Source organism: Egibacteraceae bacterium (assembly GCA_040905805.1).
GTDB lineage: Bacteria > Actinomycetota > Nitriliruptoria > Euzebyales > Egibacteraceae > DATLGH01.
Genome location: JBBDQS010000001.1, coordinates 5779 through 62937 on the forward strand (window position 1 = coordinate 5779; position 57159 = coordinate 62937).

A 57159-nucleotide genomic window follows, 5' to 3' on the forward strand; every position below is an offset into this window, starting at 1 on the left:
GGGGGGCGCCCGGGGGGGGGGGGGGCGGGCCCCCCCCCCCCGCGGCCGGGTCGGTGAGGTCCGCCGGGGCGTCGGCCAGCGCCGGGAGCGCCCCGGTGAGCGCGGCGGCATCCAGATCGACGATGTCGATCCCCCGCCGCTCGCAGTCGGCCACCAGGGCACCGACCTGCTCGTGGGCGGTGCGGAAGGCCGTCCCCCGGCGGACGAGCTCCTCGGCGAGGTCGGTGGCCAGGGCGAAGCCGCCCGCCGCCGTGCCGGCGAGGCGATCCCGGTCGAACCACAGCGACGCCACGGTGCCGGCCATCGCCGGCAGCGCCAGGTCCAGCGTGTCGACCGCGTCGAAGAGCGGCTCCTTGTCCTCCTGGAGGTCCCGGTTGTAGGTCATGGGCAGCCCCTTCAAGGTGACCAGGAGGCTGACGAGGTCCCCGATGAGGCGCCCCGTCTTGCCGCGTACCAGCTCGGCCACGTCGGGATTGCGCTTCTGCGGCATGATCGAGCTGCCCGTGGAGAACGCGTCCCCCACCCGCGCCCACCCGAACTCCGCGGAGCTCCACAGCACGATCTCCTCGCCGATGCGGGACAGGTGCACCCCGAGGAGCGCGAAGGCGGCCAGCAGCTCCACGACGAAGTCCCGGTCGGACACGGCGTCCATCGAGTTGTCGGCCGCGCCGGCGAAGCCGAGGGCTGCGGCGTAGCGGGCAGGGTCCAGACCAAGCGTCACGCCAGCCAGGGCACCCGCGCCGAGGGTGGACACGTCGGCGCGGCCGAGGGCGTCGGTGACCCGCCCGGCGTCGCGGTCCAGCGCCCACCCGTGCGCCAGGAGATGGTGGGCGAGCGTCACCGGCTGCGCCCGCTGCAGGTGGGTGTACCCGGGCGCGAGCCAGTCCAGGGTCTGCTCCGCCTGTTCGACCAGTGCGGTCTGGACCGCACGGATGCCCGCGACGATGCGCGCACCCGCGTCCTTGCAGTACAGCCGCAGGTCGCTCGCGATCTGGTCGTTGCGGCTGCGGCCGGCCCGCAGGCGCCCGCCCGCGGGACCCGCCAGGTCGATCAGGCGCCGCTCGACCGCGCCGTGCAGGTCCTCGTCGGTCGCCAGGAAGACGAAGGCCTCCGCCGCGAACTCCGCCGTGATGGTCTGAAGCGCCGTGCGGATGGCCGCGTGGTCGGACTCGTCGATCAGGTCGAGGCGGGCCAGCTCGTCGGCGTGCGCCCGCGAGCCCGCCAGGTCGTAGGGCCAGAGGCGCACGTCGAAGTCGACCGACCGGCCGAGCCGCCACGCGGCATCCGCGGGCGGTTCGCTGAACCGCGCGCCCCAGAGCTTGCCCTCAGCCACTACAGGTGGCCCTGGCGACGCGACCACACCTTCGTCGGCAGCCCCCACAGCTTCACGAAGCCGACAGCCTGGGTGTGGTCGAAGCGGTCGCCCGCGTCGTAGGTCGCCAGGTCGTGGTCGTACAGCCCGATCTGGCTGCGGCGGCCGGCCACGGAGGCCGAGCCCTTGTGCAGGCGCATGCGCACCTCCCCGGCGACGTAGCGCTGGGTCACCGACACGAAGGCATCCATCGCCGTCTTCAACGGGGTGAACCACAGGCCGTTGTAGATCAGCTGGGCGTAGCGGCCCTCCATCCCGCGCTTCTCCTGCGCCAGCTCCTGCTCGAGGCAGAGGTCCTCGAGGTCGCGGTGCGCGGTCAGGATCGTCATGGCGCCGGGGCACTCGTAGATCTCACGGCTCTTGATGCCGACCAGGCGGTCCTCGACCATGTCGATGCGTCCGACGCCGTGGGCGCCCGCACGCCCGTCGACCTCCGCGATCAGGGCCGCCAGGTCCAGCTCCTTGCCGTCCACGGCGACCGGCAGGCCGTCGCGGAACGTCAGGGTCAGCTCCTCGGCCTCGTCGGGGGTGTCGGCGGCCCCGGCGGAGCGTTGGTAGACCTCCTCGGGTGGCGACTCCCACGGGTCCTCGAGGATCCCGCACTCGGCGGTGCGGCCCCACAGGTTCTCGTCGATGGAGTACGGCGAGGACTTCTTGACCGGGATCGGGATGTGGCGCTCCTCGGCCCAGGCGATGGCGTCGTCGCGCGTCAGCCCCCACTCGCGGATGGGCGCCTCGACCGTGAGGTCGGGGGCGATCGCCATGGCGGTGACCTCGAAGCGCACCTGGTCGTTGCCCTTGCCGGTGCAGCCGTGACCGATGGCCTTGGCGCCGGTCTCGCGCGCGATGCGCACGAGGTGGTCGGTGATCAGCGGTCGCGACAGCGCCGACACCAGGGGGTACTTGCCCATGTAGAGCGCGTTGGCCGCGATCGCCGGAGCGACGTAGGTCTCGGCGAACTCCGTGCGCGCATCGACGACGACCGACTCCACGGCGCCGCAGTCCAGGCCCCGCTGGCGGACCCGGTCCATCTCGCCGGGCTGGGCCTGGCCGACGTCGATCGCGCAGGCGACGACGTCGTAGCCCTTCTGCTCGGAGAGCCAGCGGATGGCCACGGACGTGTCGAGTCCTCCGGAGTAGGCCAGGACGAGTCGTTGTCTGCTCATGGAGTCTGCTCCTTGATGGCGGTGAGGCGGTCGGCGATAGCGCGGCCGGTGGTGCCCTCGGCAGCCACGACCAGCAGCGTGTCGTCGCCCTGCACGGTGGCCAGGATCCCCGGAAGGTCAGCCTGGTCGATGGCGCTGGCGACCGCACTGGCCGCACCCGGCGGTGTGCGCACGACCGCCAGGTTGGCGCTGGCTTCGACGGAGGCGACGAACTGGCGCAGGATCTGCGCCAGCCCCCCCGCCTCCGGCAGTGCGTAGGTGACCCGGCCGTCGGCGCCCCGCACCTTGCCGATACCGAGCTCGTCGAGGTCGCGGCTGACGGTCGCCTGCGTCGCCTCGACCCCCTGCTCGGCGAGCAGCGCGACCAGCGCCGACTGGGCGCCCACGGGGTAGCGGGCGACCAGCTCGCGGATCAGCTGCCGGCGCCGCTCGCGCGTGGTCACGACCGCTCACCGGCCTGGTCGCCCGTGCGGCCCCCCGAGCCGTCACCGAGCAGGAACGCCAGCAGCGCCTTCTGGCTGTGGAGGCGGTTCTCCGCCTGGTCCCAGACCGCGCTCTGGGTGCCGTCGAGCACCTCGGCGGTGATCTCCTCGCCGCGGTGCGCGGGCAGGCAGTGCAGCACGAGCGCGTCCGGGCGGGCGGCCGCCATCACGGGCGTCCCGACCTGGAAGGGCCGGAACAGCAGCAGCCGCTCGGCCCGCTCGGCCTCCTGGCCCATGGACGCCCAGACGTCCGTGTACACCACATCGGCGTCACGGGCGGCCTCCAGCGGGTCGTCGGTGACGAGGATCTCGCCACCGGTCCCCGCAGCCATGGCCTGGGCCGCCTGCACGACCTGGGGGATCGGGGCGTAGCCCGGCGGGGTGCCCACCGCCACGCGCATCCCGCTCATGGCGCCCGCCCGCAGCAGGGAGTGGGCCACGTTGTTGCCGTCGCCGAGGTAGGCGAGCGTGAGGCCGGCCAACCGGCCCTTGTGCTCACGGATGGTCTGCAGATCGGCGAGGGCCTGGCAGGGGTGGGCGAAGTCGGACAGCGCGTTCACGACCGGGACCGAGCCGTGGGCGGCCAGCGTCTCGAGGCGCGACTGCGCGAACGTGCGCACCACCAGGGCGTGCACGTAGCGGGACAGCACCCTCGCGGTGTCCTCCACCGTCTCGCCACGGCCGAGCTGCAGCTCCCCGGCGCTGAGCACGACGGTGTGGCCGCCGAGCTCGGTGGTGGCGACCTGGAACGACACCCGGGTCCGGGTCGAGGGCTTCTCGAAGATCAGGGCGACGGTGCGTCCGGCCAGCAGCGACGCGTGCGCCGGTGGGGGCGCCTGCCGGCGGGCCTTGAGCTCGTCGGCGAGGTCCAGCACGTGGGTCAGCTCGTCGCCCGCCAGGTCGTCGACCGTCAGGAAGTGGCGGATCGTCATGACCGGCCTGCCTGCACGTCGTCCAGCGCCCTGCGCAGGCGCTCGACCAGCTCATCCAGGTCGGGGTCGGTGAGCACCAGCGGGGGCGCCAGCCGGACGATGGCGGGCGCGACCGCGTTCACCACGAGGCCGTGGCGCAGCGCGGCGGCCGTGACCGCCCCGGCGGCCGGCCCGTCGAGGACCAGTGCCTGCAGCAGGCCGCGACCGCGCGTGCTCGCCGCCAGCGGCGAGGCGGCGGCGAGCCCCGCCAGCCGCGCGGCCAGCTCCGCGCCGAGCGTGGCGGCCCGGGCGACCAGGCCCTCATCCTCGATGGTGCGCAGCACGGCCAGCGCGGCCGCGCAGACGACCGGTCCCCCGCCGAAGGTCGTGGCGTGGTCGCCCGGTCCGAACACCTTGCCAGCCTCTCCCACGGCGACCACCGCGCCGATGGGCAGGCCGTTGGCCAGGGCCTTGGCGAGGGTCACCACGTCGGGTGCGACCGGTGACGCCGGTGGCGCCGGTGGCGCCGCCCGCGTCTGCTGCCAGCCGTACCAGGCACCGAGGCGCCCCAGGCCCGTCTGGACCTCGTCGGCGATCAGCAACGCACCGACCCGGTCGCAGGCCGCGCGGGCGGCCTGCCACATCGGGTCACCCACCGCGCGCACGCCGCCCTCGCCCTGGACGGCCTCCAGCAGGACCGCGCTGGTGCGCTCGGTGACGGCGGCATCGAGCGCCTGTGGGTCGTCGTGGGCGACGTGGGTGACCCAGTCGCCGAGCGGTTCGAACGGCTCGTGCTTGGCCGGGTTGCCCGTGGCCGCCAGCGTGGCCAGCGTCCGCCCGTGGAAGCTGCCGTCGAGCGCCACGACGCCCACCTTGTCCGGGTGCTGGCGCTTGCCGTGGCGGCGCGCCAGCTTGAGCGCCGCCTCGTTGGCCTCCGCCCCGGAGTTGGCGAAGAACACCTTGCCGTCGGACCAGCCCAGCGTCTGCACCAGCCGCTCGGCCAGGAGCACCTGCGGCGCGGTGTAGTACAGGTTGGAGGTGTGCACCAGCCGCCGGACCTGGTCGGTGACCGCGTGGGCCACGGCGGGGTGCGCATGGCCGAGCGAGGTCACCGCAAGCCCGGACAGGCCGTCCAGGTAGCGATTGCCGGCGGCGTCGGTGAGCCATGCGCCGCTCCCGGCGACGAACTCGACGGGCTGGCGGGTGTAGGTGCCCATCAGGGCTGCCGCCTCGCGCGTGGCGAGGCGCGGCGCGGCCCACGTGCCGTCCGGCATCCCGCTCACCGCAGCTCCTTGGAGACCTGGGTGCCGATGCCCTCGTCGGTGAAGATCTCCAGCAGCAGGGCGTGCTCGATGCGCCCGTCGAGCAGGTAGGCGCGGTCGACGCCCCCGTCCAGGGCGGCGACCATGCTCTCGACCTTGGGCACCATGCCGGTGTGCAGCTCGCCCGAGCCGACCATCTCGCGCAGGCGCGCCGGGGCCACCTCGCTCAGCAGGGCCTGGTCACCGGTGCCGAAGTGCTCGTAGAGCCCCGGGACGTTCGTGAGGTAGATGAGCTTGTCCGCACCCAGCGCCGCCGCGATGGCTCCGGCGGCGGTGTCGGCGTTGACGTTGCGGTCCTCGCCGTCGGGCCCGCGCCCGACCGTGGCGACGACGGGGACGGCACCGCTGTCGAGCAGACCGTCCAAGACGGTGGTGTCGACGCGCTCCACCTCTCCGACCGCACCGAGCTCGGGGCCGGCGGGCCGCACCGCCAGGAGGCCGGCGTCGGTGCCCGAGACCCCGATGGCTGCGGCCCCCGCCGCGTTGATGAGGCCGACAAGGCGCGGGTTGACCTGACCGAGCAGCACCATCTTCACGACCTCGAGGGTCTGCTCGTCGGTCACCCGCCGGCCCTCGACGAAGCGGGTCTCGATACCCAGGCGGCGTGACAGCTCGGAGATCTGGGGCCCCCCGCCGTGGACCACGACGACGCGCAGGCCGACGGCTACGAGCAGGGCGATGTCGGCGGCGAAGGCCGTGTCGAGGCCCTCCCCCGTGGGGTCCTCGCCGGTGACGTGCCCGCCGTACTTGACCACGACGGTGCTGCCCGCCCACCGCGTCACCCAGGGCAGCGCCTCGCGCAGCACCCGCGCCTTCTCCTGCGCGAGGCGGGTCCTGCCGCTGAGCGTGGTATGAGGATTCATGTCGTGTACTCGGCGTTGATGGTGACGTAGTCGTGGGTGAGGTCGCACGTCAGGAAGGTGGCCTCCGACGTCCCGAGGCCGAGGTCGACGGTCACCTGCACGTCCCGGCCGGCCAGCGCGGCGGCCGCCTGGCCGTGGTCGAAGGCGGTGACGACGCCGAACCGGCAGACGGTGACCCCGCCGAAGGTGACGGCGACCCGGGCGGGCGCGAAGGGCACGGGGCACGCGCCGGCGGCCGCGAGGATGCGGCCCCAGTTCGGGTCGCCTCCCGCCAACGCGGTGCGCACCAGCACGCTGCCGGCGATGGCGCGGCCGATGGTGACGGCGTCCTCCTCGGTGCGTGCGCCGGTGACCCGCAGGCGCACGAGCTTCTTGGCCCCCTCACCGTCGCGCACCATGGACTCGGCCAGCCGGCCGCAGACGGCGGTGAGCGCCTCCTTGAAGGTCGACAGCGACGGCGGCTGGGTGGCGGTCCCCGTCGCCAACACGATCACGGCGTCGTTGGTGGACTGGCACCCATCGACGCTGATGCGCCCGAAGGTGCGGGCGACCACATCGCGCAGGCAGGAGCGCAGGACCGGTCCCTGCACCGGCGCGTCGGTCGTGATGACGGCCAGCATGGTGGCCATGGCCGGCTCGAGCATGCCCGAGCCCTTGGCCAGACCTCCGACGACACAGGCGCCGACGCTGTCCTCGACCCGCACGGCAGCTTCCTTCGGAAAGGTGTCGGTGGTCATGATCGCCTTGGCCGCCCTGCTCCCGCCCTCGCGCGAGCGTGCGGCCGCGACCTGCGGGATGCCCGCGAGCAGGGGATCACGCGCCATCGGCACGCCGATCACGCCGGTCGAGCAGACCAGGACGTCGGTGGCCTCGCAGCCGAGCGCTCGGGCGACCGCAGCGGTGGACTCCTCGGCGAGGGCCTCGCCGTCGGGGCCGGTGCACACGTTGGCGCTCCCGGAGTTCAGCAGCACCGCCCGGGCGCGTCCGTTGCCCACGTTGCGGGCGGTCAGCGTCACCGGCGCCGCCTGCACCTGGTTGGTGGTCTGGACCGCCGCGGCCGGCACGGTCCGGCCGGCATCGACGAGGGCGAGGTCGGGCTTGCCGCTGGGCTTCAGGCCCGCAGCGACGCCCGACGCGAAGATCTCCGGCGTGGCGCAGACGCCGCCGGGCAGGTCGGTCAACCGCATGGCGGGCCCTTCGCGTGCGACGTGTGCCGGCTCACGGGTACACGCCCGCGGCGCTGAGCCCGGCAGCCTCGGACAGGCCGAGCGCCACGTTGGCGTTCTGGATCGCCTGGCCGGCGGCGCCCTTCACCAGGTTGTCGATGGCGCACGCCACCGTCACCCGCCCGGTGCGCGGGTCCGAGGCCACACCGACATGCGCGGCGTTGCCGCCGGACACGTGTGCGGTGGCCGGCCACGAACCCTCGGGGAGCACCGTGACGAACGGCTCGTGGCGGTAGGCGTCGTCGAAGGCGGCACGGATGTCCTCGGGGGTGGTCCCGGGTGCCGGCCGGGCGGAGAGCGTGGCCAGCAGTCCCCGGGCCATCGGGACGAGATGGGGGGTGAAGGTGACCGCGGCCCTTTGGCCGGCGGCACGGGCCCAGCCCGCCTCGATCTCCGGGGTGTGGCGGTGACGGGGCGCGGCGTAGGGACTGACGTTGGCCACGGCGTGGCTGACGTGCAGGTCGTCGCGCAGCCCCTTGCCGGCACCCGATGTGCCCGACATCCCCGCGATGACCACGCCGGTGGGCTCGGCGACGCCCCCGAGGGGGCACAGGGCGAGCAGCGCCGCGGTCGGGTAGCAGCCGGGGTTGGCGATCAGCCGGGCCCCCGCCAGGTCCTCGCGCCACAGCTCTGGCAGCCCGTAGGTGCCCGGCGCCAGCTCCGGTGCCGTGTGGGGGAGGCCGTACCACTCCGTGAACGTGGCGGCGTCCAGGCGGAACGCGCCGGACAGGTCCACCACCAGCGCTCCCTGGTCGAGCAGCGCCGGCGCGAGCTCCAAGCTGGCCGCGTGGGGCGTGGCCAGGAACACCACGTCGCATCCGGCGAGCGCCTCGGGCTCCGACGGGGCGAGCGTCCCGGTCATGCCCAGGTGCGGGAAGACCTCGGCCAGGTCCCGCCCGGCGTTGCTCTTCGCGGCGACGGTGCGCACCTTCAGGACCGGGTGGCCAGCGAGCAGGCGCAGCAGCTCCGCGCCGCCGTACCCCGATCCCCCGACGATCCCGACGTCCACCACACGCTCCCTCATTCAGTTCGATGCATAACCATACAGCCCTAGTCGCCGTGGTGCAAACGATCTCACGCGTCGCGCCACGACCGCAGCGATCTCGAGGACCGGGAGCTCCCACACGCTAGTGCGCCCGCGGCGGCGGGGGCGACGCAGCGGCCATGAGCGACCGCCACGCACCCTGGTGGCGGGGGCGTGTCGCGCAGGGCGCGGGAAGCCTTGCCCCTTGACCTGCCACGGGGCCTTTGGTCGACGTGCCCGGCCGACTTTCCCGCGCCGGCGCGGGATTCTTCGGCCACACGGGGTAGACGGGCGACGTCAGCGGCGCAGGCTGCCGCCCACGGCGTCGGCGACGGCACGGTCGATGGCCTCGATGGCTGCGGCCTCGTCGGCGTCGGTCAGCTGGCGCTCGGCGTCGTCGAGGCGCACGCGGTAGGCCAGGCTCGTCCGTCCCGCCCCCAGCTGCTCCCCGCGGTAGACGTCGAACAGGGCGACCGCGGTGAGGCGCTCCCCCGCGCCGGCACGCACGGCCGCCTCGACGTCGGCGGCCGCCACGTCCCGGTCGACCAGCACCGCGACGTCGAAGGTCAGGCCCGGCAGCGGTGACGGCACCGACGCGGGCCGGGGACGGACCCCGCCCGCGACGAACGGCCCCAGCTCCACCTCACCCACGAGCGTGCGGGGCGGCACCTCGAACGCCGCGGCCACCCGGGGGTGCAGCTCGCCCACGACCCCGACGTCCACGCCGTCCAGGGACAGCCGGGCGGCGCGGCCGGGATGGAACGGCGCCTCGGCGGTGGGCGCGACCGCCAGCGCGTCGCGGCCCACGGCCTGGCGGACCAGGTCCACCGCGCCCAGCAGATCGTAGAGGTCCGCGGCGCGCCCGGCACGGTCGTGGCGGGGTGCGGTGAACAGCCCGCAGGCGGCCAGGCCCAGCATGGTCGGCTCGGCGGGCAGCACGGTGCCGGCGGGGCCGCCGTCGGCGCCCGGCTGGTCCCCGGTGGGCTCCAGGAAGACGTGACCGATCTCGAACACGGCCGCGTCCGGCGTCTGCCGGTTGGCGTTGTGGCGGACGACCCGCAGCAGCCCGGGGACGAGCGTGGTGCGCATGACCGCCTCCTCCTGGGACAGCGGGTTCACCAGGGCCACCGTGCGCCGTCGACGGTCGTCGGCGGGCAGGGCCAGGCTGTCGACGTCGGCGTCGGCGATGAAGGGGAACGGCATGACCTCCGTCCACCCGCCTCCGGCGAGCGCGCCACGCACGGCGCGCCGTGCGGCGTGCGCCGGGCTGCGCCGCCCGACCTGCCCGCTGGACGGCACCCGCTCTGGCACGCGGGCGTAGCCGTGCAGCCGGACGATCTCCTCGTAGAGGTCGGCCTCGCCCTGCAGGTCCGGGCGGTACGGGGGCGGGCTGACGTCCAGGTCCACGCCGGCCGGCTCGACCGTGCAGGCGATCGACTGGAGCAGTGCCGCCTGCTCGGGTCCGGTCAGCTCGATGCCGAGATGCGCGGTGGCGCGCGTCGGGCGCAGACGGATGACCGGGCGCTCGGCGGGGGCGGGGTAGTGGTCGTCGGCGGCGGTCACCGCACCGCCCGCGGAGGCGGTGATCAGCGCCACGCACCGGTCGGCGGCGATCGGCGCGCTCTCGGGGGGCACGACCTTCTCCCAGCGCCGCGAGCCCTCGGTGTGCAGGCCGTGGCGTCGCGCCGTGCGCAGCACGCTGCGGGCCTCGAAGTTGGCGACCTCCAGGAACACATCGGTGGTATCGGGGTTGATCTCGGTCGTCTCGCCCCCCATCACCCCCGCCAGGGCCACGGGGCCCTCGGCGTCGCAGATCAGCAGGTCGTCGGGATCGAGCGCCCGGTCGACCCCGTCGAGGGTGCGCATGCGCTCCCCCGCGCGTGCCGTGCGCACCTCGATCGCCGGGCCGGCCAGCAGGGCCAGGTCGTAGGCGTGGATCGGGTTGCCAGTCTCCAGCATGGCGGCGTTGGTCGCGTCGACCAGGTTCGACACCGGGCGCATCCCGGCCGCGGACAGCCGGCGCTGCAGCCACGCCGGCGACGGCCCCGACCGCACGCCGCGGATTGTGCGGGCGTCGAACCGCCGGCAGCGCTGCGCGTCGGCGATGGTCACCGGCACGGCGTCGGGCCCTGCGGAAGACCCGGCCGGCGGCCCAGGAGCCGGCGTGGCGGGCTCGGGGATCGTCAGGGCGGCCCCCGTGAGGGCGGCGACGTCACGCGCCAGGCCGTGCAGCGACAGGGCGTAGCCCCGATCGGGGGTGACGTCGATCACCAGGACGGGGTCGTCCAGCCTCAGCCACTCCCGCAGGTCGGCCCCCAGGGGGGCATCGGCGTCCAGGACCCAGATGCCCCGGTGGTCCTCGCCCACGCCCAGCTCGGCGGGGCTCGCCAGCATGCCGTTGGACACGACGCCGAAGAGCTCCTTGCGACCGACCTCGACGGCGCCGGGCAGCCGGGAGCCCGGCTTGGCCCAGGCCACCCGGTCGCCGGGGGCGTAGTTCGCCGCCCCGCAGACCACCTCGAGGGTCTCGGTCCCGTCGGACGCCTCGACCCGGTGCAGCTTGTCGCTGCCCTCCACCGCGTCCACCGAGCAGACCTCCGCGACGACCACGCCCCGGACCTCGCCGCTGGGCCGTTCGATGGCCTCGACCTCCAACCCGCCGAGGGTGAGCACGTCGGCGAGCTCGGTCGCGGGCAGCCCGGGATCGACGAAGTCGTGCAGCCACGACAGGGGTACGCGCATGCCGGTCCCTCCTCTACGCCGACAAGCTCGACAGGAACCGCAGGTCGTTCTCGACCAGCAACCGCAGGTCGGTGATCCCGTGCCGCAGCATCGCCATGCGGTCCACGCCCATCCCCCAGGCGAACCCGCGGAGCTCCTCGGGGTCGAGCCCGCCGTGCCGCAGCACGTTGGGGTGCACCATGCCCGCCCCGAGCATCTCCATCCAGCGACCCCCGTGCCACGCGTCCAGCTCGCACGACGGTTCGGTGAACGGGAAGTAGTGGGGCCGGAACCGCAGTCGCACGTCCTCGCCGAGCAGGGCACGGGCGGCGACGACCAGGCTGCCCTTCAGGTCCGCGAAGGACAGGTCTCGGTCGATGGCCAGGCCCTCGATCTGGTGGAACATGGGCAGGTGTGTCGCGTCAGCGGTGTCGGCACGGTAGACCCGACCCGGCAGCGCCGCGTAGATCGGCGGTGTCTGGGCCAGCATGGTGCGGATCTGCATGGGCGAGGTCTGCGCGCGCAGCAGCACCCCGGTCGTCTCGTCGCCGGTCGCGGGCTGGTCACGCAGACCGCTGACGTAGATGGTGTCCTGCAGGGAGCGGGCCGGGTGGTCGGGCGGCGTGTTCAGCGCGTCGAAGTGGTACCACTCGCTCTCGACCTCGGGGCCCTCGGCCACCTGGTAGCCGAGCCCCACGAGCACGTCGAGCATCGCCTCCATCGTCTCGAAGACCGGATGCAGGCTGCCCCGAGCCGGGGTGCGTGGCGGCAGCGTCACATCGACCGCCTCGGCGGCGAGCGTGACGCGATCACGCTCGGTTTCCAGCTCGGTGCGCCGGGCGGCCTCGGCGGCGTCCAACGCCGCGCGCACGGCGTTGACCTGCTTGCCGACCGCACGGCGCTCGTCAGGGTTCAACGTGCCGAGGCTGCGCTGCACGGCGGTGAGCTCGCTGCGCTTGCCCAGGGTCTCGGTCCGGGCGGCGTCGAGCCGGTCGAGGCTCGCCGCCGCCGCCAACCGCGCCAGCCCCTGCTCGCGGATGCGGTCGAGGTCGGTCATGGCGGGCACCCTACCGCCTTCACGTGCGCCGCTCCTCGATGCGCCTGGCTGTCTCCGGCACGGCCAACCCCACCAGTTCCAGCCCACCGCGGGGCAGGGTGAAGTGGAACGACGACCCCTCCCCCACCGTGCTGGCGGCCCACAGGCGCCCGGCGTGGGCGTTGACGATCCCCTTGGTGATGTACAGCCCCAGGCCGGTGCCGGAGCGGCGTTCCCCGGACCGCCGGAAGAACTTGGTGAAGATCGCCTCGAGGTGCTCCCCGGAGATCCCCTGGCCCTTGTCGGTGACGGTCACGAGCACCTCGTCGTCGTGCACCTCGCCGAGGACACCCACCGGCCCGTCGCTGTACTTGAGCGCGTTCTCCACCAGGTTGGTCACGACCTGGTCGATCTTGTCCGGATCGGCGTACAGCCGGGGCATCGCGTCCGGGAAGTCGATGACCACCCGCCCCTCCGCGCCGTCGATCGCGAACCGCCCCACGACGCGTTCGACGATCTCCGCCATGTCGATCATCTCGCGGCGCAACCGCAGGCGACCAGCGTCGATGCGGCTCACGTCGAGGAGCTCGCCGAGCAGCCGGGTGACCCGGTCCGCGTCGTCGTTCACCGTGGCGAGCATCTGGCGCTTCTGCTCGTCGGTGAACCGGTCCCACTTGGCCAGGAGCGTCTTCGTGAACCCCTTGACGCTGGTGAGCGGCGAGCGGATCTCGTGGCTGACCGTGGAGACGAGGTCGCTGCGCGCGGCGTCCAGGCGCCGGCGACGCTCGGCGCGGCGCAACGACAGGACCAGGTAGAGGCTGCCGTCGCCACCGTGGCCACGGGCCGCCGCCAGGGTGACCGGCCGGCTGCGGTCCGGGCCGAGGTGCAGCTCCAGGTCGGTCTCGGGGATGCGCGGGGCCAGACGCGTGTCGGCTTCCAGCGGGCGTGCGCAGGTCCACCAGTCCCGACCGGCCTCGTCGGTGAGCACGAGGGCCGTGGCCGCGGGTCGGCCGTCAAGCTCACCGGCGACCAGACGGGTCGCGAGCTGGTTGCAGGCCACGATACGGCCGTCGGCGCCCACCACCACGGTCGGATCGGGCAGCCAGTCGAGCGCTGCAGCGTCGGGGGGGCCGTTCACGCTGGGACCCGCGGCGCCGGGCTGCGCTGTCGCGCGGCCTCGAACACGAGCAGGGCCGCGGTCACCGCGAGGTTCAGCGACTCCGCACGGCCGCGGATGGGGATGGCGGCGACCACGTCGGCGCAGGCGAGGGCATCTGCCGGCAGCCCGTGTGCCTCGTTGCCGAGCAGCACGGCCGTCGGACGGGTGAGGTCCACCGCCGTGTACACCGTGGCGCCGCCGGCGTCGGCGGCCACGATCCGCAGGCCGTGTCGCCGGCAGGCCGCCACGACCGCCGCCGGCGGCGCGTCCGCCACCACGGGCAGGTGGAAGAGGGACCCGGCCGACGCGCGCACGGCCTTGGGGTTACGGGGATCGACGCTGCCGGTGGTGCAGACCACCGCGTCCGCCCCCGCCGCGTCCGCGGAGCGCACGACGGTGCCGACGTTGCCGGGGTCGGCGACCTGCCAGCACACCACGACGAGCACGGCGCCAGCCAGCGCGTCGTCGAGGGTGGGCGCGGGCAGCGCGGCGACGCCGACCATGCCCTGCGGGGTCACGGTGTCGGCCACCGACGCGAGCACCCGGTCGCTGACCGCCACCACCTCCGCGCCGGCCGCCGCGGCTCGCCGCGCCAGGTCGCCCTCCGGGTCGGTCACGAACAGGCGGCGCAGGCAGCCCAGGGCGGCGCCGACGCCCTGGGGCCCCTCGACCAGGAAGGTCCCGGTCCGATCACGGTCCTGACGGCGAGCGAGCTTGCGCGCCGCCTTCACCGCGTCGTTGTCGACGCTTGTCACGACCCCCATGGTCAGGCCTTCAGCCGAGTGCGCCCTTGGCCACCGCGACCAGCTCGGCGAAGGCCTTCGGGTCGCGGACCGCCAGGTCGGCGAGCACCTTGCGGTCGACCTCGACCTCGGCGCGCTTCAGCCCGTTGATGAACCGGCTGTAGGACAGGCCCTCGTTGCGGGCAGCGGCGTTGATGCGCTGGATCCACAGCTTGCGGAAGTCCCGCTTGCGGGTGCGCCGGTCCCGGTAGGCGTAGCGGTCGGCGTGCAGCACCGCCTCGTTGGCGATGCGGTAGCGGCGGCTGCGGGCCCCCCGGAACCCCTTCGCGCGGTGCAGGACGGTCCGCCGGCTCTTCCGGCTCTGGACGCCACGCTTGATGCGGGCCATGTCACGTGCTCCTTACGGGTAACGGCTAGCGGGTCGACGGCTAGCGGGTCGACGGCTAGCGGGTCGACGGCTAGCGGGTCGACGGCGAACGGGTCGACGGCGAACGGGTTCGGCGAACGGGTTGCGGGGTCGGGGTCGGCGCTAGCGCAGGAGCTTCTTGATCTGCTGCGCGTCGCCTCCGGAGAGCTGGCCGTCGCGCGCCAGGCGGCGCTTGTGCCGACTGGTCTTCTTGCCCAGCAGGTGGTTGCGGTTCATGCGCCGGTGCAGGACCTTGCCGGTCTTCGTCACCCGGAAGCGGTCCTTGGCACCGGAGTGGCTCTTCTGCTTCGGCATCGTGGTGTCCTTGCGGTTGCGGATGCGGTCACTCAACGCGAATGGCCGCTGCGGAAGAGGCAGCGGCCGGTGTTCCGGGCAAGGGGCTCAGACCTCGCCTACCTGGTCGTACCCGGACTGAGTCCCACCAGATCAGGGTGCCTGGGGGCCCGCCGGGTGGAAAGCTTGGCCGCTTCCGCTTCAGACGTCGTCCGCAGTGTAGCAGGCTGCTAGCGCGGCTCCCGGCCCGGGATCCAGAGGCGATCCGCCGGCTTCTGGCCCTGCGACTGCCCGGGGGGCTGCCGGGATGGCTCGGACGCCGTCGGGGGGGCGCCGCCCGGGGCGTCCGACGGCGGCGACTGGCGTGCGGCCGGCGCCGGGGCCTCGCCGCCGGCCTCGCGCTCGGCCTGCACCTGCGCGGTCTGCAGCTGCACGACCCCGTTGCGCATGCGCGTGGTCAGGTCCTCGGCCACACCGCCGGCCACGGCCTCGGTCAGGGCCCCCATCGCATCGATCAGCACCCGCGCGTCCGGCCGACCGAGCTTCACCTCCGCGCCCGTGCCGAGCATCGTGTAGGCCTGGGCCACGAGCTCGGCGGGCTCGGCCTCGCGCAGCTGCGCGAGGTAGGCCTCCATCTCTTCCTGCGTGGGCTGGTCGCCCTGGCTGGGGCTGGGATCCGACACGTCGCCGTCCTTTCCGCGGGGGTCGCCCATCCTAGATCGCGAGCAGGTCCATATAGCCCGAGACCAGCGGCTCGCCCACGAACACGGTGATGATCGCCCCCGCCGCCAGGTACGGGCCGAACGGGATGACGTCCTTGCGCCCGCGTGCCCGCAGCGCGAGCAGGGCGATCGCCACCACCCCACCGAGCAGGAAGCTGCCGAACAGCCCGAGCACCAGGTGGCCCCAGCCGAGGTAGCCGAGCCCCACGCCGATGAACGCGGCCAGCTTGACATCGCCCATGCCCATCCCGCGGGGGTTGATGACCGCCATCGTCAGGAGCAGGAGGAAGGCCACCACCCCGGCCGCCATGGACCGGACCGCCCACCCGGTCTCGCCGTTCAGGAACGCCGCGCCCGCGATCAGGATGACCAGCACCGGCGTGAGCGGGTAGGTCAGGCGGTTCGGAATCCGCCGGGTGCGCGCGTCGATCATGCCGAGGACGAACAGCGTCCAGGCGAAGAGCAGGAACCCGGGCAGGGCCCAGTCGAGCCCGAACCGCGCCCCCACCCCGGCGAACAGCACACCGGTCGCGAGCTCGACCAACGGGTAGCGCACGCTGATCGGCTCGCCGCAGTGCCGGCACGTGCGACCGAGCAGCAGCCAGGAGAGCACGGGGATGTTGTCCCGCCATTGCAGGGGCGTCTCGCACTGCGGGCATTCGCTGGGCGGTTTGACCAGCGACTCGTCGCGGGGCACACGGTGGATGACCACGTTCGCGAACGACCCGAACGCCAGCCCGAAGAGGAAGCACAGGCCGACGACCAGGGGATCCACGCGTCCTACTTCAGGTCGGCGAGGAGTCGGGCGGTCTCGATCGCCGCCTGGGCGGCGTCCCAGCCCTTGTTGCCGAGCTTGCCGCCGGCCCGGTCGACCGCCTGCTGGAAGTCCTCGGTGGTGAGCACCCCGAACGTGACCGGGACGCCCGTCTGCTCGGCGACCCGACCCACGTGCGCCGCCTCCGCCGCGACGTAGTCGAAGTGGGGTGTCTCGCCGCGCACCACGCAGCCGAGCGCCACCAGCGCGTCGAACCGGCCGGTGTCGGCCAGCCGCCGCGCGGCGACGGGCAGCTCGTAGGCCCCGGGCACCCACGCCAGCTCGATCGCGTCCTCGCCGACGCCGTGGCGCCCCAGGCAGTCCGTCGCACCGGCGACGAGCTGGCGGACCACCACCTCGTTGAAGCGTGCCGCGACGAGGCCGAACCGCAGACCGGTACCGTCCAACGCGCCTTCGTGGACCTTCATGCCTGGTCGGCCTTCCCTGGGGGTTGCCCCGCATCGTCGGGGTCGATGTCCAACGTGAAGAGCTCGTGGCCCATCTTGTCGCGCTTGGCCAGCAGGTACGGGCGGTTCTGGTCGGTCGGCGTGGTCTCCAGGGGGACGCGCTCGACGATCTGGAGGCCGTAGCCCTCCAGGCCGGCCCGCTTGGCCGGGTTGTTGGACAGCAGCCGGAGGGTGGACAGGCCGAGGTCCACCAGGATCTGGGCGCCGGTGCCGTAGTCGCGGGAGTCGGCCGGGAACCCCAGCTCGATGTTGGCCTCGACCGTGTCCGCGCCGCCGTCCTGCAGCTTGTAGGCCTGGAGCTTGTGCATGATCCCGATCCCGCGTCCCTCGTGGCCGCGGATGTACACGATCACCCCTTCACCCTCGTCGGCGATCTTGCGCATCGCATCGCGCAGCTGCGTGCCGCAGTCGCACCGCAGGCTCGCGAACACGTCGCCGGTCAGGCACTCCGAGTGCATCCGGACCAGCACGTCGTCCTTGCCGGCGGGCTCGCCGCGCACCAGGGCGACATGCTGGAAGCCGTCCATCTCCGACTCGTACCCCACGGCGTTGAACGGGCCGAACGGCGTGGGGATCGGTGCTTCCACCACGCGGTGCACGAGCTGCTCGTGGCGCCGGCGGTGGGCGATCAGGTCGGCGATGCTCACCAGCAACAGCTCGTGCTCCTTGGCGAAGTGCATCAGGTCCGGCAGGCGCGCCATCGTCCCGTCGTCGTTGACGACCTCGCAGAGGACGCCGGCGGGTTCGTGGCCGGCGAGCCGCGAGAGGTCCACGGCAGCCTCGGTGTGCCCGGCCCGGCGCAGCACCCCGCCCGCCTGGTAGCGCAGGGGGAAGATGTGGCCCGGGCGCGCCAGGTCGCCCGGCCGCGTGTCGGGGTCGACCAGCGCCCGGATCGTCGCGGCCCGGTCCGCCGCCGAGATGCCGGTCGACGTGCCGTGGCGGGCGTCGACCGACACGGTGAAGGCCGTGCCCTTCGCGTCGGTGTTCGTCGCGACCATCAGCGGGATCTCGAGCTGGTCCAGCCGCTCACCCGTCAGCGACAGGCAGATGACCCCCGAGGTGTGGCGGACGAAGAACGCGATGTCGGCGGACGTCACGGCGTCGGCCGCCATGATCAGGTCACCCTCGTTCTCGCGGTCGGCGTCGTCGACGACGACCACCATCTCGCCGCGACCGACCGCGGCGACGGCGTCCTCGATGGGGGCGAACACAGCTGCGCTCCTCCTGCTACTGGGGATGTGGCTCAGTGTACGGACTTCCTCCGCCACCACCGAGCAGCCGCTCGACGTACTTGGCGATGACGTCGGCCTCCAGGTTCACCCGGTCGCCCACCCGCCGGTGCCCGAGGACCGTGACCGCCAGGGTGTGGGGGATCAATCCGACCGAGAAGGCCTGCTCTTCGACGTCCATCACCGTCAACGACGTGCCGTCCACCGTGATGGAGCCCTTCTCCACCAGGTAGGGCGCCACCGCGGCCGGCACGCCCACGCGCATCACCGTCCATCCGCCCTCGTCCCGCGGCTCGACCGCCAGGACCTCGCCCACCGCGTCGACGTGGCCCTGCACGAGGTGGCCGCCCAGGCGCCCCCCGACCGCCAGCGCCCGTTCCAGGTTGACCACCGCGCCCGGCTGCAGGTCCCCGAGCGCGGTCCGTGCGAGGGTCTCGCCCATCACGTCGGCGGCGAACCCGTCGCCGACGACCTCGGTGGCGGTCAGGCAGGCCCCGTTGACGTTGATGGAGTCCCCGGCACGGGTGCCGTCCAGCACCGTCGCGCACGCCACGACGAGCCGTCTCCCCTGCACGGCCCGGACGGTGCCGAGCTCCTCGACGATGCCGGTGAACAGCGCTCAGCCCTCTGGGCCGTCGTCGCGCGGCGGGTAGTACGTCAGCATGACGTCGTCGCCGACCTGCTCGGTGGCGGCCAGCCGCCAGCGCGTCGCTGCCGCCAGGGTCGGCGGGCCACCGTCGGTGAGCGGCGCGGCGGCGGGGCCGAGCAGCAGCGGCGCGACGTGCACGACCAGCCGGTCGACCACCCCCGCGGCGAGGAACGCCGAGGCGATCTGCGGGCCACCCTCGACGAGCAGGCTGCGCACGTCGCGGTTCCACAGCTCCTTGCAGGTCTGCAGGATGTCGGTGGACAGCACCAGTGCCGGTGCCTCGTCGTCGAGCATCCGCGCGTCGGCCGGCACACGCCCGCGGCGGTCGAGCACCACCCGCAACGGCTGGGGGCCCTCGTGGTCGGGCAGCCGCACCGTCAGCCGTGGGTCGTCTGCCAGGACCGTCCCGGAGCCGACCAGGATGGCGTCCGCCTCGGCGCGCAGCGCGTGGGCGCGCTCGCGGGTCGCCTCGCCGGTCAGCCATCGCGACGTGCCGTCGGCTGCCGCGACGCGGCCGTCCAGGCTGGTGGCGCACTTGAGCACGACGAACGGGCGGGTTCGCGTCAGGCTGTGGAGGAAGATCTCGTTCTGCTGCGCCGCGTCCGCCGCGCAGACCCCGATGTCCACGTCCACGCCGCGGGAGCGCAACCGCTCGGCGCCGCCGGCGGCCAGCGGGTTGGGGTCCTCGATCGCCGCCACCACCCGGGTCACCCCGGCGTCGAGCAGGGCCGTCGAGCACGGGCCAGTCCGTCCCGTGTGGTCGCACGGCTCCAGGGTCACGTAGACCGTGGCGCCGGCCGCCCGATCCTCGGCCGCCGCCAGTGCCACCACCTCGGCGTGTGGTTCCCCCGCGCGGACGTGGAAACCCTCCCCGACGACCTCGCGGTTGCGCACGATCACGCACCCGACCATGGGGTTGGGCGAGGTGGTGCCACGACCGTGCTCCGCCAGGGCCAGGGCCCGGCGCATCCAGCGCTCGTCATCGCCGGCCATCGGCCCCTACCCCTCGCGTGTCCTCCTGGCCTTCCGTGACTCGGCCTGCCCCGAAGGTGTGTACAACCGCTCAGGCTACCAGCACCGACCCACTTGGCGGCATGCCCGCCGCGCCCCGGAGGATGGGAACGGTGGGCGGGGTCGACGGGCCACACGCCCGGGGAAACCGCCGGGTTACACGCCCGGGTGGGGTCAGGTGCGCTCGAAGGCGGCGACGTACATGCCGTCGACCTCGTCGACGTCAGGGGCGAGCTGCACGCCGGGGTCGCCGGCGACCGGGTCCGCACCGAGGGTCGCCGCCACGTCGACGGGAACGAACCGGTCGCCGTGGGCGGCCAGGAATGCGTTTGCCACCGCGCTGGTCTCGGCCACCGGCCAGGTGCACACGCTGTACACCAGGCGGCCCCCCGGACGCACCAGGGTCGATGCCGACTCCAGCAGCTGCAGCTGCAGCCGGCCCAGTCGCGCTGGGTCGTCGGCGTCGCGGCGCCACCGCAGCTCGGGGCGACGACGCACGACACCGAGCCCGGTGCACGGCGCGTCGACCAGCACCGCGTCGAAGCACTCCCGTCGCCAGGGCGGCGCGGTCGCGTCGGCGACCACCACGGCGATGCGGTCGGCCAGTCCCAGCCGGGTGGCGGCCGCGGCGACCAGGCCCGCTCGGGTGGGCCGCAGGTCGGCGGCGACGACCGCAGCGCCCAGCTGGGCCAGGTGGGTGCTCTTGCCGCCGGGAGCGGCGCAGAGGTCCAGGACGCACCAGCCGGGCGCCGGCGGCGCGTCGCGGGCGCCACCGGCGTCGACGACGACCCGCGCCACCAGCATCGACGCCTCGTCCTGGGGCGTGGCGCGACCGGCCGCCACCGACGGCAGCGTGTTGGGGTCCCCGCCGGCGACCCGCACGGCCTCGGGCGCGCGCCGGCCGGGGTGGGCGTCGAGCCCGGCCGCCTGCAGCTCGGCGACCAGCAGGTCGCGGTCCCCTGTCGCCCGCAGGGTCAGACCCGGGGAGACGTTGCCGGCCGCCAGCACGTCCTCCGCGCGGGCGCCGAACCGCCTGCGCGCCTCGGCGACCATCCAGGCCGGGTAGGCCAGCCGCAGCCCCACGCCCGCGTCGCCCGACGGCCAGGGCAGCGTCGACGCCGTGCGTCCCAGGCCGCGGAGCACGCCGTTGACGAAGCCGGTCACGCGGTCACCGACCTCGGTGCGGGCCACCTCGACGGCGGTGTCCACCGCCGCACGGTCGGGCACGTTGCCGTACAGCAGCTGCCACGCGCCGATGCGCAGGACGTCGAGGACCGCAGGCTCGATGTCGGCGAGGGGGCGCTGCACGACCTGTGCGAGCGCCCAGTCCAGGGTGCCCTCCCACCGCAGCGTGGAGTAGGCGAGGTTGGCGGCGAACGCCCGGTCCTGGTCACCGAGCGTCGTGGCGCGCAGCGCCGCCCCCACCGCCGGCGGCGACCAGGCCCTGCGCTCGTGCACGGTCCGGATCGCCCGCCACGCCGCCCGCCGAGACGCCAGCCCCACCCGGGGGCTGGCCGGCGCCGGCGGCACCAGGCCGGGAGCTGGGGCGGGCTCACCCAAGGCGATGGCCGTCGGGTCGGTAGCCGTTCACGAACGCCGTGCCGCTCATCCGGGGTCTGCCGGCCGGCTGCACCTCGTCGAGTCGCAACGCGCCCCCTCCGCACGCCACCACCGGTCCGTCCTCGGCGACGCGGACCACGCCCGGCTCGCCCGAGCCCGCCACAGCAACGCCGCGGTGCACCTTGAGGCGCGCCCCCGCAAACGTCGTGTGCGCCCCCGGCATGGGGTTGAACGCCCGCACGGCAGCGGCCACGTCGGCGGCGTCGGCGCCCCAGTCGAGCCGCGCGTCGTCCGCGGAGAGCTTGGGCGCGTAGGTGGCGCGCTCGTGGTCCTGCGGCACCGCGGTGAGCGATCCGTCGACCAGGCCGCTGACGGCCGCGACCAGCAGGGGCGCACCGACCGTGGCCAGCCGTGCGGTGAGCTCACCAGCCGTCTCACCCTCGCCGATCCACGTGCGCTCAGCCAGCAGGACGGGGCCGGTGTCCATGCCGGCCTCGAGCACGAAGCAGGTCACGCCCGTCTCGGTCTCGCCGTGCAGGATGCTGTGGGCGACCGGGGCGGCGCCGCGCCACGCGGGCAGCAGTGAGAAGTGCAGGTTCACGAAGCCGGCACCCCCGACCGCGAGCACATCCGCGGGCAGCAGCGACCCGTAGGCCACCACGGCACACGCATCCACCCCCAGGCCGGCCAGCTCGTCGAGGATCTCACGCGGCTTGCCCGGCTGCCAGACCGGCAGGCCGGCCTCCTGCGCGGCCTCCTTCACCGGCGGCGGGGTCATCGTGTAGCCGCGGCCCGCCGGGCGGTCCGGGTTCGTCACCACGGCGGCGACGGTGACGTCGGGCGCCGCCATGAACGCGTGCAGGGCAGGCACCGCTGCAGCCGGGGTCCCGAAGAACGCGAGTCTCATCCGCGAGCCGATCAGATCACCGGTTCGTCGGGGGCGGCCGCACGCGCCGCCGCACCGGGCTCGTCGAGCTCGCCCGCGCGGATGCGGCGCATCGCGTCCTTGCGGTCGTGGCGCGCCAGGTGGTCGATGAACAGGATCCCGTTCAGGTGGTCGATCTCGTGCAAGAGCATGCGGGCGACCATGCCCTCGCCGGTGCGCTCGAGCTCCCCGCCGTGCACGTCGTAGGCCTTCACCCGCGCCCGGAACGGGCGCTCCGTGGGGTAGAAGAGGCCGGGAAACGACAAGCAGCCCTCCTCGCTCTCCTCGACCTCCTCGGAGGTCTCCAGCACCTCCGGGTTCACGTAGACCCCATGGTCGGGGTCGTCCTCGGCCCGCAGGTCGAAGGCGATGATCCGCTTCAGGACGCCGACCTGGTTGCCCGCGATGGCCGCACCCGCCGCAGCGCGCAACGTGGTCAGCATGTCCTGGCCCAGCCGGGCCAGCGCCTCGTCGAAGCGCGTCACCTCCGCGGCGCGCTCTCGCAGCACCGGATCTCCGAATATGCGGATCGGCAGCACGGCCATGGTCCAAGAGTCCTTGTCGTCAGGGTCAAGGGGGGCGCGGTCAGAGCAGCGGGTCGACGTCGATGCGCACGCGCCGGCCGATCTTCGCCCACGCGTGCCGAAGCGGTTTCACGATGTCAAGCGTGACACGCAGCCTAGGCGACTTCACCAGGACCGCACCGTCGAGATCGGGCCCGAGGACCTCGTCGGCGGCACCGAGCGCAGCCCGCAGCTCGTCGGCCACGACCGCGGCGTCCGCCGGGGTCGCCGACAGGCGGACGAGCGAGGTGTGCGGCGGGTATCGCAGCTCCCGGCGGCGCTCCGTCTCGGTCTGCCAGAAGCCGTCCGGGTCCCACCGCACGAGCGCCTGGACCGCCGGGGAGGTCGGTTCACGGGTCTGCACCACGATGCGCCGCGCCCATCGTCCCGCCGTCAACCACAGGCGGAGCGCGTCCTCGCCGGCGTCGAGGGTCGCCCGTCCCGCCATGGCGTCGGCGTCGGGCAGGACCACGACGTCGGCGGCGTGGTCCCCGAGCCACGCCGGACGGGTCACGACGCTGCCGCGGGTCATGACCCCGATGGCCGGCCGGGTGCGGGGGCCGGGCGCGTCGAAGCCCTCCATGCGCACCACCTCGGCGGTGGGATGGCTGCGGGCGAGCTCCTGGGCCAGCCGGCCCGCGCCGGCGGCGAGGGGGACGCTCTGCGTGTCGCCGCAGTCCGGACAGGCGAAGGTGGGGCCCGCCCACCCGCAGGTCGCGCAGAGCCACGCCGCCACCGTCTCGGCTGCCCCTGTGGGCGGGGTCCGCAGCGCACCGTCGCACGTGGGGCACGCCAGGCGTCGCCGGCAGCCCTTGCAGGCGAGCGCCCCGCCCTGCCCGCCGCGGGCGGCGAGCACGACCGCCGCTCCCCCGTCCCGGACGCTGTCAGCGATCGCGCGGGCAGCCCGGTCGGAGAAGCGCGCACGGCGGGCCCCGGGCCTGGGATCGGTCAGGTCGACCACGTCGACGCGGGGCGCCCGGTCCCGTTCGGTCCCGCGGTCCGCGGTCACCATGGTGACGTGGCCGGCCTCGAGCAGACGGGCGAGCGGGGCGCTGGCCAGGTCGGTGAGCAGCACGCAGGTGGCACCGGCCAGCCGGGCCCGGGTCAACGCCACCTCCCGCGCGTGGTGGCGCGGGCTGCGCCGCTCCTTGTACGCGGGGTTGGCCTCGTCGTCCATGACCACGAGGCCCAGGTCACGCACCGGGGCGAATACAGCCGAGCGGCCACCGACGGCCACCCGCGCCTGTCCCGCCCTGCCGCGCAGGAAGGCCCGATAGCGGTCGCCGTCACCGCTGTCGCGCCAGTCGACCCCGAGGACGCCGACGGCCGCGAGCACCGCGTCCGGCAGCGGGCTGGCGGGGTCGGGAGCCAGCACGACCGCCGAGCGTCCCGCCGCCAGGCAGCGCGCCACCAGGTCGACGGTCATCGCCGCACGGTCGTCGCCGGGTAGCACCCGCAACGCGAACGCGGGCGGGCGCGGCGTCGCGTCGGAGGCCGCCGCCGCCCCCAGCAGCGCATCGGCGCCGTACACCCCCCACGCCGGCGCCGGTGGGACGGGAGTCCCGGCACGCCCCGGCGGCGGGCGGCGCCAGCCCGCCGCCTCGGCTTCCATGCCGGCGACCCTTGCGGGCATCGCGTGGCGCAGCACGTCGGCGAGGGTGCCGGCGTAGCGGTCGGCGACCCAGCGGTACAGGACCAGGTCGTCCGCGTCGAACCAGGTGACCTCGCCGACGACGGCGTCGAGGTCACGGACCCGGTCGGCCTCGGTCCGCTCGCTCACGCCGACGACCCAGCCGGTCCGCCGACGACCCGAGAAGGTCACCCGCACCCGGCGCCCCACCCCGACCACGCGCCCCTCCGGCACCCGGTAGTCGAACGGCCGATCCAGGTGCGCCGGCGCGACCTCCACGATCACCTGCGCGTACATCCCACCTCCCACCATGCCAAGGACCGGCGCACCGTTGCGGCAGGAGGGTGGCGGCGCCCCTGACGGAGGACCTTGGAGGGCGGGCGGGTCAGCGGTCCGGAGTCAGGGGCGCCGCCGCGCGGTGGTCCGGAGTCAGGGGCGCCGCCACGCCACCGGGAACACGAGCGCCGCGAATCAGGCGCCGGCGGCGGTGCGCAGGTCGTCGGCGCGGTCGGTGTTCTCCCAAGAGAACTGCTCGCGGCCGAAGTGCCCGTAGGTGGCCGTCTCCTGGAAGATCGGCTTGCGCAGCCCCAGGTCGCGGATGATCGCTGCCGGTCGCAGGTCGAAGACCTCCTGCACCCCGGTCAGGATCTTGTCCACGTCGTGCGTCTCGGTGCCGAACGTCTCCAGGCTCATCGACACCGGCTTGGCGACGCCGATGGCGTAGGCCAGCTGCAGCTCGGCGCGCTCGGCCAGCCCGGCAGCAACGATGGTCTTGGCGACCCAGCGCGACGCGTAGGCTGCCGAGCGGTCCACCTTGGTCGAGTCCTTGCCGCTGAACGCGCCACCGCCGTGGCGGGCCATCCCGCCGTAGGTGTCGACGATGATCTTGCGGCCGGTGACACCGGCGTCGGCCCGGGGCCCACCGAGCTCGAACTTGCCGGAGGGGTTGATGAGGACCTGTTCGGGCTCCCACGGCAGGCCCTCGGGGATGATGGGCCCGACGACGTGCTCGATCAGGTCGGGGGTGAGCAGCGTCTTGATGTCGATGTCGGGCTGGTGCTGGGTCGAGATCAGGACCCGCTCGATGCGGACGGGCTTCAGCCCCTCGTACTCCACGGTCACCTGCGTCTTGCCGTCCGGGCGCAGGTAGGGCACCACGCCGCTCCGTCGCACAGCGGCGAGCCGCTCGGCGAGGCGGTGCGCGAGGTGGATCGGCACCGGCATGAGCACGTCCGTCTCGGTGCACGCGTAGCCGAACATCATGCCCTGGTCGCCGGCGCCGAGGGAGTCGAGCTCGTCGTCCAATGATGACGCGTTGCGGGACTCGTAGGAGACGTCGACGCCACCGGCGATGTCGGGGGACTGCTCGTCGATGGCCACCATGACGCCGCACGCGTCGCCGTCGAAGCCCGCGCCGGCGCGGTCGTAGCCGATGCCCTTCACGGTGTCGCGGGCGACCTTGGCGATGTCCACGTAGGTGTCGGTGGTGATCTCGCCGGCGACGACGACCAGGCCGGTGGACACCAGCGTCTCGCAGGCGACACGGGCCGCGTCAGGGTTCGGATCCCCTGCGAGCACCGCATCAAGGACCGCATCAGAGATCTGGTCGGCCACCTTGTCGGGGTGGCCTTCGGTGACCGACTCGGACGTGAACAACCAGCGACGACTCATATGAGACACAATCCTTCACTACTCGTGGGCAGGACGGGTTGCATCGAGTGTAGAGGGTGGCACGGTCCCCTTCGCAAGCAGACCTTCCACGTGGTCGCAGATCAGCGCGGCCAGCTGCGCCTTGGTGGTCAGCGGCACGTCGGTGCGGCCACCGTCCGCGGACAGCAGCACGGCACGGTTGGTGTCGACGTTGAAGCCGGCGTCCGCGGCGTCCACCCGGTTGACGACGATGAGGTCAAGGCCCTTGCGGCGCAGCTTGTCCCGACCGTGCTCCTCCTCCAGGTCGGTCTCCGCCGCGAACCCGACGAGGACCTTGCCCGTCGTCTCGCGTCCCAGCTCCGCGAGGATGTCGGGGGTGGGCTCCAGGTGCACCACCGCCAGGCCATCCCCCTCCTTCTTGACCTTCTGGTCCGCGCGTGTCGCCGGCCGGAAGTCGGCGACGGCCGCCGCCTTCAGGACCACGTCGGCCTTGTCGACCAGCCGCCAGACCGCCGCGCGCATCTCCTCGGCGGTCTCGACGCGGTGGAGGGTGACCCCCGGGGGGACGGCCAGGTCGGTGGGCGCGGAGACCAGCTCCACCCTCGCCCCGCGACGGGCGGCCTCCTCGGCCAACCGGTAGCCCATCTTGCCGCTGGAGCGGTTGCCGATGAACCGCACCGGGTCGATCGGCTCCCGGGTGCCCCCGGCGGTGACCAGGACCGTGCGGCCCGCCAACGGTCCGGCGGGAGGGGTGACGGCGTCGACCACCGCGGCGAGCAGGTCGTCCACCTCGGCCAGGCGCCCGGGGCCGTGGTCGCCGCCGGCGAGCGCGCCGTCGGCGGGCCCGCACACCCGCGTGCCGCGGCGGGTGAGGGTGTCGACGTTGGCCTGGGTCGCCGGGTGCAGCCACATCTCGGTGTGCATCGCGGGGGCGACCACGACGGGGCACACCAGGCAGGCGAACACGGAGGTGACGAGGTCGTCGGCGATGCCCGCGGCGAACTTGGCGAGCAGGTTGGCGGTCGCGGGCGCGAACACCGCGACGTCGGCCTCGCGCGCCAGGCTGACGTGCAGGATGCGGTGCGCGTCGGCGAACACCTCGCTGTGGGCGGGGCGCCCGGTGAGACCGGCGAAGGTGGCCGGGCCGACGAACCCGGCGGCGCCGGCGGTCAGCACCGTCTGCACGGTGGCGCCTGCCCGCACCAGCCCGCGGGCCAGTGCAGCCGCCTTGTAGGCCGCCACGCCGCCGGAGACGCCCAGGAGCACGTGGCGCCCGTCCAGCGCCCGCCCTGGTTCCATGACGCGTCCTTCGTGACGTCCGGGGGCGGAGTCGGCTCCGCTAGGAGTCGTCGTCCTCGCCGTCGCTGTCCAGCGACAGCACCTGTGCGTCGCTGGCGTCGCTGCCGCTCTCCTTGGCCGCCTTCTCCGCGTTCTGCCGCGCGGTGCCCACCATCTGCACCACGATCTTGCCGGTGGCGATCTCCTCCAGGGCGATCGACAGCGGCTTGTTGGAGTCGACCTTGTCGACGAGCGGGGGGGTGTACTGGCTCAGGCCCTCGCCGAGGGAGTGGTAGTAGTTGTTGACCTCGCGCGCACGGCGCGCGGCCAGATGGACCAGCGTGTACTTGCTGTCCACGGTCTTCATCAAGTCGTCGATGGTGGCGATTGCGGCGTTCCTCCCGGCTGGTGCTCGTCGCTGCCCGTCTCGGTCGCACTGTCGAGTATACGGGCGATGGCGTCGGCTGCCCGGTCGACGTCGTCGTTGACGACCACGTGGTCGAACCAGGACGCCTCGTCGACCTCCGCGCTCGCGGCCTGCAGGCGCCGGGCGATGGCGTCGGGACCCTCGGTGCCGCGGGCCGCTAGACGTTGCCGCAGCGTCGCCATGTCCGGCGGTGCCAGGAACACCAGTGTTGCCTCCGGCACGCGTGCCCGGATCTGGCGGGCTCCCTGCACGTCGATCTCCAGGAGCACGGTCTGCCCGCGGGCGAGCGCCCGGCGCACGGGCTCGGCGGGGGTGCCGTAACGGCGTCCCGAGAACTCCGCCCATTCGATCAGGCCGTCGTCGGCGACCAGCTCCTCGAACTCCTCGGCGGTGAGGAAGCGGTAGTGGACGCCGTCGAGCTCGTGCGGTCGTCGGGGCCGGGTCGTGGTCGACACGGACAGCGCCAGGTCGGGACACCGCTCGCGCAGCGCGGCAACCACCGTGCCCTTGCCGACGCCGCTGGGTCCGCTGATGACACACAGGCGCCCCGGGCTCAGGAGTCGTCCCCTGCATCCAGTCCGAACTCGGCGAGCAGCTTCTCGCGCTGGTTGATGCCCAGGCCCCGCAGCCGGCGCGATGGGGAGATGTCCAACCGCTCCATCAGCTTGCGGGCCCGGACCTTGCCCAGGCGGGGCATCGCCTCCAGGACCGCCGACACCTTCGTCTTGCCGACGGTCTCGTTGCGGTCGGCGCGTCGGAGGATCTCCAGGAAGTCGATCTCACCCGACTTCAGCTGCTGCTTCAGCTCCGCGCGGACCTTGCGCGCCTCGGCGGCCTTCTCCAAAGCTCGGCGACGGGCCTCGTCATCCAACTGCGGGAGCGGCATGCGACCTCCGGTAACTGCGGGACGGACCGACGGCCCGGACCGTGTGGGGCCTGCGTCCAGGACCGAGCCGGGTCGACGGGCAGCATCCTATCCGCATGGGTCCTCGGCCGGTCATGCCAGGTCCTCGAGGATCGCGCGGGCGACGGCGGCCGGGTCCCCGGCCTGCGTGAGGGCCCGCCCGACCACCAGGTGGCTCGCGCCCTGGTCGATGGCCGCCCTGGGCGTGGCCACGCGGGCCTGGTCGTCGTGCCCGGCGCCAGCCAGCCTGATCCCCGGCGTGACGACCAGCGCGGCGGGACCGACGGCGGCGCGCACCGCCCGGGCCTCCGAGACCGCGCAGACCACCCCGGCCGCGCCGGCAGCGAACGCGAGGGCGGCCAGGCGGACGACCTGCTCCTCGGCCGGGCCCTGGCCGACCTCGGCAAGGGCCGCGTCGTCCAGGCTGGTCAGGACCGTCACGGCGAGGATGCCCACGTCCGGGGCGGCCTCCGCCGCCGCGGCGATCATCGCGGTGCCCCCCGACGCGTGCACCGTCAGCAGGTCCACGTCCAGGTCCGCGGCGACCCGCGCGGCACCCGCGACCGTCGTCGGGATGTCGTGCAGCTTCACGTCGAGGAACACGCGGGCGTGCGCAGCGGCGGCGGCGACCGCCGCGGGACCGTGCGCCGTGTAGGCCTCCAGCCCGACCTTGAGGTAGCCGACGCTCGGTCCGAGGTCCCCCGCCAGCGCCCCTAGCCGGTCGAGGTCCGGCGTGTCGAGCGCCGCGACGAGCGGGTTCACGCCGGCCCCTCGTCGGTGGTCGTCTGGTCCCCGGGCAGCTGCAGCGCGCCGCGGAGGTCGGCGAGGCGGGCGTACCCGCGCGCGGCCATCCAGCGCGGGAGCGCGGCCACCAGCTCCCCCGCGGCCAGGGGGTTGGCGAAGTTCGCGGTGCCGATGGCGACCGCGCCGGCACCCGCGAGGAGGAACTCGACGACATCGGTGACCGTCGTGGCCCCGCCCATGCCGATGATGGGCAGGTCGGGCAGGGCCCGGTGGATCTGATGCACCGCGCGCAGGGCGACCGGTTTGATCGCCGGCCCGCTCAGCCCGCCGGTCACCGCACCCAGGCGGGGCCGCCCCGTGTCCGCGTCGATCGCCAGGCCGAGCAGGGTGTTGATCACGCTCACCCCGGCCGCGCCCGCCGCTTTGGCCGCGGCGGCGATCGCGGCGATGTCGGTCACGTCAGGCGTCAGCTTGGCGAACACGGGCACGGTCGAGGCTCGCACGACCTGGCTGATGGCGTCGCGGGTGGCGTCCTCCTTGCAGGCGAAGACGGTGTTGCGGTCCTCGACGTTGGGGCAGGAGATGTTCGCCTCCAACGCGACGACGCCGTCGGCGCCCCGGAGGCGTTCGGCCAGGTGGCGGTACTCGGTGGTCGTCTTGCCGGCGATGGACACGATCGTCGGCACGCGGTGCGCCCGCAGCCACGGCAGGTCCTCGGCCAGCCACCGGTCCACGCCGGGGTTCTGCAGACCGATGGCGTTCAGCATGCCGCTGGCGGTCTCCGCCATGCGCGGTGTGGGCAACCCGAGACGGGGCTCCAGCGTGAGCGACTTGACCACGACGGCGCCGAGCATCGCCACGTCGTAGAACCGGTGCACCTCCTGGCCGCTGCCGAAGCAGCCGCTGGCCGTCACCACCGGGTTGGCGAGCGTCAGCGGCCCGAGCTCGGCCGTGAGGTCGACCTGGTCCGGACGCAGGGCTTCCGCCGCACCGGCTGCGGTCACCACGCGCATCCCGCCCTCACAAGGTGAACTCCGGGTCGGATGGGGCCCCAAGCGACTCGCCGATGAGGTCCCACTCGATGCGGGCGGCGTTGAAGACCGGCCCGTCGACACAGGCCCGCAGGTTCTCCAGACCGCCCTTGCTCCGGCGGTAGGGCAGCACGCACGTCCAGCACACCCCCACACCGCAGGCCATCGCCTCCTCGACCGCGACCTGGCAGGGGACGCGTCGCCGCCGGGCGACGACAGCGACCGCGGCGAGCATCGGCATCGGGCCGCAGGCGTAGATGACACCGGCCTTGGAGCTGTCGAGGACCTCGTCGAGCACGTCGGTCACCACACCCTGCGTGCCGTGCGTCCCGTCCTCGGTGGTGAAGCGCGCGCTGGCGGACAGTCGCTTGGCCTCGATGGCGTTGAAGATGCGGTCAGCGGTGCCCGCGCCGATCACCATGTCGGTGCGCAGGCCCTGCTTCTGCAGGTGCTGGGCGAGGTAGAGCAGCGGGGCCGCGCCGTAGCCGCCGCCCACGAGCAGGCACCCGACGGGTTTCTGGGGCAGGGGGAACGGCCGCCCGAGTGGTCCGACGATGTCGACGACATCGTGCTTGATGCGCTCGGCGAGCCAGCGGGTGCCCGACCCGATGGCGTCGAAGACGATCTCCACCGTGCCCGCCCAGGGCCCGTGCTTGCTCACGGCGAAGACCGAGAACGGCCGGCGCAGCAGCGCGCCGTCGGCCCCGACCCCCACCGAGACGAACTGGCCGGGCATGGTGCGCTCGGCGATCTCGGGCGCGACGAACGTGAGCGAGTGGTAGGCCCCGATGCGACGATAGGCGAGCACCTCGCACATGCCGCGCACCGGCCCCTCGGCGCGCCCCTGGATCGAGGTCGTCGATCCGCGGCTGACGATGCTGCTCAGCTCAGATCCCCTCCCCACAGCTCGGCTCGCCCTGCCACCGGGTCACTCTAGCCGCCTTCGGCTGGTGGCTCTTCCTGCGGCCGCCTCCCGGTGGTAGTCCTGCAGGCTGCGCACACCGACGGTGCCGGCGAGCAGCGCCTCCACGCCCTGGACGGCCGCGAGGATGCCCGACAGGGTCGTGACGCACGGCACGCCATGGTTGACCGCGGCGGTCCGTATCTCGTAGCCGTCGGCGCGGGGTCCCGACCCCGCCGGGGTGTTCAGCACCAGGTCGACCCCGCCGGCCTCGATCCGATCGACGATGTTCGGGGCGCCCTCGCTGTACTTGCGCACCACCTCCGCCCGCACGCCCGCGCGCTGGAGCGTCTCCGCGGTGCCCTCCGTGGCCAGCACGGTGAACCCGAGCTCGGCCAGCCGTTTGATCGGGAAGATCATGGCGCGCTTGTCCCGGCTGGCGATGGAGGCGAAGACCGTGCCCTTGGCCGGCAGGACCATCGTGCCGGTCCCGGCCTGGCTCTTGGCGAACGCCACCCCGAAATCGGCGTCGATGCCCATCACCTCGCCGGTGGAGCGCATCTCCGGTCCGAGGCGGGTGTCCACACCGGGGAAGCGGTTGAACGGCAGGACCGCCTCCTTGACCGCCACGTACGGCAGGCTCGCCCCGGTCACCATGTCGTGGTCTGGCAGGAGACCCTCGTCGCGCAGGCCCGCCAGGGTCGCCCCCACCATCACCCGGGCGGCGACCTTGGCCAGCGCCACCCCGGTGGCCTTCGACACGAACGGCACCGTCCGGCTGGCGCGGGGGTTGGCCTCGATGACCGAGATGACCTCCTCGCGGATGGCGTACTGGATGTTGATCAGCCCGCGGGTGCCGAGAGCCTCCGCGATCGCCGCGGTGTAGGCGCGCAGCTGTCCGAGCTGACCCCGACCGAGGGTGTAGGGCGGCAGGACGCAGGCGGAGTCGCCCGAGTGCACACCGGCCTCCTCGATGTGCTCCATGACCCCGCCGACGAACAGCTCCGTGCCGTCGTAGACGGCGTCGACGTCGACCTCGACGGCACCCTCGAGGAACTTGTCGACGAGGATCTCGCCCTCGCCGGCGTTGGCCTCCAGCCACGAGGCCAGGTGCTCGTCGCTGTAGACGATCGCCATCGCCCGCCCGCCGAGGACGTAGGAGGGGCGCACGAGCACGGGGTAGCCGATGCGGGCGGCGACGCTCTGCGCCTCGTGCAGGGTGGTCGCCACGCCGCCGTCGGGCTGGGGGATGGCCAGCTCGTCGAGCAGCCGGTTGAACTGCCCGCGGTCCTCGGCACGGTCGATGGCCTCGGGGGGCGTGCCGAGGATGCGCACACCGTTGGCCTCGAGGTCACGGGCGAGCTTCAGCGGCGTCTGCCCGCCGAGCTGCACCAGCACGCCGATCTTGTCACGGTCGCCGCCCACGGCGGCCAGCTCCGCGTCGTGCACGGCCAGGACGTCCTCCAGCGTGAGCGGCTCGAAGTACAGCCGGTCGGCGGTGTCGTAGTCGGTGGAGACCGTCTCCGGGTTGCAGTTGACCATGACCGTCTCGTAGCCGGCGTCGCGCAGCGCGAAGACCGCGTGCACGCAGCAGTAGTCGAACTCGATGCCCTGCCCGATGCGGTTGGGCCCCCCGCCGAGGATCAGCACCCGGGGCCGGTCGCTGTCCGCGACCTCGGTCTCCTCCTCGTAGGTGGAGTAGTGGTAGGGCGTGAGCGCCTCGAACTCCGCCGCGCACGTGTCGACGGTCTTGTACACCGGGCGCAGCCCCAGCTCGTGGCGCCGGGCCCGCACGTGCGCCTCGGTGGTGTCGCACGCCCGCGCGATGCCCGCGTCGCTCAGCCCGGCGCGCTTGGCGGCGCGCAGGGCCGCTGGCTCGAGCCCGACGGCACCGACCGCCGTGCGCGCCTCGACGATCTGGGCCAGCTGGTCGACGAACCACGGGTCGTAGCCGGTCAGCCGGGCGACCCTCGCCGGGTCCCAGCCCCGCTCCAGCGCGGCGTCGACCAGGTGGATGCGCTCCGCGGTGGGGGTGGCCAGCCCGCGCTCGGTGGGCTCGTGCGCACCGGTCAGGCCGATGCCACCGTCCTCCAGGGCGCGCAACGCCTTGCCGATGGACTCGCGGAACGTGCGGCCCATCGCCATCACCTCGCCCACGCTCTTCATCCGGGTGGTGAGCTCGGGATCGGCGCCGGGGAACTTCTCGAAGTTGAAGCGCGGGATCTTGGTGACCACGTAGTCGATCGAGGGCTCGAACGCGGCCTGGGTCTCCGCGGTGATGTCGTTGGGGATCTCGTCGAGGGTCATCCCCACGGCCAGCAGCGCGGCGATCTTCGCGATCGGGAAGCCGGTCGCCTTGCTGGCCAGGGCCGAGGACCGGCTGACCCGCGGGTTCATCTCCACCACGGTCATCCGCCCGGTCCCCGGGTGCACCGCGAACTGCACGTTGCTGCCGCCGGTCTCCACGCCCACCCGGCGCATGACGGCGAACGCCGCGTCACGCATCGCCTGGTACTCCACGTCGCTGAGGGTCTGCGCCGGCGCGACCGTGATGGAGTCCCCGGTGTGCACCCCCATGGCATCGAGGTTCTCGATCGAGCAGACCACGACCTGGTTGTCCGCGCGGTCGCGCATGACCTCCAGCTCGTACTCCTTCCAGCCGAGCAGGGACTCGTCGATCTGCACCTGGCCGATCGGGCTGGCCTCCAGCCCCTCGGCGACCAGGCGCACGAAGGTGTCGGCGTCGTGGGCCATCCCGCTGCCGGCCCCGCCCAGGGTGAAGGAGGCCCGCACGAGCACGGGGAACCCGAAGCGCTCGGCGAGGGCCTGGGCCTGCTCCAAGCTGTTGGCCTCACCGGCCGCGGCGATGTCCAGGCCGATCTCGTGCATCGCGGCGTTGAACGCGCGGCGGTCCTCGGCCAGCTGGATGGCGTCCAGCCCCGCGCCGATGAGCTCGACGCCGTACTGCTCCAGGACCCCCGCCTCGGCCAGCGCCACCGCGACGTTCAAGCCGGTCTGGCCACCGAGGGTCGCCAGGAGCGCGTCGGGGCGTTCCCGCTCGATGACCTTGGCGACGATCTCGGGCGTCAGCGGCTCGACGTAGGTCGCGTCGGCGAACCCGGGGTCGGTCATGATGGTCGCCGGGTTGGAGTTGACCAGCACGACGCGGTAGCCCTCGCGGCGCAGGACCTTGCACGCCTGCGCGCCCGAGTAGTCGAACTCGCTGGCCTGCCCGATGACGATCGGTCCGGAGCCGAGGACCAGGATGGTCTGCAGGTCGGTCCGCTTGCCCATCAGCGCCTGCCCTTCACGTCGGTCATGAGTGCGCAGAAGTCATCGAACAGGTAGCGCGCATCGTGCGGCCCGGGTGCGGACTCCGGGTGGTACTGGACGCTGAACGCCGGCACGTCGTGGCAGCGCAGCCCCTCGTTGACGCCGTCGTTCAGGTTGACGTGCGACTGGGTCACCCGCCCGAACGCCCCGTCGGCGGGGATCGAGTCGGCGTCCACCGCGAAGCCGTGGTTGTGGCTGGTGATCTCCACCGCCCCGGTCGCCACGTTGCGCACGGGTTGGTTCACCCCCCGGTGGCCGAAGCGCAGCTTGTAGGTCGACGCCCCGACGGCCCGGCCGAGCAGCTGGTTGCCGAGGCAGATGCCGAAGACCGGTGTGCCCGCGCCGAGCAGCGCGCTGATGGCGGCGATGCCCGCGGTGACCGCGGCCGGGTCCCCCGGCCCGTTGGAGAGGAACACCCCGTCGGGCTCGCCGGCCAGCACCTCCTCGGCAGGCGTGGCGGCCGGCACGACGCGCACGGCGCACCCGAGGGCGGTGAGCAGGCGCAGCTGGTTGCGCTTGAGGCCGAAGTCGTAGGCCACCACGCGAAACCGCGCGTCGACCGCGGGCAGGTCGTAGGGCTCGACCGTGGACACCTCGCTGGCCAGGTCCGCGCCGACCATGCCCGGCGCGGTCTCCACGTCGGCCAGCAGCGCGTCGACGTCGAGCACGGCGGTGGAGATCGCCGCACGCATCGCGCCCTGCGCGCGGATGTGGCGGGTCAGGCGGCGCGTGTCGACCTCGGTGATGCCGACGACGCCGGCCGCCGCCAGCGCGTCGTCCAGGCCGGCGGTCGCCCGCCAGTTGGAGTGCATGCGAGCGGCGTCGCGCACGATGAAGCCGGAGACCTGGACCCGGTCGGCCTCGGCGTCGTCGGGGTTCATGCCGTAGTTGCCCTGGTGGGGCGACGTCATCGCCACGAGCTGGCGGTGGTAGCTCGGGTCCGTCAGCACCTCCTGGTAGCCCGCCATCGCGGTGTTGAAGACCACCTCGCCGTGGGCGGTGCCCAGCGCACCGAACCCCACCCCCCGGAAGGCGGTGCCGTCCTCGAGCACCAGGAGTGCCTGGGTGGCGCTCACGCCGTGCCCTCCGCGTCGGGCAGCCCGGTGACGACCCCGTCCTTGCAGGTGAAGCGCCCGCGCAGGAGCGTGTGGACCACCCGGCCCCGCACCTGCATGCCAGCGTAGGGGGTGTTGCGGCTGCGGCTGTGCAGCCGGGCGGGGTCCACGGTCCAGCGCTGCTGCGGGTCGAAGAGGACGAGGTTGGCGGGCGCGCCCGCGGTGATCGGCCCCCCGTGCCCGGCGATGCCCCGGCTGCGGGCCGGCTTGGTGGACAACGCGGCCACGGCCTGGGGCAGGCTCAGCACCCCGCCGTCGCAGAGCTCGGTCAGGACCAGTGCCAGGGCGGTCTCCAGGCCGAGCATGCCGGGCGGGGCCTGCGCCCACTCCTGCTCCTTCTGCTCGGGGGGATGCGGCGCGTGGTCGGTCGCGATCGCGTCGATCGTGCCGTCGGCCAGCCCCTCGCGGATCGCCTCGACGTCGCCCTTCGTGCGCAGGGGCGGGTTGACCTTGTAGACGGCGTCGTAGCCGCGCACCAGGTCGTCGGTGAGCGTGAAGTGGTGCGGTGCCGCCTCCGCGGTCACGCGGGCGCCGCGCGCCCTGGCCTGGCGGATGAGCTCGACGGTGCCGGCGGTCGACACGTGCGGCACGTGCAGCCGGGCGCCGAGGCCGTGGGCCAGGATCAGGTCCCGGGCGACCATGACCTCCTCGGCCTCGCGGGGCCAACCGCCGAGCCCGAGGACGCTCGACAGGTCCCCCTCGTTCATCTGGGCGTCCTCGGTGAGGTCGGATTCCTCCGCGTGGTTGCAGATGATCGCGTCCCAGGTGCGGGCATAGGTCAGGGCGCGGCGCATCACCCGGGCGGACCGCACCGGCTGACCGTCGTCGGAGAAGCAGCGCACCCCGCGGGCGGCCATGGCGCCCATCTCGGCGAGCTCCTCGCCGAGCAGCCCCCGGGTCACCGCGCCGACCGGGTAGACGTCCGCGTGGCCGGCTTCGCGGGCAAGGCGCAGGACCTGCTCGACCACGCCGGCGTGGTCGGTGACGGGGTCGGTGTTGGCCATCGGGCAGACAGCGGTGTACCCGCCGGCGGCGGCGGCGGCGGTGCCGCTGGCCACGGTCTCGGCATCCTCACGCCCCGGCTCGCGCAGGTGCACGTGCAGGTCGACGAAGCCGGGCGCGAGCACGAGGCCGCTGGCATCGATGCGCAGGCCGTCGCTGCCCTTTCCCACGCTGACGACGCGGTCACCGGAGACGATGACGTCGGCGACGGCGTCGTGCCCGCTGGCCGGGTCGACGACCCGTGCCCCGGTGAAGGTCAGGGTGCTGCGCTCGCTCACGGTCGGTCCTCTGTCGTCTCGGGGGTTGTGGAGGATCCGCCCTGGATCGGAGCGGCCTCGCCGCCCAGCATCAGGTACAGGCAGCTCATCCGGACGGCGATGCCGTTGGTGACCTGCTCGGTGATGGCGGCGTTGGGGGCGTCGGCGACGTCCGCGGTGATCTCCACGCCACGGTTCATGGGGCCGGGGTGGAGCACGATGGCGCCGTCGGGCAGTCGGGCAAGGCGGTCACGGTCCACCCCCCACAGGCGCGCGTACTCCCGGACCGTCGGGAAGAACTGGCGGTGCATGCGCTCGGACTGCACCCGCAGCAGGTACAGCACGTCGGTCTTCGGGAGCACCTCGCCGAGGTCGTGGCTGACCGTCGCACCCCACTGCTCGGTGCGCGGGGGCACCAGCGTGGGGGGCCCGACGACGGTGACGTCCATGCCCATCGTGACCATGCCCCCGACGACGCTGCGCGCCACACGGGAGTGGACGACGTCGCCGACCACGGTGGCGCGCAACCCCTCCAGCCGTCCCAGCCGGGCGCGGATGGTGTAGAGGTCCAGCAGCGCCTGGGTGGGGTGCTGGTGCCAGCCGTCGCCGGCGTTCAGCACCTTCGCGTCGACCCATCCGGTCAGCTGCTGCGCGGCGCCCGACGCCGAGTGGCGGATCACGATCGCGTCCACGCCCATGGCCTGCAGGGTCAGGGCCGTGTCCTTCAGGCTCTCGCCCTTGGAGACGCTGGAGCCTTTGGCGGCGACGTTGATGACGTCGGCCGACAGGCGCTTCTCGGCGATCTCGAAGCTGATGCGGGTGCGGGTCGAGTCCTCGTAGAACAGGTTGCACACCGTGCGTCCCCGCAGCGTCGGGACCTTCTTGATCGGCCGCAGGGCCACGTCGGCGAAGCCGGCGGCGGTGTCCAGGATGCGGGTGATCTCCTCGGGCCCGAGGTCGTCCATGCTCAGCAGGTGGGTGATCACGGGGCACCGACCTCCTGGCGGTCGATGACCGTGACCTCGTCAACGCCGTCGGTCTCGGTGAGGTGGACGCGCACCGCCTGCTCGGGACGGGTGGGCAGGTTCTTGCCCACGTAGTCGGCCCGGATGGGCAGCTCCCGGTGGCCGCGATCGACCAGCACGGCCAGCTGGATCGCCGTCGGACGGCCGTAGTCCATGACCGCGTCCATCGCCGCGCGGATCGTCCGCCCCGTGAACAACACGTCGTCCACGAGCACGACCACCAGGCCCGCGATGTCGCACGGGAACTCGGTGTGGCCCAGCGGGCGTGGGCCGGTGCGGTCGTAGTCGTCGCGGTAGAGGGTCACGTCCAGGCTGCCCGCCGGCACCGGGGACCCCTCGATGGCGGCGAGGTTGTCCGCCAACCGCCGCGCCAGCGGCACCCCGCGGCTGCGGATGCCCATCAGCACCAGGCCGTCCGCCCCGCGGTTGCGCTCCAGGATCTCGTGGGCCATGCGCTTGACGGCCCGGGTGAGGTCCTGCGCCACCAGCACGCGGTGTCCGGCCATCAGAAAACGCCTCCCCCGCGGAACGGGGAAAGCGTCGCAGGTCCGTGCAAATCGAGCCCCTTTCCGGCCTCGCGGGACCGGGCTTAAAGCGGCGTTGCTCCTGTGACCGTAGCACGCGCCCCGCCACCACGACAATCGCCCCCGATGAGTCCGACCGGCCGGGGCTGTGTCGTCCTGGTCGCGCAATCCGCGACCCTGCCTACACGGGCTTGCGTGCGCGCGCCTGGTCGAGCGCGTCGCGGATCGTGCGGGCGACCACCTGTGGCGTCTTGACCACATCCTGGTAGGTGAACCGCAAGGGCACCCGACCCGAGGTGGCGTAGCGGTTGTGCTGCTGGGCATCCTTGCGCCGCTGGTGCGAAAGCGAGTGAAACCGCAGCCCGTCCAGCTCGGTCAGCACCGGCCATCCCGGCTCCCAGGACGCGTCGGCGAAGCCGATCCGCCCGCGCGCGTCGTAGACGGCCACGTTGTACGCGGGCTCGGGCAGGCCGAAGGCGGCGACGACGTCTCGGTCGAAGCGACGCTCCAGCCATGACCAGAAGTCCTTGTCGGCGCCGGGCGCGGTGATCCGCAGGATCACGTCGGTCCCCGGCCGTCCTTGCCGCAGGTGCAAAGCGCGTCGGTGCATCCACGGCCGGGTTGCCTTGCGGCCGCAGATCAGGTCGTCCACCACGGACATCGTGTCCGCCTCGCCAAGCTGGCCGGCCATGTCCACGGCGGTGCGGGTGCCGCTGGTCGCGGGGATGCCGTCGACCGTGACGATGTCGCAGCGCTCGAGCTCGCGCGTGCGGTGGACCGTGACCTTCGCGATCACCCGGCCATGCGCCGCAGCGACGGTCACGTCCGGCTCCTCCGGCACCTGGACACGGCCGATCCCGTGCAGTTTCAAGGCCCATGCGTGGGACGCGACCGCGCCGGGACCCCCCGCGAGCACCGCCGCCATCAACTTCTCCTTCCACGTGTCCCGCGCCGACGTGAGTCGGTAGACGTCGGGGTGGACGCGCTCGATCAGGCCTCGTTGTCTCAACCGGTGGATCGCGTGCTTGCTGACGCCGGCCGCGCGTGCCTGCCACGTCGCGAAGTGCTGGTGCTGCCGGCTCGTGTCCCCGGTCAGGGCATCGAGCGGGTGGGTCGCCATCGCCACAGTGAACCTCGGTGTGCGGCGGGGCAACGCTGTTCCCACCTGGCCTGTGCACAACAGCGGGGGCCTGTGTCGTCTTGGTCGCGGAATCCGCGACCCGGACGACACAGGGGGTGGCTCAGGCTGGGGCTGGGGGGTGGGTCTCGGCGATACGGGCGAGCAGGCCGTTGACGAAACGGCCCGAGTCGTCGGTGGACAGCTCCTTGGCGAGCTCCACCGCCTCGTTGATGGCCACGGCAGTGGGCACATCGACGTCGTGGAGGATCTCGTAGAGGCCGATGCGCAGCAGGTTGCGGTCCACGACCGGCATGCGTGACAGCGTCCAGCCGTGCGCGTGCTCGGTGATCAGGGCGTCGATGGTGTCGCCGTGGCGGTGCACGCCCCGCACGAGCGCCACGGCGAAGTCGGCCGGCGGCTCCTCGGCACGCAGGTGCTCGGCGAGCACCGTCGGCAGCGGCCGGTCCTTCAGGTCGGCCTCGTACAGCACGTCGAGCGCCTGCTTGCGCGCGACGTGACGCGAGTGGCCGCGGGAGGGGGCGGTCACGCGCGGGAGAGGTACTCGCCGGAGCGGGTGTCGACCTTGACCGTCTCGCCCTCGTTGATGAACAGCGGGACCTGCACGACCGCGCCGGTCTCCAGGGTGGCGCTCTTGGTCGCGCCGCCGACCCGGTCGCCCTGCACGCCCGGTTCCGTCTCAGTGATGGTCAGGGCGACGTTGGGCGGCAGGTTCACGTCGATGACCGCGCCCTCGTAGAAGACGAGCTCCAAGCTGTCGCCCTCCTTGATCCACCGGGGGGCCTGGCCGAGCGCTTCCTCGGGCACGAAGGTCTGCTCGAAGTGCTCCGGGTCCATGAAGACGAACTGCTCGCCCTCCCGGTAGAGGTACTGCAGGGTCTGGCGGTCGAGGATCGCCTGATCCACGTCCTCGCTGGCGCGGAAGGTCTTGTCCACGGTCTTGCCGCTCTGCACGCCCTTGAGGGTGGTGCGCACGAAGGCGCCACCCTTGCCGGGCTTGACGTGCTGGAAGTACTCGACGCGCCACAGCTGCCCGTCGAGCTTCAGGGTCATGCCGTTCTTCAGGTTGTTCGTGGACACCATGGCGTCGGTTCCTCTACAGGCGGACGAGATCTCTGGGTACGTCGGTCAGCACATCCGGGGTGCCGTGGGTCACGGCGACGGTGTCCTCGATGCGGACTCCGCCGAGACCGGGGAGGTACACGCCGGGCTCGACGGTCACGATCATCCTCGCGCGCAGTGTAGCGCGCGCCTCGGGTCGCAGGATGGGCTGCTCGTGGATCTCCAGGCCGACGCCGTGGCCGGTGCCGTGCACGAAGCGCTGCCCGTAGCCCCCCCGGTCGATGGCCTCCCGGCAGGCGGCGTCGACCTGGCCGACGCCCACCCCGTCCGCCACCGCGGCGACCGCGGCGGCCTGCGCGTCGCGCACCAGCGCGAAGACCCGCGACAGCTCCGCCCCGGGATCACCGAGCGCGACCATGCGGGTCATGTCGGCGTGGTAGCCGTCGACCAGCGCGCCGAAGTCGAGCATGACCAGCTCGCCGGCGGCCAGCGGGCGGTCGGTCGCGCGGTGGTGCGGGTGCGCGCTGTGCGGCCCGCCCGCCACGATCGGCTCGAACGCCCGGTCGTGCGCCCCCAGGTCGAGCAGGGCGTGGTGCAACCGGCCCGCCACCTCGCGCTCGGTGAGACCCGGGGCGAGCCAGGTGCACAGGTCGGCGAAGGCCGCGCCGGTGACCGCGCAGGCGCGGGCGACCAGGGCGCGCTCCTCGGGTGCCTTGAGCTCGCGGAGGGCCTCCACGTGCGCGGGGGCCGCCACGACCTCCGCCGGCACCAGGTCGGCGAGCGCGCGGGCGCGGTCCCAGGACAGGTCGTGGCTCTCGAGACCAAGACGGCCACCGGGGACATGCGCGGGCAGCCAGTCGTCGGCGCGCGTGACGAGCCGGGCCACATCGGGCACCTCGCCGGCGGCCTGCTGGTCGTAGCGCCCGTCCACGACCAGGATCGCGTCCTCCGCCGTGACGAGCAGGCTCCCGGCGCTGCCCGTGAAGCCGGTCAGGTAGCGCACGTTGACCGGCCTGGTGACCAGCAGCGCGTCGAGCCCGGCCTCGACCAAACGGGCGCGCAACCGGGTGCGACGTGTGGGGTACATGCCGGTGAAGGGTACGGGAAGGGCAGACGACGACGAGGAGGCTAACCGGCGTCGAGCAGGTGCCGTGCGGCCCGCACCGCGAGCCGCACCCCGTAGGCGCCCGCGCCGGTGATGGTGACGTCCACCACCGGTGAGATGACGCTGTGGTGGCGGAAGGCCTCCCGGGCGGCCGTCTGGGACAGATGCACCTCCACTTTGGGCATGGCCAGCAGCTCGAGGGCGTCGCGCAGGGCGTAGCTGTAGTGGGTCAGCGCCCCGGGGTTCACCACCACCGCCGCGGTCCCGTCGGTGCGCGCGGCGTGCAGCCGGGCGACGAGCTCGCCTTCGGAGTCGGAGGCGAACGCATCGACTTCGGGGTGCTCCTCGCGGGCCGCCGCGACGAGCTCCTGGATGGTCGCTGTGCCGTACACGGCCGGGTCGCGGCTGCCGAGCTGTGACAGGTTGGGCCCGTGGACGAGCAGGATCCTCATGGGCGCCGCACGCTACCACCACGACCCGGGCGCCCTCAGGGCGGTCGCTGCGCAACCGCCTACCCGGCAAGCAGAGCATCGCCTCGCAAGCTCCGGCGACGCACGTCCGCGGGCTCGGGCTCGGCCTCAGGCTCAGGCCTAGGCTCAGGCCTAGGCTCAGGCGAGGGTGCGCAGCACCTCGTCGACCAGGGCGCGGTCGGGCGCCTCGACCACGAGCGCCTCCCCGGGCCGGCGGCACAGCACGAAGCGCACGCCGGGCCCGGCGTCGCCAGCGGCGCGCCGCGCCTTCTTGTCGCGGGCCAGGACCTGCCACACCGCGGCCGGGTCCAGGCGCAGGCCCCCGGTGGGCAGCGACAGCGCATCGAGCAGCGCGACGGTGCGGTCGGCCAAGCCCGCCTCGCTGATGCCCATGCGCTCGCCCAGGCGGGCCGCGAACACCATGCCGAGCGCGACCGCCTCACCGTGCAGGAAGGTGCCGTACCCGGCGAGGGTCTCGATGGCGTGACCGACCGTGTGCCCGTAGTTGAGCAGGGCGCGCTCGCCGGCCTCGCGCTCGTCGGCGGCGACGATGCGAGCCTTCACCGCCACACCCCGGCGCACGACCTCCGTCAGCACGCCGGGATGGCCGGCGACGGCGTCGCCTGGCCGGTCCTCGAGCAGCTCGAGCACCGCCGGGTCGTCGATGAACCCGTACTTGGCCACCTCACCCAGCCCCGAGCGCAGCTGGCGTGGCGGCAGCGACGTCAGCGTCGCCGTGTCGGCGACCACCGCCCGCGGCTGGTGGAACGCCCCGACGAGGTTCTTGCCCTCGGGCAGGTTGATGCCCGTCTTGCCCCCGACCGCGGCGTCCACCTGGGCCAGCAGCGTGGTGGGCACCTGCACGACCGGCACGCCGCGGTTCCAGGTGGCGGCGGCGAAGCCGGCGAGGTCGCCGACCACGCCGCCGCCCAGGGCCACCACGGCGTCGTCGCGCCCGAGGGGCACGGCCGCGAACCGGTGGTACAGCGATCCCAGCGTGTCCAGGGTCTTGGCCTCCTCGCCGTCGGGCACCACCAGCCGGTGCACCTCGAATCCCCCGCCGGCCAGCGAGTCCTCGACCGTGGCGGCGTACAGGGCCTCGACGGGACCGACGGTCACCACCGCGACCCGGCGGGTGTGGGCGGGCCAGGGGACCTCGTCGACCAGGCCCGGGAGCAGGCCCGCACCCACGACCACGTCGTAGGACCCCGCAGGCAGGGCCACCGGGATGCGGGTGGCGGTCACCGGGTCTCGTCCCAGCTCAGCAGGCCGGCCTGGCCGCGCGCCCACTCGAGGATCATCTCGACGATCGCGTCGGGGTCCATCGTGTCGGTGGCGACGGTGAAGGCGGCTGCGCCGGCGTAGTCCCGGTCGCGGCGGCGGCGCAGCTCCGCCAGCCGGGCGGTCACATCCTCGGCGCCGGCCACCATCGGACGGTCGGCGGCGCCGCGGCCCACGCGCTCGGCCAGCACCGCCGGGTCCGCGTCGAGCAGGACGAGGTCGCCACTCATCCGCAGCTGGGTCGCGTTGCCCGGGGTGGACACCGCTCCCCCGCCGACCGCGATGACCTGTCCGCGCAGGGCCGACACTCGGCGCACGGCTTCGGCCTCGAGCTCGCGGAAGGCGCGCTCACCCTGCTGGGCGAAGATCTCGGGGATCGCCTGGTCCGCCTCCTCGACCACGATCGCGTCGGTGTCGGCGAAGGGCCGGCCGAGCCGCTCGGCCAGCAGGCGGCCGACGGTGGTCTTGCCCGCCCCCATCAGCCCGATGAGCACGAGGTTGCGTCCCGGCGCGATGACGCTCATTGGCCTGATGCTACGGGGTCGGGCGGTTGTCGGCTCCCGGACAGATATGTCCCGAAGCCGACAAGGGCGCTCGTCCCCGGCGTGCGGCGACGGCTCAGCCCGTCAGGGTGCCCAGGTAGGCGTCGAGGTTGCGCACGACCTCGTCCAGGGAGTCCCCCCCGGTCTTCTCGAGCAGCGCGTCGGCGACGGTCAACGCCACGACGGCCTCGCACACCACGCCGGCCCGGGGCACCGCGCACACGTCGGAGCGCTGGGTGATGGCCTGCGCGGGCTCGCCCGTCGAGACATCGACGGTGTCCAGCGGGCGGGTCAGGCTGGAGATCGGCTTCATGGCCGCACGGACCCGCAGGGGCTCGCCCGTGGTCATCCCGCCCTCGAGGCCTCCCGCCCGCTGCGTCGCCCGCCGGTACGGCGAGACGCCGTCCTGGCCCGGAGCGGCCGGATGGATGGTGTCGTGCGCCTCGGAGCCCGGGACCGCGGCGCTGCCGAACCCGTCACCGATCGCGACGCCCTTGAAGGCCTGGATGCTCATGAGGGCCGCGGCCAGGCGGGTGTCGAGCTTGCGGTCCCAGTGGACATGGCTGCCGAGGCCGGGCGGCAGGCCGTCGACGAGCACCTCGATCACGCCCCCGAGGGTGTCGTTGTCGGCCTTGGCGGCATCGATGCGCGCGACCATCCGCGCGCTGGCGCCCGGGTCGGCGCAGCGCACCGGGTCCGCGTCGATGCGCGGCGTGTCGGTCGGCCCGGGCGGGGGGGCGTCGTCGGCGACCGTGACCTCGCCGATGCGCACGACGTGGGAGACGATCCCGATGCCCACGGCGGCGAGCAGGCCGCGCGCGCACGCGGCCAGCCCGACACGGGTCGCGGTCTCGCGGGCGCTTGCCCGCTCGAGGACGTTGCGGGCCTCCCCGAAGCCGTACTTCTGCATGCCGACGAGATCCGCATGTCCGGGACGGGGACGGGTCAGCGGCGCACCGCGACCCGTGGCGAGCAGCGCATCGGCATCCTCGGGCGGGTCCACGCCCATCACCTCGGTCCACTTCGGCCACTCGGTGTTGTGGATCACGAGCGCGATCGGCGAGCCGATCGTCAGGCCGTGGCGGACACCGGCGAGGATCTCGAAGTGGTCGGCCTCGAAGGACATCCGCGGTGACCGGCCGTGGCCGAGGCGACGGCGCTCCAGCTGGCGGGCGATCTCGGCACGGTCGACGGGGACGCCGGCGGGCAGCCCTTCCAGGATGCCGACCAGTGCCGGTCCGTGGGACTCGCCGGCGGTGAGGTAGCGCAGGGTCATGGTGCCCGCAGCGTACTGCCCGCGCCCCTGGCGGCCCTCAGCTGCCGTGCGCCTCCTCCGGGGGCACCGCGACGGCCCCGTCCAGGTACGCGTCGAGGTCTCGTCCGCGGATCCGGTAGTTCTTGCCGACGCGGATGGCCGGCAGGTCACCGGCCTTGATCAGGCGGTAGACGGTCATGTTGGAGACGCGCATGTGCTCGGCCACCTCGGCCACGGTCCACAGTCGATCCCCGCCTGCTGCGCCTTCCGGCATCCCTGAGTCCTCTCGCGGGCCGGCGTGCTGGCATGCCGGCGCTCCCCTGGCGGCACGACGCCGCCCTGCCTGTGCTGGCGCCGTCCCTCTGCCGGAGCTCTGGTCACCAGCCTCATCCTGAACACCAGTCCCGCTACACGTCAAGGGCAACGTCGAACCGCAGGCGTCTACGCCCGGTTCCGGCCGAGGTTTCTCGTCGCTATTGTCCGCTTTTGAAGGACGGCCGGTAGATGCCGGTAGATGGCGTGGGGCAGCGGCAGGGGGATGTCGGTGTCCGTCCCGTGCACGATGGTGGTCTCCTCGCCGCGGACCAGCCACTCGCCGGTCGACGGGCGGTAGACCGCGACGTCGGTGGCACCCTCGCCGGTGTAGTGGCCCGGCATCGGCACGTCGCCGTCCTGCCCGTGGTGGACGGGGCCGTCCACCCCCTGGATGTGCCAGGTGCCCGTGGACGGGCGGTAGAACGCGACGTCGGTGGTGCCGTCGCCGGTGTAGTCGCCGGGCACCGGCACGTCGCCGTCCTGCCCGTGGCGCATCCGGCCCACCCCGTGGATGTGCCAGTCGCCCGTCGACGGGCGGTACACCGCGACATCGGTGGTGCCGTCGCCGGTGTAGTCGCCGGGCACCGGCACGTCGCCGTCCTCGCCGAAACGCAGCTCGCTGACCCCGCGGATGTGCCAGGTGCTCGTGGACGGGCGGTACACGGCGATGTCGGTAGCGCCGTCGCCGGTGTAGTCGCCGGGCACCGGCACGTCATCCTCGTCGCCGTAGCGGAACTCGCCGACCCCGTGGATGAGCCAGGTGCCGGTGGATGGACGGTAGACGGCGGCGTCGGTGGCACCGTCGCCGGTGTAGTCGCCAACCGCACCCCCGGGATGCACGGTGACGGTGACCGTGGCGCCGGCGGTGGCGCCGTGCCGGTCGGTCACGACGTAGGAGAACGAGTCCTTCCCGGCGAAACCGGGACCCGCGGTGTAGGTGCACCGGCCTGCCCTGACGCACACGACCGAGCCGTGCGGCGCACCGGTCCAGTGCGCGACCGCCAACCCGTCGCCGCGGTCGTTGGCCAGCACGTCGACCGACCCGGCGGCGTGGCGGCGCGCCACAAGCGCGTCGTCCACCGCCACGATGGTTGCCCTGGCGTCGGGCGGTGGAGCCGGTGCAGGCGCGGTATCCGGGGCAGGTGCGGGGTCTTGGACAGGGGCTGGGGCTGGGGCTGGGGCCTCGGGGGCCGGTGCGGGCGGGGGCGCAGGAGCTGGGGCCTCGGAGGCCGGTGCGGGCGGGGGCGCGGGAGCGAGAGCCTCGAGGGCGGGGGCCTCGGGGGCTGGTGCGGGCGGGGGCGCCACGACAAGGTCGGGCGCGGGGGTCGGGGGCGAGGAGGCGGTGAGCTCCGAAGACGGTGGCGTCAGCCGATCGTTGATCGTGCGCGCCACCGTGGGCTCGACACAGGACGCGAAGCCGTAGGCGCGCTCGCCGATGACGGTGAGGTGGACCGCGACGGTCTGCTCGACCTCCACGTTGCTCTCCAGGCCCGACAGGACCACCTGCACGTGCATCCGGTACACCGGCGAGCTGAGCGCCGTGTCGTGCAGCGGACCGTACGGCATCCGCCAGTCAGCCACGGGGGCGACCGTGTCCGCGCGCAGGGTCAGCTCCTGACGCAGTTGGTCGGGGACGCCGTCGGGGTACCAGGCCCGCCGGCACCGCTCGACGGAGTAGCCGAGGCTCGGATGGAGCCGCTCGGCCACGAACGTGATCCCGTCCACGGGACTGCCCTGGAACGCCGCGGTCCGCTCGTCCCAGTACGCGGCGATCGCGGCGGCGTGCTCGTCCGGCACCGCGACGTCCTCCTGGGCAGAGGAGGCCTGCGGGAGATCCTGAAACGGTGCGGACGGCTCGGCCGACGCCGCCGTGCCCGCTCCCGCGCCGATCCCGGTCCCGAGCGCCAGCGCGAACGCCAGCAGCATGACCATGGGTTGACGCAGGCGTGATCCCCGCACGGGTTCGTGCGGGGTACCCAAGGTCGTGCTCCATACGGGCGCCATCGTTGCCTACTGACCTTTCCACATCAACGACACAGATCTAGAGGTCCCTAGATTAGGAATCGGCGTTTGCGCCATGACCTTGAGGACCGCTTCGCCTGCCATCATCCCGCCCCTCCCGTCACCCGCCAGCCACACCGGTCGGGGACGGGTTATCGGCTCTCGGACACGCATGTCCCGGAGTCGACAACCGGCGGCACGTCGCCGGCGGTGGGAGCGGCTCAGTCGTTGCAGGGTGCGGCGGTACCGCGGTGACCGGCCGTGCCCGAGACGACGACGCTCGAGCTGGCGGGCGATCTCGGGGCGGTCGACGGGCACGCCTCAGACGCGGGCTTCTTCGCCCTCGCACACCACGACCCGATCGCCGCCGTCGACCGACAGGGTCGCGCAGGCGTCGGCGATGTCGACCAGCTCGAACCGGCCGGCGAACGTCTCGCCCTCGGCGGGCTCGTGGGCCTCGCCATCAACCGTGAGCTGTGCGCGCGCCGGACCGTCGCCGTCGCTGACGATGCCTGTCAGCGCCACGGTGGCGTCGCCGTCGGGGAGGTCCTCGATCTCGACAGGGGTGCTGCCCTGCCCCGGGCCACCCTCGGCGGTCACCAACTGCCGGAAGGGGTCGCGGGGGGTGAAGGACCCGAGCGACTCAGCCACGGCTGCATCATCGTGGTCCTCGACGGCGTCGTCATCGGTCTCGGGCTCGGCGCGGGGGCTCGCCGGCACGGGCAGCGCGCCGGGGTCCTCGTCGCCGCCGAACAGCAGCGGTTTGACGATGAAGACGAATGCCAGCGCGACGACCACGGCAGCTCCGAGGAGCGCGAGCAGCTTGGGGTTGAGGCGGTTGGCGAGAGGGATGCTCATCGGCGGGCCTCCGGGCGGTGCGACCTTGGGGTCATGACGGTGTGTCCTCCTGGTCGCCCTGCGCGGTTGCGCCGGGATCCTGACCCTCGGGACCGCCTTCCTCGGCGCCCCCGTTCTCGCCAGGCGTGGACGGGGTCGCACCGGGGGCGTCGGGGGCGACGGTGGCGGCCACCGGTAGGACGGCGAACAGCTGCCCGGCCCAGGTGGTCGCCAGACTGGGGAACCCCTCGGCCCCCTCCGCCAGGTTGACGCTCTGGGTCAGGACGGCGCGGGGAACGTCCTGCTCGAGCCGGCGGAAGAAGTCCACCGTCGGGAAGTAGCCACCCTCGGTGACCATGTTGACCGCGATGGACGCGAGCGTGGTGGTGGGGTCCCCGGTGTCGGGTGCGCCCTCGACGATGACCGGTTGCTCGAAGGACACCGCGGTGATGTCCACGCCGGCCGCATCGGCGGTCCGCTGGAACTGGCGGATGACGTCGGGCTGTGCCACGCCGGTAGGCAGGAACTCCTCCTGGAGGGCGACCACGGCCCGGTAGTGGTCCGCGTCCTCGCGGATGGCCTCGAGCTGGGCGATCTCGGCGGCCAGCTGGCCCTGCTGGCTCTCGAGCTCGGCGGTTGCAGACTCAAAGGCCGCCTGCTCCTCCATCGCCGGCTTGTACAGCAGGAACCAGAAGCCGGCGACGAGCACGACAGCGACGAGCGCACCGATCAGGGGGGCACGGTTCTTCACGGGGTGGCCTCCGTGGGCAGGCCATCGGCGTACCGGCCTGTGTAGGCGTCGCGGTCGAGGGTGACCGTGCCGGCGAAGTCGGTGACATCGGTCGCGCCGGTGTCGGCGTCGGGCGGCGCCGACGCGGTGGTGACGAAGGTGTTGAAGAACGCCCCGGCGCGGTCGAAGTCAACGATCACGGTCTCCACACCAGGCGCGACGCGCTCGACGGAGTAGCCGCTGAACTCGGCGGTGGCCACGGACTCGCCGAAGTCGATCGCGCTGTCCTGGGCGCTGTCCGCGCCGTCGTTCGCGGCGATCGTGAGGCTGCGTAGGGACGCGTGGGACGGGAAGGCGAGCGACAGCTCGTTCAGGACCTCGGAGAAGGCGATCTCGTGCTCCATCGCCGAGGCCAGCAGGGTGTCGCGGTTCTCCATGAACTCGGCGAGCTCGCCGTACTCGGCCAGCTCGGCGACCTCGGTCTGCAGCCGGGCAACCTCAGCCTCGGCCACGTCGCGCGCCTCCTCGGCGTGTCCGACCTCGACCAGGCGCAGCACGTAGCCGGCACCCATCAGGCCGACCAGGAGCAGCACCGCGCCGGCGGTATACTGGGTGACGCGGCGGGCCCGCAGGCGCTCGGTCTGCTCCTGTGGGAGCAGGTTGACGCTGACCGCCACGGCGTTAGCGGGCATCGACAGCGAGGCCGACGGCCACCGCGAGCTGCGGCTCTGCGTCGACGAGTTGTGCGTAATCGTACTCGACCTTGCCAATCTTGATCTCCTGCATCGGGTGGCCGCGTTCGACCGGGATGTCCAGCTCGGATGACAGACGTGTCTGCAGGTCGGGCAGCCGGGCGCCGCCGCCGGACAGCACGACACCGTGCACACCGACGGCTTCGGGCTGCGCCGCGTAGTAGTCCAGCGACCCGCGGATTTCGCGCACGAGCTCGTCGGTACGGTCGGCGATGAGGCGCTCGGCCTCGCCCGCGGGTGGGGCGCCGTCGCCGGCCATGCCGGCCGTCGCCTTCGTGCGCTCGGCCTCCTCGTGACTGATCCCGAGCCCCTTGCTCAGCGACGCGGTGACCGCGCTGCCGCCCATGAGCAGGACGCGCACGAACTTCGGGACACCGCAGTCGTGGACGACGATCTTGGTGACGTCGGCGCCGATGTCGAGCAGCATCTCGCCCTCACCCGCCACCCGCGGCTCGTGCCGCACCAGGCTGCGCACCATGGCGAACGCGTCGAGGTCGATCTTGACCGGGGTGAGCTTCGCCGCCCGCACGCACGCGACCAGCGAATCGACCATCGTGCGCTGGGCCGCGACGAGCAGGATGCGGCTCATCGGCACACCGCTGTCGGACTCGTACTCGTCGAGCACATGCAGGTCCAGGATGGCCTGCTCGACGGGGAAGGGGATGTGGTCCTGCGCCTGGAACTCCAGTGACTGGCGCAGCTCTGGCAGGGGCAGGTGGGGCAGATCGACCTGGCGGACCACGACCTGCTGGTTAGCGAGGCCGAGCGTGACCTTGCGGTGGGAGAACTTGTAGCGCTCCCAGAGGGTGCGCAGCGCCTCGGTCACCACATCGCCATCGACGACCTCACCGTCGCGCATCGCGCCGGGTGGCAGCTCCACCTGGCCCGTGCGCAGGAGCCGCGAGGGACCACGTCCGGTGACGCTCAGCTCCACGGCACGCACCGCGGACGAGCCGATATCAAGACCGATGGTATGGGGCATACCGCAGTCCTCGTCGGATTCGGTGCAATCCTTTAGCACCTCGTGCGCGCGCACCACCAGCGCGTGGTCCGCAGCGTGGGCGGGTCAGCCGGGCGCGTCAGCAGTCGGTGGACTGCCTGTCGACCTCGACCCGCGGACGTGGGCCGTCAGGGGTGTCGACGGTCAGCAGCCAGGGCGCCGAGCGTCTCCAGGGAGGCGCCCCGGACGCGCCGAAAGGGCGGCTCCCGGGGGGAGCCGCCCTTCGGGCAACCGCTACAACAGGCAGCCTGTTGCCAGCCGAGCGTTAGGTGCCGGAGATGGATCCGACGCTCGAGTCGAGGGTGTAGACGGTGTCGCTGTTGACGTGCGACGCGGTCATCACGTACCCGTCGGCGTCCGCGCTCACGATGGCGAAGTCCACCACGGCTGGGTCGCTGTTGAAGCCCTCACCCTCGAGGGCGGCCACGTCCGCGAGGGCGTACGAGCCGTCGTTGCCCGTGGCGTAGGACTCCATCGCCACCGCGGCGTTGCGCAGGTCGGACTGGGCGGTGCCGTCCCAGGCGCGCTCGCGCTGGGAGAGGAAGGTCGGGATGGCGATGGCGGCGAGGATGCCGATGATGATGACGACGACGAGGAGCTCGATGAGGGTGAAGCCCTCTTCGTTGCCTTGGAGCCGCTTCTGGATCCACTTGGTCACGGTGTACCTCCGGTGCGTTGGGATGATGGCAAGTTGCAGTCCCGCAGCGGTGCCCCTCGGACATCTGGTAGCGAGGCAGCCCGGCTGGCCGGGGAATGAACGAAAGTCCCGGCTCCGTGGCTTTGCGTCCCCGCCTCACGGCGGGTTTGCCTTGTCTGCGTCCGCTTCCTTGCGATTACTCTGTGTCCGTCGGCACGAACATGGCCCGCCTTGAGCGGAAAGAGGCGTGGGCTACTCGATGAGCTCGAAGATCTTGAACATCGGCATGTACAGGGCGATGACCATGCCGCCGACGACCCCGCCGAGCACGCCGATCATGAGCGGCTCGAGCATGGCCGTCAGGGACTCGGTCATGGCCTCGACCTCCTGGTCGTAGAAGTCGGCGATCTTGCCGAGCATGGTGTCCATGGCGCCGGTGTCCTCCCCGACCGAGATCATCTGCACGACCATCGGGGGGAAGACCGCGTGCCGGCCCAGTGGGCCGGCGACGCTCTCGCCCTCCTTGACCGACATCTTGACGTCGTTGGCCGCGTCGCCGATGACCCCGTTGTTCACGGTCTCCGCGGTGATCTCCAGGGCGGTCAGGATGGGCACGCCCGCGGCCAGCAGGATGCCGAAGTTGCGGGCGAACCGGGTCAGCGCCAGCTTGTGGAACAGCGTCCCGAAGACCGGCAGCTTGAGCTTCAGGCGGTCGAGACCATGGCGCACCCTCGGCTGCTTGCGCGCGTACACAAAGGCCTTCCACGCCGCGGGCGGCACGAACATGATGATGTACCAGTAGCTCGTCAGGATCTCCGAGGCGCCCATCAGGACCGTGGTCGGCAGCGGCAGCGTCCCACCGAGGGAGTCGAACATCTCCACGAACGTCGGCACGATGAAGACCAGCATGATGCCGACCAGCACCACCGCCATGAGCAGCACGACGACCGGGTAGGTGAGCGCCGACTTGATCTTGCGTCGCAGCGCCAGGTCCTTCTCCAAGGTCTCGGCGACGCGCAGCAGCACCTCGTCCAGCATGCCCGCGGTCTCGCCGGCCCTGACCATGGCGACGTAGAGCTTCGGGAACTCCTCGTGGTCGGCGACGGCCTCCGACAGCGACCGACCGGTCTCGATGTCGTTGCGGACCTCGCCGATGATCTCGGCCAGCTTGGGGTTCTCCGACTGCTCCGCCAGGATGTTCAACGCCCGGATGAGCGTCAGCCCGGAGCTGATCATGGTGGCGAACTGGCGGGAGAAGATCGACAGGTCCTTCAACCCGACCTTGGGGCCGAACCCGGGGATCGTGATCGCGGTGTTCAGGCCAGCGCCCGCATTGGTGGCCGTGACCGACACCGGGACGTAGCCCATCTCGCGCAGCTTGGCGACCACGACCTGCTGGTCGGGGCCGTCGAGGGTGCCGTTGTGGGTCTTGCCCGCCCGGTCGCGAACGGTGTACTTGAACTCCGTGGTCGTGGGCATGGCTCAGGCCTTGCCGCAGAGGCGGTTGAAGTCCGGGACGTTGTTGCACTTCTCCAGTGCGGCGCTGTGGGTCACCGTGCCGGCGATCACCAGGTTGGCCAGCGACTGGTCCATGGTGATCATCCCGTGGGCCTTTCCCGCCTGGATCGACGAGTACATCTGGTGGGTCTTGCCCTCGCGGATGAGGTTGCGGATCGCCGGGGTCGCGACCATCACCTCGCAGGCGGCCACGCGTCCCTCGCCGTCGGCGGTCTTGACCAGCTGCTGGCACATCACCCCCTGCAGCGCCCCGCCGAGCATGACGCGGATCTGCTCCTGCTGCTCGGGAGGAAAGACGTCGATCACGCGGTCCACCGTCTGTGGCGCGTCCTGGGTGTGCAGCGTGCCGAACACCAGGTGCCCGGTCTCCGCGGCGGTCAGCGCCACCTGGATCGTCTCCAGGTCACGCATCTCGCCGACGAGGATGACGTCGGGGTCCTGGCGCAGGACATGCTTGAGCGCCTGCGCGAAGCTCAGCGTGTCGGTGCCGAGCTCACGCTGGTTGACCACCGAGCGCTTGTGGGCGTGCAGGAACTCGATCGGGTCCTCGATGGTCATGATGTGGCTGGCCCGCTCACGGTTGATCACGTCGATCAGTGCTGCCAGGGTCGTGGACTTGCCGGAGCCCGTTGGGCCGGTGACCAGCACGAACCCGCGCGGCAGGTGCGCGAAGTTCACCACCTGCGCGGGGATGCCCAGCTCCTCGATCGACAGGATGTCGAAGGGGATGACGCGCATCACCGCGCCGATGGAGTCGCGCTGCTGGAAGACGTTCACGCGGAAGCGGGCGACCTTCGGCACCGCGTAGGAGATGTCGAGCTCCAGGTCGTTCTCGAAGCGCTCACGCTGCTTCTGGGTGAGGATGCCGTAGAGCATCTTCTGCAGCTCGTCGGGCGTCATCACCGGGTAGCCATCCAGGGGCTGCAGCTCGCCTTTCACCCGGATGGTGGGGGCCACGCCGGCCGTGAGGTGCAGGTCGGACCCGCCGTGCTCCAGCAGTCCGGCGAGCACCGCGTCGAGGTCGACGGCCTGCTCCTGTTCGAAGGCGAGCAGCTCCGGCTTGCCTCCCGGCGGGGCGGCTGGGGCCGCCTGCGCGGGCTGAGCGGTGTCGGCGAGCCGGTCGATTGCGGCCTGCAGGTCGGCGCGCACGGCCAGGGCCAGGACCGCGGGCAGGCCGGTCATGGCCGTCACCCGCTCCAGCGCGGCGGTGTTGTTGGGGTCCGCGACAGCCACGAGGACGTCGCCGCCCTGCCCGAAGGCCACCGGCAAGGCGAACAGCTCGGCGGCGACGGTCTTTGGCACCAGTGCCGCGGCCTCCGGATCGACGGCACCAACGGTCGTGTCGGCGAACGGGACCCCGAGCTGCTGGGCGACCATCGTCATCACCTGCGCCTCGGTCACCGCACCCATCGCCACCAGATGCTTGGCCAGCGGTGGCCCGTCCGCAGCCCCGCTCTGGCCGCGCGCGGTCTCGAGCGTGGCGGCGTCGATCAGGCCTTGGGTCAGCAGCGACTCACCGATTGCAATGGTCATGGCGGTAGGCTTCGACGCGTCAGCGTCGCGACTTGAGCGCTACACCACGACCCGGGCGATCTCCTCCAGGGTGGTGAGCCCCATCGCCACCTTGGCCAGCCCGTCCTGGCGAAGCGTGCGCATCCCCTGGGCGACGGCGAACTTGGTGATCTCATCGGTGGAGGCGCGCTCGACGATGAGCCGCTCGATCTCCTCGGAGACGAGCATGACCTCGTGCACCGCCAGCCGACCGCGGTAGCCGGTCGCCGCGCAGTGCGTGCAGCCCACCGCCCGGTACAGGGTCGGCATGCTCTCGGCGTCCTCACGCGTGAAACCGGCGACGTTCAGCTCCGTCTGGGTCGGCTCGTAGGGCTCCTTACACCGAGTGCACAGCTGGCGGGCCAGGCGCTGGGCGAGCACGCAGTCCACCGCGGAGGCCACCAGGAACGGGTCGACCTGCATCTCGGTCAGCCGCGTGACGGCCGACGGAGCGTCGTTGGTGTGCAGTGTCGCCAGTACCAGATGGCCGGTCAGCGCCGCCTCCATGCCGATCTGGGCGGTCTCGTGGTCGCGCATCTCCCCGACCAGGACCACATCGGGGTCCTGGCGCAGGATCGAGCGCAACGCCGAGGGGAAGGTCAGGCCGGCCTTGGGGTGGATCTGGACCTGGCTGATGCCCGGGATGCGGTACTCGACGGGGTCCTCGACCGTCACGCAGTTGACCCCGGGGCTGCTGATGATGTTCAACGTGGCGTACAGGGTCGTGGACTTGCCCGACCCCGTGGGGCCGGTCACCAGGATCATGCCGTAGGGCTTGGTGAAGCTGCGCTTGTAGCGCTCGTAGTTGTCCGCCAGGAACCCGAGGTCTGGCAGCTCCATCAGGACCGAGGACTTGTCGAGGATGCGCATCACGACCTTCTCGCCCGCCACGGTCGGCAGCGTCGAGACGCGCAGGTCGATGCTCTTGCCCGCCGCCGTGACGCTGATCCGCCCGTCCTGGGGGATGCGGCGCTCCGCGATGTCGAGCTCGGCCATGATCTTCAGCCGACTGACCACCCCGGCGTGGATGCGCTTGCTCTGCGTCGTCACCTCGTGCAGCACGCCATCAACGCGGTAGCGCACCCGCAGCTCGCGCTCCTGCGGCTCGATGTGGATGTCCGACGCCCGGTCCTGCACCGCCTGGGTGATGAGTGCGTTGACGAACTTCACGATCGGGGCGTCGTCGAAGACCTCGGTCAGGCCGTCGAGGTCGTCCATGCCCTCGTCGCCGTCGAGGGACTCGGCAACGTCGAGCACCGACTCCCCGGAGCGGGTGTAGCTGTCGATGGCCGCGGTGATGTCGGTCCTGGTCGACACGACCGGGCGCACGTCGCGGTCGGTGGAGGTGCGGATGTCGTCCAGCGCCAACACGTTGGTGGGATCGCTCATGGCGACGATCAGGCGGCCGTCCTCGTCGTAGCCGACCGGCAGGACCCCGTAGCGACGGCACAACGCGGCGGGGAGGCTCGCGGCGGCCAGGGTGTCGACCTGGCGGTCGGTCAGCTCGACGAACTCCAGGCCGAGCTGCATGGCGACGGCCCTCGCCAGGTCCGTCTCCGTGCACAGCTCCAGCTCGACCAGCACCTGCCCCAGGGGCGCGCCGGTGCGGGACTGCTCGACGCGAGCGCGCTCGAGGTCGACCGCCGACACCAGGCCCTCGTCCAGCAGCACGGCGGTGAGCTGACGCTGACCGCGCGGCATCGGTTACTCCTCCCGCCAGCTATGGACGTGGTAGTCGCCGGTGCGCAACCCGCTGGCCATGTCCTCATCGTAGTGGAACTGCCAACCACCCTGGTTCAACACGGTCTTGCAGACGAGCGACCCGTAGATCTCCACCTGCGCGTTGGACTGCTGGTTTCCGCACGAGGCGTTGGGCGCATAGACGGCGGCGCCGAGCTTGGCGTGCTGGCGGACCTGCACCGCGGCCAGCACGTTGTTGCCCTGCGCCGGCTGGTCATCGGCCAGGGTGAAGATCTGCAGGCGCCGGGCCGCCGGCATGTTGGGATCCGCCGGGAAGCCGCTACTGCAGCCGGTGCAGTTCACCTCGACATGCCCGTCGATCTTGATGCGGTCACGCACCACGATGACCAGCCCGTCGTCGGCGGTGACGCTGCTGGGCAACTCGGTCTTGACGTCGAACAGCAGCTCCGAGAAGCAGTAGTAGTCACCGCCGACGCGCAAGTCCGACTCCGGGTCGCTGGGGGCCAAGGTTGCGGCGGCGGGGTCGCCGGTGCCGGTGACGTTGTCCGACGCCGTCCAGCTGGGAAAGCTGCTGCACCCGTCGAGGAGGTCCTGCACCAGCGGCACGCCCACGCCGATGTCGAGCGGCTCATCGACGTTGTAGCGGTGCTGGGGATCGTTGTTCTCGTCGCAGTACACCGAAGCCGACGGACCGCACCGCTCCGGGCCGTTGTTGTCCGGGTTGGCCCAGTCGTGCACGTGCACCCGGTCGGCGTAGTTGGCGCCCGAGCCCGACGAG

The 57159-nt window shown here is 72.8% G+C and carries 56 protein-coding genes and 1 riboswitch (1 of these 57 only partly in view); all 56 genes read right to left on the minus strand.

What is annotated here, in order from left to right; all coding sequences use genetic code 11:
* Positions 1–1333: argininosuccinate lyase (gene argH, locus WD250_00030; protein ID MEX2618583.1), on the minus strand; the 1333-nt coding region annotated here is incomplete at its 3' end.
* On the minus strand, positions 1333–2538 hold the full coding sequence (locus WD250_00035) for an argininosuccinate synthase (protein MEX2618584.1): 1206 nt from the start codon (positions 2536–2538) through the stop codon (positions 1333–1335). The genes argH and WD250_00035, both read right to left, overlap by 1 nt.
* A complete protein-coding gene (gene argR / locus WD250_00040) occupies positions 2535–2981 on the minus strand; it encodes an arginine repressor (protein ID MEX2618585.1) in 447 nt (148 codons plus the stop codon). The genes WD250_00035 and argR overlap by 4 nt, the downstream gene beginning before the upstream one ends.
* Positions 2978–3952: an ornithine carbamoyltransferase gene (argF, locus tag WD250_00045; protein ID MEX2618586.1), complete on the minus strand. Its 975-nt coding sequence runs from the start codon at positions 3950–3952 to the stop codon at positions 2978–2980. The genes argR and argF overlap by 4 nt, the downstream gene beginning before the upstream one ends.
* Positions 3949–5205, minus strand: coding sequence for an acetylornithine transaminase (locus tag WD250_00050; protein ID MEX2618587.1), 1257 nt, complete (start codon positions 5203–5205; stop codon positions 3949–3951). The genes argF and WD250_00050 overlap by 4 nt, the downstream gene beginning before the upstream one ends.
* A 5-nt stretch (positions 5206–5210) precedes the next feature.
* Entirely contained in the window at positions 5211–6116 is a 906-nt protein-coding gene (gene argB / locus WD250_00055; GenBank protein MEX2618588.1) for an acetylglutamate kinase, read from the minus strand.
* Entirely contained in the window at positions 6113–7303 is a 1191-nt protein-coding gene (gene argJ / locus WD250_00060) for a bifunctional glutamate N-acetyltransferase/amino-acid acetyltransferase ArgJ (protein ID MEX2618589.1), read from the minus strand. Before argJ ends, argB begins: the two co-directional genes overlap by 4 nt.
* Before the next feature lie 31 nt (positions 7304–7334).
* Complete coding sequence (gene argC, locus WD250_00065; GenBank protein MEX2618590.1) at positions 7335–8366, minus strand: N-acetyl-gamma-glutamyl-phosphate reductase; 1032 nt, start codon at positions 8364–8366, stop codon at positions 7335–7337.
* A gap of 297 nt (positions 8367–8663) precedes the next feature.
* Positions 8664–11108, minus strand: a complete 2445-nt coding sequence (gene pheT, locus WD250_00070; GenBank protein ID MEX2618591.1) for a phenylalanine--tRNA ligase subunit beta — start codon at positions 11106–11108, stop codon at positions 8664–8666.
* A gap of 13 nt (positions 11109–11121) precedes the next feature.
* Positions 11122–12144, minus strand: a complete 1023-nt coding sequence (pheS, locus tag WD250_00075; protein MEX2618592.1) for a phenylalanine--tRNA ligase subunit alpha — start codon at positions 12142–12144, stop codon at positions 11122–11124.
* Between the two features lie 19 nt (positions 12145–12163).
* Complete coding sequence (locus WD250_00080; protein ID MEX2618593.1) at positions 12164–13261, minus strand: ATP-binding protein; 1098 nt, start codon at positions 13259–13261, stop codon at positions 12164–12166.
* On the minus strand, positions 13258–14046 hold the full coding sequence (locus tag WD250_00085; protein MEX2618594.1) for an RNA methyltransferase: 789 nt from the start codon (positions 14044–14046) through the stop codon (positions 13258–13260). Before WD250_00085 ends, WD250_00080 begins: the two co-directional genes overlap by 4 nt.
* A 10-nt stretch (positions 14047–14056) precedes the next feature.
* Positions 14057–14413: a 50S ribosomal protein L20 gene (gene rplT / locus WD250_00090; protein ID MEX2618595.1), complete on the minus strand. Its 357-nt coding sequence runs from the start codon at positions 14411–14413 to the stop codon at positions 14057–14059.
* 141 nt (positions 14414–14554) lie between these two features.
* Complete coding sequence (rpmI, locus tag WD250_00095; protein MEX2618596.1) at positions 14555–14746, minus strand: 50S ribosomal protein L35; 192 nt, start codon at positions 14744–14746, stop codon at positions 14555–14557.
* A gap of 209 nt (positions 14747–14955) precedes the next feature.
* On the minus strand, positions 14956–15408 hold the full coding sequence (locus WD250_00100) for a hypothetical protein (GenBank protein MEX2618597.1): 453 nt from the start codon (positions 15406–15408) through the stop codon (positions 14956–14958).
* 31 nt (positions 15409–15439) lie between these two features.
* Positions 15440–16222 carry a prepilin peptidase gene (locus WD250_00105; GenBank protein ID MEX2618598.1) on the minus strand — a complete coding sequence of 261 codons (783 nt, stop codon included), beginning with the start codon at positions 16220–16222 and terminating at the stop codon, positions 15440–15442.
* Between the two features lie 5 nt (positions 16223–16227).
* Entirely contained in the window at positions 16228–16689 is a 462-nt protein-coding gene (ribH, locus tag WD250_00110; GenBank protein ID MEX2618599.1) for a 6,7-dimethyl-8-ribityllumazine synthase, read from the minus strand.
* Positions 16686–17939 (minus strand): bifunctional 3,4-dihydroxy-2-butanone-4-phosphate synthase/GTP cyclohydrolase II, encoded by a 1254-nt coding sequence (locus WD250_00115; GenBank protein ID MEX2618600.1) that lies wholly within the window; start codon positions 17937–17939, stop codon positions 16686–16688. The genes ribH and WD250_00115 overlap by 4 nt, the downstream gene beginning before the upstream one ends.
* Before the next feature lie 16 nt (positions 17940–17955).
* Complete coding sequence (locus WD250_00120; protein MEX2618601.1) at positions 17956–18573, minus strand: riboflavin synthase; 618 nt, start codon at positions 18571–18573, stop codon at positions 17956–17958.
* Between the two features lie 3 nt (positions 18574–18576).
* Complete coding sequence (ribD, locus tag WD250_00125; GenBank protein ID MEX2618602.1) at positions 18577–19599, minus strand: bifunctional diaminohydroxyphosphoribosylaminopyrimidine deaminase/5-amino-6-(5-phosphoribosylamino)uracil reductase RibD; 1023 nt, start codon at positions 19597–19599, stop codon at positions 18577–18579.
* A 192-nt stretch (positions 19600–19791) separates the two neighbouring features.
* The gene (locus tag WD250_00130; GenBank protein MEX2618603.1) at positions 19792–21177 is read right to left on the minus strand and encodes a transcription antitermination factor NusB; all 1386 of its coding nucleotides are present in this window, start codon (positions 21175–21177) and stop codon (positions 19792–19794) included.
* A complete protein-coding gene (gene fmt, locus WD250_00135; GenBank protein ID MEX2618604.1) occupies positions 21170–22084 on the minus strand; it encodes a methionyl-tRNA formyltransferase in 915 nt (304 codons plus the stop codon). The genes WD250_00130 and fmt overlap by 8 nt, the downstream gene beginning before the upstream one ends.
* 11 nt (positions 22085–22095) lie before the next feature.
* Positions 22096–22647 carry a peptide deformylase gene (gene def, locus WD250_00140; GenBank protein MEX2618605.1) on the minus strand — a complete coding sequence of 184 codons (552 nt, stop codon included), beginning with the start codon at positions 22645–22647 and terminating at the stop codon, positions 22096–22098.
* A gap of 40 nt (positions 22648–22687) precedes the next feature.
* Positions 22688–24592 carry a hypothetical protein gene (locus tag WD250_00145; GenBank protein ID MEX2618606.1) on the minus strand — a complete coding sequence of 635 codons (1905 nt, stop codon included), beginning with the start codon at positions 24590–24592 and terminating at the stop codon, positions 22688–22690.
* 174 nt (positions 24593–24766) lie between these two features.
* On the minus strand, positions 24767–25966 hold the full coding sequence (gene metK / locus WD250_00150) for a methionine adenosyltransferase (protein MEX2618607.1): 1200 nt from the start codon (positions 25964–25966) through the stop codon (positions 24767–24769).
* 18 nt (positions 25967–25984) lie between these two features.
* On the minus strand, positions 25985–27244 hold the full coding sequence (gene coaBC, locus WD250_00155; protein MEX2618608.1) for a bifunctional phosphopantothenoylcysteine decarboxylase/phosphopantothenate--cysteine ligase CoaBC: 1260 nt from the start codon (positions 27242–27244) through the stop codon (positions 25985–25987).
* 40 nt (positions 27245–27284) lie between these two features.
* The gene (gene rpoZ, locus WD250_00160) at positions 27285–27590 is read right to left on the minus strand and encodes a DNA-directed RNA polymerase subunit omega (GenBank protein MEX2618609.1); all 306 of its coding nucleotides are present in this window, start codon (positions 27588–27590) and stop codon (positions 27285–27287) included.
* Positions 27590–28288, minus strand: coding sequence for a guanylate kinase (gmk, locus tag WD250_00165; GenBank protein ID MEX2618610.1), 699 nt, complete (start codon positions 28286–28288; stop codon positions 27590–27592). Before gmk ends, rpoZ begins: the two co-directional genes overlap by 1 nt.
* On the minus strand, positions 28204–28536 hold the full coding sequence (mihF, locus tag WD250_00170; protein MEX2618611.1) for an integration host factor, actinobacterial type: 333 nt from the start codon (positions 28534–28536) through the stop codon (positions 28204–28206). Before mihF ends, gmk begins: the two co-directional genes overlap by 85 nt.
* Before the next feature lie 111 nt (positions 28537–28647).
* Positions 28648–29316 carry an orotidine-5'-phosphate decarboxylase gene (gene pyrF, locus WD250_00175; protein ID MEX2618612.1) on the minus strand — a complete coding sequence of 223 codons (669 nt, stop codon included), beginning with the start codon at positions 29314–29316 and terminating at the stop codon, positions 28648–28650.
* Positions 29313–30311, minus strand: coding sequence for a dihydroorotate dehydrogenase (locus WD250_00180; GenBank protein MEX2618613.1), 999 nt, complete (start codon positions 30309–30311; stop codon positions 29313–29315). Before WD250_00180 ends, pyrF begins: the two co-directional genes overlap by 4 nt.
* Before the next feature lie 7 nt (positions 30312–30318).
* Positions 30319–31233, minus strand: a complete 915-nt coding sequence (locus WD250_00185; GenBank protein ID MEX2618614.1) for a dihydroorotate dehydrogenase electron transfer subunit — start codon at positions 31231–31233, stop codon at positions 30319–30321.
* A gap of 24 nt (positions 31234–31257) precedes the next feature.
* Positions 31258–34524, minus strand: coding sequence for a carbamoyl-phosphate synthase large subunit (gene carB / locus WD250_00190; protein MEX2618615.1), 3267 nt, complete (start codon positions 34522–34524; stop codon positions 31258–31260).
* Complete coding sequence (gene carA / locus WD250_00195) at positions 34524–35639, minus strand: glutamine-hydrolyzing carbamoyl-phosphate synthase small subunit (GenBank protein MEX2618616.1); 1116 nt, start codon at positions 35637–35639, stop codon at positions 34524–34526. The genes carB and carA overlap by 1 nt, the downstream gene beginning before the upstream one ends.
* Positions 35636–36958 carry a dihydroorotase gene (locus WD250_00200; GenBank protein ID MEX2618617.1) on the minus strand — a complete coding sequence of 441 codons (1323 nt, stop codon included), beginning with the start codon at positions 36956–36958 and terminating at the stop codon, positions 35636–35638. Before WD250_00200 ends, carA begins: the two co-directional genes overlap by 4 nt.
* Positions 36955–37923 (minus strand): aspartate carbamoyltransferase catalytic subunit, encoded by a 969-nt coding sequence (locus WD250_00205; GenBank protein MEX2618618.1) that lies wholly within the window; start codon positions 37921–37923, stop codon positions 36955–36957. Before WD250_00205 ends, WD250_00200 begins: the two co-directional genes overlap by 4 nt.
* On the minus strand, positions 37920–38468 hold the full coding sequence (pyrR, locus tag WD250_00210; protein MEX2618619.1) for a bifunctional pyr operon transcriptional regulator/uracil phosphoribosyltransferase PyrR: 549 nt from the start codon (positions 38466–38468) through the stop codon (positions 37920–37922). Before pyrR ends, WD250_00205 begins: the two co-directional genes overlap by 4 nt.
* A 199-nt stretch (positions 38469–38667) precedes the next feature.
* Positions 38668–39606 (minus strand): type IV toxin-antitoxin system AbiEi family antitoxin domain-containing protein, encoded by a 939-nt coding sequence (locus WD250_00215; GenBank protein ID MEX2618620.1) that lies wholly within the window; start codon positions 39604–39606, stop codon positions 38668–38670.
* A gap of 121 nt (positions 39607–39727) precedes the next feature.
* Positions 39728–40153, minus strand: a complete 426-nt coding sequence (nusB, locus tag WD250_00220) for a transcription antitermination factor NusB (protein MEX2618621.1) — start codon at positions 40151–40153, stop codon at positions 39728–39730.
* Positions 40150–40707: an elongation factor P gene (gene efp, locus WD250_00225; protein MEX2618622.1), complete on the minus strand. Its 558-nt coding sequence runs from the start codon at positions 40705–40707 to the stop codon at positions 40150–40152. Before efp ends, nusB begins: the two co-directional genes overlap by 4 nt.
* Positions 40708–40720: 13 nt before the next feature.
* Positions 40721–41773 carry a Xaa-Pro peptidase family protein gene (locus tag WD250_00230; GenBank protein ID MEX2618623.1) on the minus strand — a complete coding sequence of 351 codons (1053 nt, stop codon included), beginning with the start codon at positions 41771–41773 and terminating at the stop codon, positions 40721–40723.
* Positions 41774–41814: 41 nt separating this feature from the next.
* Positions 41815–42243 carry a type II 3-dehydroquinate dehydratase gene (locus WD250_00235; GenBank protein MEX2618624.1) on the minus strand — a complete coding sequence of 143 codons (429 nt, stop codon included), beginning with the start codon at positions 42241–42243 and terminating at the stop codon, positions 41815–41817.
* Between the two features lie 156 nt (positions 42244–42399).
* Positions 42400–43506 (minus strand): 3-dehydroquinate synthase, encoded by a 1107-nt coding sequence (gene aroB / locus WD250_00240; protein ID MEX2618625.1) that lies wholly within the window; start codon positions 43504–43506, stop codon positions 42400–42402.
* Positions 43503–44066, minus strand: a complete 564-nt coding sequence (locus WD250_00245) for a shikimate kinase (GenBank protein MEX2618626.1) — start codon at positions 44064–44066, stop codon at positions 43503–43505. The genes aroB and WD250_00245 overlap by 4 nt, the downstream gene beginning before the upstream one ends.
* Positions 44067–44160: 94 nt before the next feature.
* On the minus strand, positions 44161–45360 hold the full coding sequence (gene aroC / locus WD250_00250; protein ID MEX2618627.1) for a chorismate synthase: 1200 nt from the start codon (positions 45358–45360) through the stop codon (positions 44161–44163).
* A gap of 37 nt (positions 45361–45397) precedes the next feature.
* A complete protein-coding gene (locus tag WD250_00255; protein ID MEX2618628.1) occupies positions 45398–45613 on the minus strand; it encodes a helix-turn-helix domain-containing protein in 216 nt (71 codons plus the stop codon).
* A gap of 167 nt (positions 45614–45780) precedes the next feature.
* Positions 45781–47586: an Ig-like domain-containing protein gene (locus WD250_00260; GenBank protein ID MEX2618629.1), complete on the minus strand. Its 1806-nt coding sequence runs from the start codon at positions 47584–47586 to the stop codon at positions 45781–45783.
* Between the two features lie 390 nt (positions 47587–47976).
* A complete protein-coding gene (locus tag WD250_00265) occupies positions 47977–48513 on the minus strand; it encodes a hypothetical protein (GenBank protein MEX2618630.1) in 537 nt (178 codons plus the stop codon).
* Positions 48514–48544: 31 nt separating this feature from the next.
* Positions 48545–49243 (minus strand): hypothetical protein, encoded by a 699-nt coding sequence (locus WD250_00270; GenBank protein MEX2618631.1) that lies wholly within the window; start codon positions 49241–49243, stop codon positions 48545–48547.
* Entirely contained in the window at positions 49240–49914 is a 675-nt protein-coding gene (locus WD250_00275) for a hypothetical protein (GenBank protein ID MEX2618632.1), read from the minus strand. The genes WD250_00270 and WD250_00275 overlap by 4 nt, the downstream gene beginning before the upstream one ends.
* Complete coding sequence (gene pilM, locus WD250_00280) at positions 49904–50956, minus strand: type IV pilus assembly protein PilM (GenBank protein MEX2618633.1); 1053 nt, start codon at positions 50954–50956, stop codon at positions 49904–49906. The genes WD250_00275 and pilM overlap by 11 nt, the downstream gene beginning before the upstream one ends.
* A 283-nt stretch (positions 50957–51239) precedes the next feature.
* Positions 51240–51632, minus strand: a complete 393-nt coding sequence (locus tag WD250_00285; protein MEX2618634.1) for a prepilin-type N-terminal cleavage/methylation domain-containing protein — start codon at positions 51630–51632, stop codon at positions 51240–51242.
* Between the two features lie 71 nt (positions 51633–51703).
* Positions 51704–51793: riboswitch (cyclic di-GMP riboswitch) on the minus strand.
* Positions 51794–51863: 70 nt separating this feature from the next.
* Positions 51864–53090 carry a type II secretion system F family protein gene (locus WD250_00290; GenBank protein MEX2618635.1) on the minus strand — a complete coding sequence of 409 codons (1227 nt, stop codon included), beginning with the start codon at positions 53088–53090 and terminating at the stop codon, positions 51864–51866.
* 3 nt (positions 53091–53093) lie between these two features.
* A complete protein-coding gene (locus WD250_00295) occupies positions 53094–54662 on the minus strand; it encodes a PilT/PilU family type 4a pilus ATPase (GenBank protein MEX2618636.1) in 1569 nt (522 codons plus the stop codon).
* A 39-nt stretch (positions 54663–54701) separates the two neighbouring features.
* Positions 54702–56381, minus strand: a complete 1680-nt coding sequence (locus WD250_00300; GenBank protein ID MEX2618637.1) for an ATPase, T2SS/T4P/T4SS family — start codon at positions 56379–56381, stop codon at positions 54702–54704.
* Positions 56382–56384: 3 nt separating this feature from the next.
* A protein-coding gene (locus WD250_00305) for a hypothetical protein (GenBank protein ID MEX2618638.1) crosses the window boundary here: on the minus strand, positions 56385–57159 show its 3' portion. 530 nt of this gene lie beyond the right edge of the window; 775 of the gene's 1305 nt are visible here — the last part of the coding sequence; its start codon lies beyond the right edge, outside the window — the gene reads right to left on this strand; its stop codon occupies positions 56385–56387.

What these genes read in the sequence shown, in the direction of transcription:
- WD250_00035 (MEX2618584.1), bottom strand. Translation starts at nt 2,538, where the DNA reads ATGAGCAGACAACGACTCGTCCTGGCCTACTCCGGAGGACTCGACACG.
- argF (MEX2618586.1), bottom strand. Translation starts at nt 3,952, where the DNA reads ATGACGATCCGCCACTTCCTGACGGTCGACGACCTGGCGGGCGACGAG.
- WD250_00050 (MEX2618587.1), bottom strand. Translation starts at nt 5,205, where the DNA reads ATGCCGGACGGCACGTGGGCCGCGCCGCGCCTCGCCACGCGCGAGGCG.
- argB (MEX2618588.1), bottom strand. Translation starts at nt 6,116, where the DNA reads ATGAATCCTCATACCACGCTCAGCGGCAGGACCCGCCTCGCGCAGGAG.
- argJ (MEX2618589.1), bottom strand. Translation starts at nt 7,303, where the DNA reads ATGCGGTTGACCGACCTGCCCGGCGGCGTCTGCGCCACGCCGGAGATC.
- argC (MEX2618590.1), bottom strand. Translation starts at nt 8,366, where the DNA reads ATGAGGGAGCGTGTGGTGGACGTCGGGATCGTCGGGGGATCGGGGTAC.
- pheT (MEX2618591.1), bottom strand. Translation starts at nt 11,108, where the DNA reads ATGCGCGTACCCCTGTCGTGGCTGCACGACTTCGTCGATCCCGGGCTG.
- pheS (MEX2618592.1), bottom strand. Translation starts at nt 12,144, where the DNA reads ATGACCGACCTCGACCGCATCCGCGAGCAGGGGCTGGCGCGGTTGGCG.
- WD250_00085 (MEX2618594.1), bottom strand. Translation starts at nt 14,046, where the DNA reads ATGGGGGTCGTGACAAGCGTCGACAACGACGCGGTGAAGGCGGCGCGC.
- rplT (MEX2618595.1), bottom strand. Translation starts at nt 14,413, where the DNA reads ATGGCCCGCATCAAGCGTGGCGTCCAGAGCCGGAAGAGCCGGCGGACC.
- rpmI (MEX2618596.1), bottom strand. Translation starts at nt 14,746, where the DNA reads ATGCCGAAGCAGAAGAGCCACTCCGGTGCCAAGGACCGCTTCCGGGTG.
- ribH (MEX2618599.1), bottom strand. Translation starts at nt 16,689, where the DNA reads ATGAAGGTCCACGAAGGCGCGTTGGACGGTACCGGTCTGCGGTTCGGC.
- ribD (MEX2618602.1), bottom strand. Translation starts at nt 19,599, where the DNA reads ATGGCCGGCGATGACGAGCGCTGGATGCGCCGGGCCCTGGCCCTGGCG.
- fmt (MEX2618604.1), bottom strand. Translation starts at nt 22,084, where the DNA reads ATGAGACTCGCGTTCTTCGGGACCCCGGCTGCAGCGGTGCCTGCCCTG.
- def (MEX2618605.1), bottom strand. Translation starts at nt 22,647, where the DNA reads ATGGCCGTGCTGCCGATCCGCATATTCGGAGATCCGGTGCTGCGAGAG.
- WD250_00145 (MEX2618606.1), bottom strand. Translation starts at nt 24,592, where the DNA reads ATGTACGCGCAGGTGATCGTGGAGGTCGCGCCGGCGCACCTGGATCGG.
- metK (MEX2618607.1), bottom strand. Translation starts at nt 25,966, where the DNA reads ATGAGTCGTCGCTGGTTGTTCACGTCCGAGTCGGTCACCGAAGGCCAC.
- coaBC (MEX2618608.1), bottom strand. Translation starts at nt 27,244, where the DNA reads ATGGAACCAGGGCGGGCGCTGGACGGGCGCCACGTGCTCCTGGGCGTC.
- rpoZ (MEX2618609.1), bottom strand. Translation starts at nt 27,590, where the DNA reads ATGAAGACCGTGGACAGCAAGTACACGCTGGTCCATCTGGCCGCGCGC.
- mihF (MEX2618611.1), bottom strand. Translation starts at nt 28,536, where the DNA reads ATGCCGCTCCCGCAGTTGGATGACGAGGCCCGTCGCCGAGCTTTGGAG.
- WD250_00180 (MEX2618613.1), bottom strand. Translation starts at nt 30,311, where the DNA reads ATGCGCGTGGTGACCGCAGCCGGTGCGGCGGAAGCCCTGCGTCCGGAC.
- carB (MEX2618615.1), bottom strand. Translation starts at nt 34,524, where the DNA reads ATGGGCAAGCGGACCGACCTGCAGACCATCCTGGTCCTCGGCTCCGGA.
- pyrR (MEX2618619.1), bottom strand. Translation starts at nt 38,468, where the DNA reads ATGGCCGGACACCGCGTGCTGGTGGCGCAGGACCTCACCCGGGCCGTC.
- WD250_00215 (MEX2618620.1), bottom strand. Translation starts at nt 39,606, where the DNA reads ATGGCGACCCACCCGCTCGATGCCCTGACCGGGGACACGAGCCGGCAG.
- efp (MEX2618622.1), bottom strand. Translation starts at nt 40,707, where the DNA reads ATGGTGTCCACGAACAACCTGAAGAACGGCATGACCCTGAAGCTCGAC.
- WD250_00230 (MEX2618623.1), bottom strand. Translation starts at nt 41,773, where the DNA reads ATGTACCCCACACGTCGCACCCGGTTGCGCGCCCGTTTGGTCGAGGCC.
- WD250_00235 (MEX2618624.1), bottom strand. Translation starts at nt 42,243, where the DNA reads ATGAGGATCCTGCTCGTCCACGGGCCCAACCTGTCACAGCTCGGCAGC.
- WD250_00245 (MEX2618626.1), bottom strand. Translation starts at nt 44,066, where the DNA reads ATGAGCGTCATCGCGCCGGGACGCAACCTCGTGCTCATCGGGCTGATG.
- aroC (MEX2618627.1), bottom strand. Translation starts at nt 45,360, where the DNA reads ATGACCCTGCGCTACCTCACCGCCGGCGAGTCCCACGGACCGGCACTG.
- WD250_00255 (MEX2618628.1), bottom strand. Translation starts at nt 45,613, where the DNA reads ATGCCGGAAGGCGCAGCAGGCGGGGATCGACTGTGGACCGTGGCCGAG.
- WD250_00260 (MEX2618629.1), bottom strand. Translation starts at nt 47,586, where the DNA reads ATGGTCATGCTGCTGGCGTTCGCGCTGGCGCTCGGGACCGGGATCGGC.
- WD250_00265 (MEX2618630.1), bottom strand. Translation starts at nt 48,513, where the DNA reads ATGAGCATCCCTCTCGCCAACCGCCTCAACCCCAAGCTGCTCGCGCTC.
- WD250_00275 (MEX2618632.1), bottom strand. Translation starts at nt 49,914, where the DNA reads ATGCCCGCTAACGCCGTGGCGGTCAGCGTCAACCTGCTCCCACAGGAG.
- pilM (MEX2618633.1), bottom strand. Translation starts at nt 50,956, where the DNA reads ATGCCCCATACCATCGGTCTTGATATCGGCTCGTCCGCGGTGCGTGCC.
- WD250_00290 (MEX2618635.1), bottom strand. Translation starts at nt 53,090, where the DNA reads ATGCCCACGACCACGGAGTTCAAGTACACCGTTCGCGACCGGGCGGGC.
- WD250_00295 (MEX2618636.1), bottom strand. Translation starts at nt 54,662, where the DNA reads ATGACCATTGCAATCGGTGAGTCGCTGCTGACCCAAGGCCTGATCGAC.
- WD250_00300 (MEX2618637.1), bottom strand. Translation starts at nt 56,381, where the DNA reads ATGCCGCGCGGTCAGCGTCAGCTCACCGCCGTGCTGCTGGACGAGGGC.